At 49.7% G+C, this 57,671-nt stretch carries 62 protein-coding genes (2 of these 62 only partly in view); 31 read left to right on the plus strand and 31 right to left on the minus strand.

What is annotated here, in order from left to right:
• Positions 1-258, minus strand: partial view of a DNA-binding transcriptional activator PunR gene (punR, locus tag KCG43_RS10725; RefSeq protein WP_218384744.1) — the start only. Its footprint begins 645 nt before the window's first position; only the first 258 of its 903 coding nucleotides appear in the window; the start codon lies at positions 256-258; the stop codon falls past the left edge of the window.
• Between the two features lie 131 nt (positions 259-389).
• Between punR and punC the strand changes: the two genes are divergently transcribed.
• From punC to KCG43_RS10755, 6 genes are all read left to right on the plus strand, one after another.
• Positions 390-1,604, plus strand: coding sequence for a purine nucleoside transporter PunC (gene punC, locus KCG43_RS10730; RefSeq protein WP_192016567.1), 1,215 nt, complete (start codon positions 390-392; stop codon positions 1,602-1,604).
• Positions 1,605-1,807: 203 nt separating this feature from the next.
• Positions 1,808-4,273: a bifunctional diguanylate cyclase/phosphodiesterase gene (locus KCG43_RS10735; RefSeq protein WP_192016566.1), complete on the plus strand. Its 2,466-nt coding sequence runs from the start codon at positions 1,808-1,810 to the stop codon at positions 4,271-4,273.
• An 80-nt stretch (positions 4,274-4,353) separates the two neighbouring features.
• Entirely contained in the window at positions 4,354-4,698 is a 345-nt protein-coding gene (locus KCG43_RS10740) for a hypothetical protein (protein ID WP_027252341.1), read from the plus strand.
• Between the two features lie 247 nt (positions 4,699-4,945).
• On the plus strand, positions 4,946-5,182 hold the full coding sequence (locus KCG43_RS10745) for a YdcH family protein (RefSeq protein ID WP_192016565.1): 237 nt from the start codon (positions 4,946-4,948) through the stop codon (positions 5,180-5,182).
• 236 nt (positions 5,183-5,418) lie between these two features.
• Positions 5,419-6,651: an OFA family MFS transporter gene (locus KCG43_RS10750; protein WP_218384745.1), complete on the plus strand. Its 1,233-nt coding sequence runs from the start codon at positions 5,419-5,421 to the stop codon at positions 6,649-6,651.
• Between the two features lie 729 nt (positions 6,652-7,380).
• Positions 7,381-8,013, plus strand: a complete 633-nt coding sequence (locus tag KCG43_RS10755; RefSeq protein ID WP_192016641.1) for a LysE family translocator — start codon at positions 7,381-7,383, stop codon at positions 8,011-8,013.
• An 80-nt stretch (positions 8,014-8,093) separates the two neighbouring features.
• Here the strand turns inward: KCG43_RS10755 and fliJ are convergent, their stop codons facing one another.
• From fliJ to KCG43_RS10795, 8 genes are read right to left on the minus strand one after another with little or no spacing between them, the layout of a single operon-like run.
• Positions 8,094-8,528, minus strand: coding sequence for a flagellar export protein FliJ (gene fliJ, locus KCG43_RS10760; RefSeq protein ID WP_218384747.1), 435 nt, complete (start codon positions 8,526-8,528; stop codon positions 8,094-8,096).
• Between the two features lie 11 nt (positions 8,529-8,539).
• Positions 8,540-9,883, minus strand: a complete 1,344-nt coding sequence (fliI, locus tag KCG43_RS10765) for a flagellar protein export ATPase FliI (protein ID WP_311568307.1) — start codon at positions 9,881-9,883, stop codon at positions 8,540-8,542.
• Positions 9,876-10,673: a flagellar assembly protein FliH gene (gene fliH, locus KCG43_RS10770; RefSeq protein WP_255557990.1), complete on the minus strand. Its 798-nt coding sequence runs from the start codon at positions 10,671-10,673 to the stop codon at positions 9,876-9,878. Before fliH ends, fliI begins: the two co-directional genes overlap by 8 nt.
• Before the next feature lie 3 nt (positions 10,674-10,676).
• Positions 10,677-11,705 carry a flagellar motor switch protein FliG gene (locus KCG43_RS10775; protein ID WP_192016562.1) on the minus strand — a complete coding sequence of 343 codons (1,029 nt, stop codon included), beginning with the start codon at positions 11,703-11,705 and terminating at the stop codon, positions 10,677-10,679.
• Positions 11,683-13,392, minus strand: coding sequence for a flagellar basal-body MS-ring/collar protein FliF (gene fliF, locus KCG43_RS10780; protein ID WP_192016561.1), 1,710 nt, complete (start codon positions 13,390-13,392; stop codon positions 11,683-11,685). The genes KCG43_RS10775 and fliF overlap by 23 nt, the downstream gene beginning before the upstream one ends.
• A gap of 3 nt (positions 13,393-13,395) precedes the next feature.
• A complete protein-coding gene (gene fliE / locus KCG43_RS10785; protein WP_192016560.1) occupies positions 13,396-13,746 on the minus strand; it encodes a flagellar hook-basal body complex protein FliE in 351 nt (116 codons plus the stop codon).
• Positions 13,747-13,764: 18 nt separating this feature from the next.
• Positions 13,765-15,129, minus strand: a complete 1,365-nt coding sequence (locus KCG43_RS10790) for a sigma-54 dependent transcriptional regulator (RefSeq protein ID WP_192016559.1) — start codon at positions 15,127-15,129, stop codon at positions 13,765-13,767.
• The gene (locus KCG43_RS10795) at positions 15,129-16,013 is read right to left on the minus strand and encodes an OmpA family protein (RefSeq protein WP_218384749.1); all 885 of its coding nucleotides are present in this window, start codon (positions 16,011-16,013) and stop codon (positions 15,129-15,131) included. The genes KCG43_RS10790 and KCG43_RS10795 overlap by 1 nt, the downstream gene beginning before the upstream one ends.
• A 516-nt stretch (positions 16,014-16,529) precedes the next feature.
• Here KCG43_RS10795 and KCG43_RS10800 point away from each other — a divergent pair.
• The 10 genes from KCG43_RS10800 (at position 16,530) to KCG43_RS10845 (ending at position 26,444) form a co-directional block, all read left to right on the plus strand.
• Positions 16,530-17,345, plus strand: a complete 816-nt coding sequence (locus KCG43_RS10800) for a FliM/FliN family flagellar motor switch protein (RefSeq protein ID WP_192016557.1) — start codon at positions 16,530-16,532, stop codon at positions 17,343-17,345.
• A gap of 29 nt (positions 17,346-17,374) precedes the next feature.
• Entirely contained in the window at positions 17,375-17,773 is a 399-nt protein-coding gene (gene fliN, locus KCG43_RS10805) for a flagellar motor switch protein FliN (protein WP_027252352.1), read from the plus strand.
• Positions 17,773-18,552 carry a flagellar type III secretion system pore protein FliP gene (gene fliP / locus KCG43_RS10810; protein ID WP_036759474.1) on the plus strand — a complete coding sequence of 260 codons (780 nt, stop codon included), beginning with the start codon at positions 17,773-17,775 and terminating at the stop codon, positions 18,550-18,552. The genes fliN and fliP overlap by 1 nt, the downstream gene beginning before the upstream one ends.
• 9 nt (positions 18,553-18,561) lie before the next feature.
• The gene (gene fliQ, locus KCG43_RS10815; RefSeq protein WP_027252354.1) at positions 18,562-18,831 is read left to right on the plus strand and encodes a flagellar biosynthesis protein FliQ; all 270 of its coding nucleotides are present in this window, start codon (positions 18,562-18,564) and stop codon (positions 18,829-18,831) included.
• The gene (gene fliR, locus KCG43_RS10820) at positions 18,831-19,610 is read left to right on the plus strand and encodes a flagellar biosynthetic protein FliR (RefSeq protein ID WP_192016556.1); all 780 of its coding nucleotides are present in this window, start codon (positions 18,831-18,833) and stop codon (positions 19,608-19,610) included. The genes fliQ and fliR overlap by 1 nt, the downstream gene beginning before the upstream one ends.
• Entirely contained in the window at positions 19,607-20,734 is a 1,128-nt protein-coding gene (gene flhB / locus KCG43_RS10825) for a flagellar biosynthesis protein FlhB (protein WP_218384752.1), read from the plus strand. The genes fliR and flhB overlap by 4 nt, the downstream gene beginning before the upstream one ends.
• Positions 20,735-20,755: 21 nt before the next feature.
• Positions 20,756-22,849: a flagellar biosynthesis protein FlhA gene (gene flhA, locus KCG43_RS10830; protein WP_218384754.1), complete on the plus strand. Its 2,094-nt coding sequence runs from the start codon at positions 20,756-20,758 to the stop codon at positions 22,847-22,849.
• Positions 22,842-23,648, plus strand: coding sequence for a hypothetical protein (locus KCG43_RS10835; protein ID WP_218384756.1), 807 nt, complete (start codon positions 22,842-22,844; stop codon positions 23,646-23,648). Before flhA ends, KCG43_RS10835 begins: the two co-directional genes overlap by 8 nt.
• Before the next feature lie 530 nt (positions 23,649-24,178).
• Positions 24,179-25,060 carry a lateral flagellin LafA gene (lafA, locus tag KCG43_RS10840; protein WP_192016552.1) on the plus strand — a complete coding sequence of 294 codons (882 nt, stop codon included), beginning with the start codon at positions 24,179-24,181 and terminating at the stop codon, positions 25,058-25,060.
• Between the two features lie 427 nt (positions 25,061-25,487).
• A complete protein-coding gene (locus tag KCG43_RS10845) occupies positions 25,488-26,444 on the plus strand; it encodes a transposase (protein WP_218384757.1) in 957 nt (318 codons plus the stop codon).
• A gap of 320 nt (positions 26,445-26,764) precedes the next feature.
• Here the strand turns inward: KCG43_RS10845 and KCG43_RS10850 are convergent, their stop codons facing one another.
• Positions 26,765-27,862, minus strand: coding sequence for a hypothetical protein (locus KCG43_RS10850; RefSeq protein WP_218384758.1), 1,098 nt, complete (start codon positions 27,860-27,862; stop codon positions 26,765-26,767).
• A 1,560-nt stretch (positions 27,863-29,422) separates the two neighbouring features.
• On the opposite strand from KCG43_RS10850, the gene KCG43_RS10855 reads away from it, so the two are divergent.
• From KCG43_RS10855 to KCG43_RS21410, 13 genes are all read left to right on the plus strand, one after another.
• Entirely contained in the window at positions 29,423-30,952 is a 1,530-nt protein-coding gene (locus KCG43_RS10855; RefSeq protein WP_218384760.1) for a M28 family metallopeptidase, read from the plus strand.
• Positions 30,953-31,367: 415 nt separating this feature from the next.
• A complete protein-coding gene (gene fliD, locus KCG43_RS10860) occupies positions 31,368-32,708 on the plus strand; it encodes a flagellar filament capping protein FliD (RefSeq protein ID WP_218384762.1) in 1,341 nt (446 codons plus the stop codon).
• A 12-nt stretch (positions 32,709-32,720) separates the two neighbouring features.
• The gene (gene fliS, locus KCG43_RS10865; protein WP_218384764.1) at positions 32,721-33,110 is read left to right on the plus strand and encodes a flagellar export chaperone FliS; all 390 of its coding nucleotides are present in this window, start codon (positions 32,721-32,723) and stop codon (positions 33,108-33,110) included.
• A complete protein-coding gene (locus KCG43_RS10870) occupies positions 33,103-33,408 on the plus strand; it encodes a hypothetical protein (RefSeq protein WP_218384765.1) in 306 nt (101 codons plus the stop codon). Before fliS ends, KCG43_RS10870 begins: the two co-directional genes overlap by 8 nt.
• Entirely contained in the window at positions 33,408-34,514 is a 1,107-nt protein-coding gene (locus tag KCG43_RS10875; RefSeq protein ID WP_255557991.1) for a flagellar hook-length control protein FliK, read from the plus strand. The genes KCG43_RS10870 and KCG43_RS10875 overlap by 1 nt, the downstream gene beginning before the upstream one ends.
• Positions 34,515-34,529: 15 nt before the next feature.
• Complete coding sequence (fliL, locus tag KCG43_RS10880) at positions 34,530-35,003, plus strand: flagellar basal body-associated protein FliL (RefSeq protein ID WP_192016545.1); 474 nt, start codon at positions 34,530-34,532, stop codon at positions 35,001-35,003.
• A 7-nt stretch (positions 35,004-35,010) separates the two neighbouring features.
• A complete protein-coding gene (locus KCG43_RS10885; protein WP_192016544.1) occupies positions 35,011-35,739 on the plus strand; it encodes a FliA/WhiG family RNA polymerase sigma factor in 729 nt (242 codons plus the stop codon).
• A gap of 15 nt (positions 35,740-35,754) precedes the next feature.
• A complete protein-coding gene (motA, locus tag KCG43_RS10890) occupies positions 35,755-36,612 on the plus strand; it encodes a flagellar motor stator protein MotA (RefSeq protein WP_027252369.1) in 858 nt (285 codons plus the stop codon).
• A complete protein-coding gene (locus KCG43_RS10895) occupies positions 36,612-37,577 on the plus strand; it encodes a flagellar motor protein MotB (protein WP_192016543.1) in 966 nt (321 codons plus the stop codon). Before motA ends, KCG43_RS10895 begins: the two co-directional genes overlap by 1 nt.
• Before the next feature lie 61 nt (positions 37,578-37,638).
• Complete coding sequence (locus tag KCG43_RS10900) at positions 37,639-37,950, plus strand: hypothetical protein (RefSeq protein WP_081669253.1); 312 nt, start codon at positions 37,639-37,641, stop codon at positions 37,948-37,950.
• Positions 37,951-38,085: 135 nt separating this feature from the next.
• Positions 38,086-39,036 (plus strand): M23 family metallopeptidase, encoded by a 951-nt coding sequence (locus KCG43_RS10905; RefSeq protein WP_192016542.1) that lies wholly within the window; start codon positions 38,086-38,088, stop codon positions 39,034-39,036.
• Complete coding sequence (locus tag KCG43_RS10910; protein ID WP_218384766.1) at positions 38,940-39,536, plus strand: polymer-forming cytoskeletal protein; 597 nt, start codon at positions 38,940-38,942, stop codon at positions 39,534-39,536. The genes KCG43_RS10905 and KCG43_RS10910 overlap by 97 nt, the downstream gene beginning before the upstream one ends.
• A 193-nt stretch (positions 39,537-39,729) precedes the next feature.
• Positions 39,730-40,335, plus strand: coding sequence for a hypothetical protein (locus tag KCG43_RS21410; RefSeq protein ID WP_192016540.1), 606 nt, complete (start codon positions 39,730-39,732; stop codon positions 40,333-40,335).
• Positions 40,336-40,414: 79 nt separating this feature from the next.
• Here the strand turns inward: KCG43_RS21410 and KCG43_RS10920 are convergent, their stop codons facing one another.
• The 4 genes from KCG43_RS10920 to KCG43_RS10935 form a co-directional block, all read right to left on the minus strand.
• On the minus strand, positions 40,415-40,732 hold the full coding sequence (locus tag KCG43_RS10920) for a DUF4144 domain-containing protein (protein ID WP_218384767.1): 318 nt from the start codon (positions 40,730-40,732) through the stop codon (positions 40,415-40,417).
• Between the two features lie 290 nt (positions 40,733-41,022).
• On the minus strand, positions 41,023-42,096 hold the full coding sequence (locus KCG43_RS10925) for a DUF2278 family protein (protein WP_218384768.1): 1,074 nt from the start codon (positions 42,094-42,096) through the stop codon (positions 41,023-41,025).
• A gap of 72 nt (positions 42,097-42,168) precedes the next feature.
• On the minus strand, positions 42,169-43,296 hold the full coding sequence (locus tag KCG43_RS10930; protein WP_218384769.1) for an endonuclease/exonuclease/phosphatase family protein: 1,128 nt from the start codon (positions 43,294-43,296) through the stop codon (positions 42,169-42,171).
• Positions 43,297-43,754: 458 nt separating this feature from the next.
• Complete coding sequence (locus KCG43_RS10935; protein ID WP_218384770.1) at positions 43,755-44,117, minus strand: VOC family protein; 363 nt, start codon at positions 44,115-44,117, stop codon at positions 43,755-43,757.
• On the opposite strand from KCG43_RS10935, the gene KCG43_RS21415 reads away from it, so the two are divergent.
• Positions 44,116-44,250, plus strand: a complete 135-nt coding sequence (locus KCG43_RS21415) for a hypothetical protein (RefSeq protein WP_255557992.1) — start codon at positions 44,116-44,118, stop codon at positions 44,248-44,250. The two genes, KCG43_RS10935 and KCG43_RS21415, sit on opposite strands and share 2 nt — an antisense overlap.
• A 66-nt stretch (positions 44,251-44,316) precedes the next feature.
• On the opposite strand, the gene KCG43_RS10940 is transcribed toward KCG43_RS21415, so the two are convergent.
• From KCG43_RS10940 to flgB, 17 genes are all read right to left on the minus strand, one after another.
• Entirely contained in the window at positions 44,317-44,721 is a 405-nt protein-coding gene (locus KCG43_RS10940; protein WP_218384772.1) for a DUF1801 domain-containing protein, read from the minus strand.
• A gap of 104 nt (positions 44,722-44,825) precedes the next feature.
• The gene (locus tag KCG43_RS10945; RefSeq protein WP_218384774.1) at positions 44,826-45,368 is read right to left on the minus strand and encodes a DUF4157 domain-containing protein; all 543 of its coding nucleotides are present in this window, start codon (positions 45,366-45,368) and stop codon (positions 44,826-44,828) included.
• A gap of 24 nt (positions 45,369-45,392) precedes the next feature.
• Positions 45,393-45,752 carry a DUF805 domain-containing protein gene (locus tag KCG43_RS10950; RefSeq protein WP_192016534.1) on the minus strand — a complete coding sequence of 120 codons (360 nt, stop codon included), beginning with the start codon at positions 45,750-45,752 and terminating at the stop codon, positions 45,393-45,395.
• Between the two features lie 137 nt (positions 45,753-45,889).
• Positions 45,890-46,363 (minus strand): GNAT family N-acetyltransferase, encoded by a 474-nt coding sequence (locus KCG43_RS10955; RefSeq protein WP_192016533.1) that lies wholly within the window; start codon positions 46,361-46,363, stop codon positions 45,890-45,892.
• A 62-nt stretch (positions 46,364-46,425) separates the two neighbouring features.
• Complete coding sequence (locus KCG43_RS10960; RefSeq protein ID WP_218384776.1) at positions 46,426-46,902, minus strand: GNAT family N-acetyltransferase; 477 nt, start codon at positions 46,900-46,902, stop codon at positions 46,426-46,428.
• Between the two features lie 377 nt (positions 46,903-47,279).
• On the minus strand, positions 47,280-48,314 hold the full coding sequence (locus KCG43_RS10965) for a flagellin (protein WP_218384778.1): 1,035 nt from the start codon (positions 48,312-48,314) through the stop codon (positions 47,280-47,282).
• A gap of 15 nt (positions 48,315-48,329) precedes the next feature.
• Positions 48,330-49,229 (minus strand): flagellar hook-associated protein FlgL, encoded by a 900-nt coding sequence (flgL, locus tag KCG43_RS10970; protein ID WP_218384780.1) that lies wholly within the window; start codon positions 49,227-49,229, stop codon positions 48,330-48,332.
• Between the two features lie 9 nt (positions 49,230-49,238).
• Entirely contained in the window at positions 49,239-50,612 is a 1,374-nt protein-coding gene (gene flgK / locus KCG43_RS10975; RefSeq protein WP_218384782.1) for a flagellar hook-associated protein FlgK, read from the minus strand.
• Positions 50,612-51,133 carry a rod-binding protein gene (locus KCG43_RS10980; RefSeq protein WP_218384784.1) on the minus strand — a complete coding sequence of 174 codons (522 nt, stop codon included), beginning with the start codon at positions 51,131-51,133 and terminating at the stop codon, positions 50,612-50,614. Before KCG43_RS10980 ends, flgK begins: the two co-directional genes overlap by 1 nt.
• A gap of 9 nt (positions 51,134-51,142) precedes the next feature.
• Positions 51,143-52,234, minus strand: a complete 1,092-nt coding sequence (locus tag KCG43_RS10985; RefSeq protein WP_255558004.1) for a flagellar basal body P-ring protein FlgI — start codon at positions 52,232-52,234, stop codon at positions 51,143-51,145.
• A gap of 29 nt (positions 52,235-52,263) precedes the next feature.
• Positions 52,264-52,926, minus strand: a complete 663-nt coding sequence (flgH, locus tag KCG43_RS10990) for a flagellar basal body L-ring protein FlgH (protein ID WP_192016526.1) — start codon at positions 52,924-52,926, stop codon at positions 52,264-52,266.
• A gap of 23 nt (positions 52,927-52,949) precedes the next feature.
• The gene (gene flgG / locus KCG43_RS10995) at positions 52,950-53,735 is read right to left on the minus strand and encodes a flagellar basal-body rod protein FlgG (RefSeq protein WP_218384790.1); all 786 of its coding nucleotides are present in this window, start codon (positions 53,733-53,735) and stop codon (positions 52,950-52,952) included.
• A gap of 17 nt (positions 53,736-53,752) precedes the next feature.
• A complete protein-coding gene (gene flgF, locus KCG43_RS11000; RefSeq protein ID WP_192016524.1) occupies positions 53,753-54,484 on the minus strand; it encodes a flagellar basal-body rod protein FlgF in 732 nt (243 codons plus the stop codon).
• Between the two features lie 10 nt (positions 54,485-54,494).
• A complete protein-coding gene (gene flgE / locus KCG43_RS11005) occupies positions 54,495-55,682 on the minus strand; it encodes a flagellar hook protein FlgE (RefSeq protein ID WP_192016523.1) in 1,188 nt (395 codons plus the stop codon).
• A 26-nt stretch (positions 55,683-55,708) separates the two neighbouring features.
• Positions 55,709-56,386: a flagellar hook assembly protein FlgD gene (flgD, locus tag KCG43_RS11010; protein WP_192016522.1), complete on the minus strand. Its 678-nt coding sequence runs from the start codon at positions 56,384-56,386 to the stop codon at positions 55,709-55,711.
• Positions 56,383-56,820, minus strand: a complete 438-nt coding sequence (gene flgC / locus KCG43_RS11015; RefSeq protein WP_192016521.1) for a flagellar basal body rod protein FlgC — start codon at positions 56,818-56,820, stop codon at positions 56,383-56,385. Before flgC ends, flgD begins: the two co-directional genes overlap by 4 nt.
• Positions 56,821-56,825: 5 nt before the next feature.
• Complete coding sequence (flgB, locus tag KCG43_RS11020; RefSeq protein ID WP_027252394.1) at positions 56,826-57,185, minus strand: flagellar basal body rod protein FlgB; 360 nt, start codon at positions 57,183-57,185, stop codon at positions 56,826-56,828.
• A 187-nt stretch (positions 57,186-57,372) separates the two neighbouring features.
• Here flgB and flgA point away from each other — a divergent pair, with 187 nt between their 5' ends.
• Positions 57,373-57,671: the beginning of a flagellar basal body P-ring formation chaperone FlgA gene (gene flgA / locus KCG43_RS11025; RefSeq protein WP_218384794.1), read on the plus strand. The gene runs 391 nt beyond the window's last position; the window shows 299 of its 690 coding nt (coding positions 1-299); its start codon is at positions 57,373-57,375; its stop codon lies beyond the right edge, outside the window.

A 57,671-nucleotide genomic window follows, 5' to 3' on the forward strand; every position in this document is an offset into this window, starting at 1 on the left:
AACACGTTGTGTCTGCAACTTAATATGCTCCATTTGCTTGAGCAGCTGTCTGGCTTCTTCAACAAAGTACTGGCCTGCAGGAGTCAGGCTGACCTGCCGGTGATGACGCTCAAACAAGGTTACAGACAATTTATCCTCGATTATCCTGACCGTGTAGCTGATTGCGCTGGGCACTTTGTGCAACTCTTCTGCTGCTGAGGAAAAGCTGCCCCGCCTCGCAACAACATCAATTACTTGCAAATCATTGAAAGAAAACATATATCCTGCTACTTAATAACGCGTGATGTTGAATCAAATTTTTTGAAAGCAATGTTGAAATTTTAGCGTTTCACAGCACAAATCACCACGCTTACAATCTGATCACTGAAAAAACTTCTGGTTTCAATAAAATGACGACAAAACCAACTACTGTTACGCTTGCCTGGTTTGCATTACTGAGCATGCTTGGCTTTCTGGCCACCGACATGTATCTGCCTGCTTTCACCGCCATGCAGGCCGACCTGAATACCTCATCCAGCCTGATTGGCATGACACTCGGCCTTTTTCTGTTAGGCATGGCCATTGGTCAGCTTATCTATGGCCCTCTCTCTGACCGCTTAGGCAGAAAAAAAGTATTGCTGGGTGCCATGTTGTTGTTCAGCCTCGCCACCCTGGGTTGTGCAATGGCACCGAATGTGGAAACCCTGCTGGCATTCCGTTTTCTTCAGGCGCTGGGTGCGTGCAGTGCCACCGTGCTCTGGCAGGCTATTGTCATTGACAGGTATGAAGGAAAGCTTGCCGAAAAAGTGTTCGCAACTATCATGCCTTTGGTCGCCCTTTCACCGGCCCTTGCGCCTTTAGTTGGCGCAGCGATTCAGTCACATTTTGGCTGGCGTGCTATCTTCCTGAGCCTGATTGCCTTAGGTGCCGTGTTAGCACTGATGACGACCATGCAGCCAGAAAGTGCCAAGGGTGAAAAAAAGCAGGGCAACGTCTTGTCAGAACTGGCAATTAACTATACAAGCCTGCTCAAGTCAAAAAAATTCATGGGTAACATGCTCATTTTTGCAGCCTGCTCTGCTGCTTTTTTCGCCTACCTGACAGGGTCACCGTTTATCATGTCTGCTATGGGCTACTCAAGCGAAGATATCGGCCTGAGTTATGTGCCGCAGACTATTGCCTTTTTGATTGGCGGCTACGGCTGCCGGGCACTGCTAAACCGCATGGAAGGTAAAAAGCTGTTGCCTTGGCTGCTGAAACTGTTCATCGGCAGTGCGCTGGTCATACTGCTGATCACTGTGCAGCATAAACCCGACACCATTTGGCCCGTTTTACTGCCTTTCTGTTTTATTGCAGTTGCTAACGGTGCGATATACCCCATTGTGATCAGTAAAGCCCTGGAAGACTTCAAGCACTGCAGCGCAACCGCGGCCGGGGTGATGAATTTCCTGCAAACATTAGGTTGTTTTGCGGCCAGTTCACTGGTTGCGGCTTTTGCCGATAAAGGATTGAGCATTGTTGCCTTTAGCATTGCCGGCACCTGTGTCTTCGTTCTGATCGGGTTCGCTTTTGTTGTCAGCAGCCAGCGCCAGCAACTGATTGAGGCACAATCCACTCCAAACTGATCATTTTCTTTCTATCACGGTTCTTCAATTGCAGGCAGCCCCTGATGCTGCCTGCATTTTTCATATTCAAAAATATTGTCTATTGTTCATCGATAAGCCAAAAAATTCCTAATACGCATGAAATGCGTGTTATGCATGCCCAGAAAACCGTCACTATACTGTTCTCTTAGGGACTCTGCTCTATCATGGATGATGGATGATATATGAAGAGAAATGTGATTCATTCGAAAATGCTGCTGTTCTTTTTGCTGCTTTTTATCTTTTTGCTGTGTCTTTTTTTTCTTAATGGCAGTCCTAGCGCTAACCCAGAGAGACGGGGACATCCTATTACACACGCCTCTTCACGGCTTGATAACCACACATTATTGTCTGACGGGTATCAATTTCTGGCAGAAGAATGGGAAAACGCCAGCACACTTCACTCAATACTGAACCAGCTCAGTGTGAATCAGTTTATCTTTAACAATCTGTATTCACGGGAGAAACTTGAAAAATTCACGCTGTTTTCACTGATCTCTTTCGGCTTTCTTCTCGGCTGTCTGGTACTGGCCTGGCACCTGCATAAAATGCTTCGCCATGAAAAACGCCTGAAAGGCGAGTTACACGACATGGTCAAAAAGTTCAGCCATGTACTGAAACATGCTCCGGACGGCATGGTTCTGCTCAAGCAGGACAACACTGTACTCAATATCAATCAGTCCGCTTGCCAGATTTTGAACACCTCAGAACAACAGGCTTCACACCAAGAGATTACCGCTTTGGTTAACGATCCCGAAGCCAGTAACAAGCTGGCTGGATTACTCAGTCAGGTACACGGCAAGATGAATCAGGGTGATAACCAGCCCGTCAGTCAACAAATCACCATCAACACTACGTCTGTACAACACCTTGAAATCATTGCGAGCGAAACCGCTTACAATGACGGTAATGAGATTTTGTTAAATATCAGGGATGTCACTGTATGGGTTGATCGTGAAGAAAAACTGAAAAGCTTGTCCCGCGCCCTGGAGCAAAGTGACGACTCTATCATCATCACCAACGAAAAAGGGATCATCGAGTATGTAAACCACAGCTTTGAAAAATATAACGAGCTCGATGCCAACGAGCTGATCGGCAGTGATGCCGCGCACCTGATTCTTACCGCTCTGCAAAATCCGGCAGAGCTGGCAAAATTGCAGCAACAGCTGGTCAAAGGCCAGACAATCAACCGCATCATCTCGCACCGCAAGAAAGATAACAGTCTGGTGTATATGGAAAAACGCATTTCTCCTATTCGCAATAACCTGGGGAAAATCAGCCATTACATCACAACAGGGAAAGATATTACCGACAGAGTGCTGTTTGAAAGCAAACTCAAACAATTAGCGCACTTTGACATACTCACCCAACTGCCAAACCGATTGATGCTGCAGCAGCAGATCGATCACCTGCTCCAGCAATCGCCCTGCCCTGTCATTGGCCTGCTCACCCTCAACCTGGATCGCTTTAAGCAAATCAACGATTCTCTGGGTCACGACACCGGCGATCAGGTGCTGCTAGCCGTCAGCGAACGTCTGCAGACTATTTTGCGTGAAAATGACATGCTGGCGAGATTAGGCAGTGATGAATTTGCCATCCTGGTAGCATCAGATAACCGGCTGCCCGCTCTTGAACACCTGGCCGAGCGTATCCTTCGTCATCTCAGCGAGCCGATGACACTGGGCAGTAAAGAAGTGGTGGTCGGCGCCAGTATTGGCATCACCTACAGTGACAGCATCCATTCGACCAGCGAAACCCTGCTCAGGCAGGCAGACATTGCGCTGTATAAAGCCAAAGACAACAAACAACAGCAACAATACCGGGTTTATAACCGGCAAATGGGTGCCAACAGTGTCAAACGTTTGGAAATGGAAGCTCAACTGAGGCAAAGCTGCGGCACTGATCGCTATCAGTATTACTATCAGGGCCGGTTTGACTCACGGACCCGTCAGCTTTGCGGAGCGGAAGCGCTGCTACGCTGGGTCGATGATGACAACCGCATCCAGTCACCCACTGAGTTCATCCCTATTCTGGAAACCACAGGTCTGATTATCGAGGTTGGTGAGCATTTGATTCAACAGGCTTGCAAGCAATTACGCCAATGGCAGTTACAAGGCCACTGGCTGCATTTTGCCCTGAATATTTCAGCCCGGCAGTTGCTGAATTCCGATATTGTCAGTACTGTCAGCAAAGCGATACAGAATAGCCAGTGCGACCCTAGTTTTTTAGAGCTGGAAATCACAGAGAGTGTCGTCATGTCTGACGTTAAGCTGGCATTGAATAAGTTACGTCAGATCAACGCGCTGGGAGTCAGAATTGCCATTGATGATTTTGGTACCGGCTATTCCTCCCTGGCCTACCTCAGTCGATTTCCGATTCAGATACTCAAAGTCGATCGCGAGTTTGTCCGTGATTTACCCCTCAATAAAGAATCTGTCACCATCACTAACGCTATCGTTGAGTTGGCCCATAATCTAAATATCAGCGTGGTGGCAGAAGGTGTAGAAACCAAAGGACAGGCAGATTTCCTGGCAAGCATAGGTGTAGAAGAATTTCAGGGATTTCTGTACTGTAAGCCACTGCCGCTATCAGATTTTGAAACAAGGTTTTTGCTGCCAGTTCAGAATACGAAAGAACATTCTACCTACTGAGTCAGATTACCTCAGTTTGTAAACTTTCACTTCTGCCAAGAGCCAATTACAATACGCTCAGTATGGGCGAGGATAGAAACATGGATTTTAGCGATTATCTGGAAACGGTGCTTAAGCAACGTCAGCAACAGGCCAATAAACCGGTCCAAAATAAGCAGCAACCTGTCTGGCTGCAACAGCGTATGGAAGACAAAACCAGCCAAAGTACGGCACGTGATGCAATAGCCAAAGCCCAGGAGGATGCCTCTGTTCGAGCCGAACAGGAAACCAAAGCCCCTCATGTCAGAATTAATGGCCGCTACATGTCACAGGAAGAAGCACAGGCTAAAGCAAAATTGCAAACTCAGGCAGCGCCTGCTAATGCCGACAGAATTGCCTATATTGAATCGCTCAAAAAAACACTACGTGCCAAAAAGTATCAATAATCACCCGACTGCTTCCCGCCAGCTTGTGACAACGTCACTATAGCTTTGTGCCTTTCATCTGATTTTCAGCCTCAGTGGGGTTGAAAATAACCTCATTCGACTATGCTTAAACGAGTAAACATTTTTAACTGCAAGGGATGCGCTGACCAGCAGTAATCTCTGACCAATAAGCAAATAGTTGAACGTTTATAAAAACAATGACGAAAAAGCAGGGCTTTCATTCACTAAAATTTATGGAGTGACAGACATGTTAGGTGAAAATCACGCACTCTTCATTGAGTTCCCCGAAATGCAGGACAAAATCACAGAGTTGAAGACCTGCGACGAAAGCTTTAAGGCCATGTCAGACCGATATCACCAGCTTGACCATAGAATACGGGGATTGGAATGCAGCAACATTCCCACCGAAGATCACCACTTCACCCAACTGAAAATGGAGCGTTTGCAGCTTAAAGACAAAATTTACAACATACTCATGAACTGAGGTTGTCAGCTTTTCCCTGGCTCCACCCTCTGCTATCCAGGGGGTGGAGAACCTTCCCCGCCAAACACCATCATCACCTGCCTCAAGCAAGCTATTTGTAACAAAACATTGCTGTCCGGTATTTTAATAACATTTATTGATAGAATCCGCGCCCTCAACAACAAATGCATCTTTTTTTGATTGCTACCAAGAAAAGTTTAGTAAAGCAGTTGCCGTTCCGGCATTTAGAGAGACCTATGAAAACATTTGATCGCGCCAAGCAAATCCTGCTGGCAGGGTTCTGTATTAACTTGTGTATGGGCATTTTGTATGCCTGGAGTGTATTTAAGAAAGCCTTAGTGGTAGACCTTGGCTGGTCAAACGCCGATGCGTCCCTGCCCTATACCGTTGCTATCATTACCTTTTCTCTCTCATTGTTGCTAGCCGGTATTCTTCAGGACAAAATCGGTCCGCGTAAGGTCTTGCTGCTCGGCACGACCATGGTTGGCCTGGGTATGATTGTATCCAGCTTTGCCACCACACCACTGCTGCTGGTGCTGACTTTCGGGGTATTGACAGGTTGCGGTATTGGCTTTGGCTATGCCTGTTTAAGCCCTTCAGCAATGAAATGGTTCCACCCTTCAAAGAAAGGCATGGTAAACGGACTGATCGCGGCCGGTTTTGGCCTGGCTGCTGTGTATCTGGCGCCGCTGACATCATCCCTGATTGCCGATTACGGTATTAATCAGAGCTTTCTGATCCTCGGCATCGCTGTACTGCTGGTCGCTGTCCCTCTGGCATGCACTATCAACAACCCACCGGAAGGCTACCAGCCGGAGGCGCCATCTGCCGTCGCGGCCTCTGCCAATCCGGCACCAGCTGTTAACATGACCTGGCGCAGCATGGTGAAAACACCCCAGTTTTACTCCTTGTGGGTGATGTACGCCTTTGCCTCCGCGGCAGGCTTGATGATTATCGGCAATATTACTTCTATTGCAGCGACTCAGGCCGATCTCTCTGACGCGGCGTTTCTGGTGGTGATTCTGGCTGTGTTCAACTCAGGTGGCCGTATCGCTGCCGGTATGCTGTCAGACAAAATCGGCGGCGTTAAAACGCTGATGATTGCCTTTATCATGCAAGCCATCAACATGGTGATGTTCGCCACCTTCGACAACGAGTTCAGCCTGATTGTCGGTGCTGCCGTTGCCGGGGTTGGCTACGGTACTCTGCTTGCCGTTTTCCCATCGATCACAGCCGATTTTTATGGCCTGAAGAATTACGGTGCTAACTATGGTGTTCTATACACTGCGTGGGGTGTCAGTGGCTTCATTGGCCCAGTGGTAGCCGCCGTAGCAGTCGATATGACCGGCACCTACACGCTGGCCTATTCTGTATGTTCTGGCATGCTGGCCGTCGCGGTACTGTTGTCATTCATCACCAAGCCTGTCACCGCACAAGTAGCTAAAGAGAAGCTAGCGACAGCCGCATAACTGTACGCCTGACTCTTACTGAAAAGCACAGCCAGCCGGCTGTGCTTTTTCATTGTCACTTTTTCAGAACGAGAAACGGGACAGACAAAAAAAACCCGGTTCCAAAGGGACCGGGCAAACAAATAGTGGTGAAAATGTTCCTGATGGGAACAGGATATGCGCTATTAGCGTACCGCTATGGAAGACTGTGCGATTGGCTTAACAACATTCTTCACGGGTACTCAGGTAGCAAATAGTTAAGGCGTCCAATTTTTGGTTTGATTAAGCATTTTTTCAATCAAATCACTGAAGTCGCGTACTCGAGTGATGAATCGATTGAGACAACCAAATTCAAATATTTCCTCTTTACAATCTGTACCATCCTCATTGATCCCACCATCATGCTGGCATACGCCACCGCTGGATTCCAAAATCGTCAACTCGGGCGCTTTTCTGCTCTGAATTCAATCTGTTTATATTGGAAAACAGCACTGGTTTTTCACGTTCCGCAGCATAGGCTCACGCCTGCCAACAGGTGTGAAAACAGAATCAAAGTTGTGAGACTCATCTAACCGAAAACTAACGAACTAGTTCGCTAGTTTGATTTGCTTTCATAGTAGGGATATCATCGTTTTCGCGTTAAGTCGATATGCATCTATACACTATGCATTTGAATTATTAGGTATTGAATCAATATGATGCCTGACAATGCATCAAATGATTCAAATTCACTTGGAGTATTCTTCCACCATGGTCAGTACATTACTTCTATATTGCATCGCTTCATTTACCGTGACCGTCATTCCGGGGCCGACCATGCTGTTATCTCTATCGAACGGTGTGAGTAAAAATAAGAAAATTGTACTTTATGGCATTTTAGGGGCTGCTATCTCTGACGCAATTTTGATCAGTGCTGCCGGGCTGGGACTGGGGGCATTAATGGCGGCTTCTGAAACCCTCTTTCTGACCGTCAAATATTGTGGCGTGGCTTACCTGCTGTGGCTGGCATACCAGTTGTGGCGCAGTACACCTTCAGCCGGCGCATTAACAGCAGACAAACTCAAAAGCACACAAGTGCACAGCCCAGCAGCAGCGTTCCGGCGCAGCCTGTTCGCAGCCCTGTCAAATCCAAAGGGGCTCCTGTTCTTCGGCGCCTTTCTGCCTCAGTTTCTGGATTTAACAGCGCCGGTTTTCATGCAATACGTGCTCTTCGCGGTGGCTACCATCGTGATTGATGTCGCTGTGATGCTGGTTTACGCAACGGCAGGTTTTCAGGCAGCAAAGTATTTATCGGTCAGTCGCCTGAAATCGCTCAACAAGACCTGTGCTACCGTGCTGGTCGCGATGGCGTCGGGGTTAGCATTCTATAAAGAAGCAGCCTGAGAGTTTTTCACTTCAAAAGCAACACCAACGCCATAGGCGGTGGTTTAGGGGTGACAGAGAAAAGCGCCCGCGGGCGCTTGTTATATGGATGGACGCTTGTATCTGGCATTGATCAAATCTTCAATGAGCTTTTGATCTTTTCTGGCCTGCTCATAACGTTGTTTCGCTTGCCAGCGCTCCATCACGGTTTCCAGGCCTTTCACCTTGACCTGACTTTGCTCCAGCGCTTTTTTAGTGCGCTGGCTTTCTGCATGCATCAAGGCCATTTCATGCTGCTGATGGGAAATCAGGCGGCTGAGCATAGTATTGACCTGAGTGGTGTTCTGCAGCGCCAGTGCGTTCAACCCGGCGCTTCCTTCTTGCTGGCAGCCCGATTTCAGCCCGGCCAGCGCCTGCAGTTGCTGGGCAAAAAAGCCGACCTGATCCTGCTGCCGTGCAAAGTGCTGTCCGTGACGATCACGCTGCTGCTCAGCGATCTGCTGAAGCTGACTCACAGCTTTCAGTCTGCCCTTCATCACACCGTCTCCTAACCTTGCTGCGTTTGCGTAAACAACTCAGCAAGCCGAACCAGCGACTGTTGGTAGTCAGTCACTTCATCAACCTGCTGAACCAGAAAATCTTTGAGTTGCGGAAACACCTGGACAGACAGATCCAGTTCGGCATCTTGTCCGGGCTGATACCCGCCTAAAGGCAACAGCTCTTTGACTTGCAAGTAGTTGGCATTGAGCTGCCTGAAACGGTTGGCCACTGTGACATGAGAATTTTCGGTACAGCTGCTCATACAACGGCTGATCGAGGCATTAATATCTATCGCCGGATAATGCCCCTGCTCTGCCAGCGTACGGGATAACACCACATGACCATCAAGAATGGCACGGGCAGAGTCCACCACAGGATCCTGCTGATCATCGCCATCCGCCAGTACGGTGTAAATTGCCGTCAGGCTGCCATCCGGGTGCTCACCGTTACCGGCACGCTCAAGCAACTGAGGCAATTGGCTGAACACTGAAGGCGGATAACCACGAGAAGCAGGCGGCTCACCCAGGGACAAGGCAATTTCACGCTGCGCCATGGCGTAACGTGTTAAAGAGTCCATCAGCAGCAGGACATCTTTGCCTTTATCGCGATAATATTCCGCTACGCGGTGACACAGTTTAGTGGCACGCAGACGCATTAAAGGAGATTCATCGGCCGGCGCTGCTATCACCACAGCCCGCTTCATACCCTCTGCGCCGAGATTGCGCTGTATGAATTCCCTGACCTCCCGGCCACGCTCACCAATCAGACCCACGACTACAATATCGGCTTTGGTGTTTTTGGTGATCATGCCCATCAGGACACTTTTACCCACACCACTACCTGCCATGAGTCCGATACGCTGGCCTTTGCCCAGGGTCAGTAATCCGTTGATTGCACGTATACCCACATCCAGCGGTGTATCAACCAGGCGGCGCTTTAACGGATTGATCGGTGAAGAGTTCAGCGACACTTTCTCTCCGCCTTTTAGCGGGCCAAGATCGTCAAATGGCTCGCCAAGACCGTTAACGACCCTGCCAAGCCAGTGATCACCGAGCGCGACTGTACTGTCGCCGTCCAGCGGGACGACTCTCGCTCCGGCGTACAGCCCGCCTAACTGCCTCACGGGCATCAAATACGCCACGTCGCGGTCAAAGCCCACCACCTGGGCTTCAATGGCTTCACCATCATCCGTTTCAACCAGACAGCGCTGTTCCAGTCTGAACTTACAGCCAACGGCCTGAAGCATCAGGCCGTTGACTTTGACCAACCGCCCGGTGACCCGGGCAATCGGAATGGATGACATGGAGGCGATAGCATCATTCAAACGATCATGAAATGCACCGTCACTCACTGATACTCTCCGCCGTTTCTGCTGCTGCGGTATGACTGGCTTCAGCCGCTGGATTCTCCAGTAAGTGCTCGCGCAGCGTTTCCATACAGGCTTCCAGTCTGGCATCACTGCTGGCATCGGCTTCTGCTTGATCCGTTACCAGCTGAACACCGCCGACAGGCATTTCTTTGTTCGCGACCAGTTTCCAGCTCGGGTGCAGGGTTGGACTGAGATTGGTAATACGCTCAAGATCCTGCGGATTAAGATTGATCACCACCTTGTCGCTGTTACCCGGCATGCTGTCTAAGGTTTCTTCCACCAGCGCCAGAATTTGCTGCGGCATCAGTGTCAGCTCTGCACGAATAACCTGCTGGGCAACTTTCTGCACCAGGGAACAAATCTGCTCGCGCTGAGCATGTTCCCGCTCATCCTGCCATTGCTGAATATGCGCCTGCAGTGCTTGTATCGGCGCAATGGCAGATTCATATTTTTCGCGGCCCTGGCTTTCGCCTTTGCTGTATCCCTGCTGAAAACCGTCTTGCTGACCTAAGGTAAAGCCTTGCTGGCGACCCTGCTCAACACCCTGACGCAGGCCTTCTTCATGGCCCCGCTGCAAGCCTTGCTGAAACCCTTCTTCCAGCTGTTTTTGCAAAGCTGCCTGGTGTTCCTTGGTATTGAACTCCGCCTGGGCGACATAATTGTCTGCATCCTGTGCACCACTTTCGTGTTGTACAACAGGCTTCACCATAGGCGGAAAGCGGTGTGAGCGGTATTCACCAGGATTCAGCTGCATCACTTTTACTGAACGCATCACTTACTCCACTGTTTGTTCCTGATACAGGCTCAGTTCGATCTCACCGGCATCGGCCAGTTCACGAACCACTTGCATAATATCCTGGCGGGCTTTCTCAACCCGGGATAATGGCATCGCACCACGCATGGCCATTTCATCATCCAGCGAGTTAGCCATACGCTGTGGCATGGACTGTTTGATTGCCACTTGCAGCTTGAGCTCTGCCCCTTTCAGCGCGGTTGCCCACAAGTCGAGCGGAATTTCCTGGATCAGGCGATCCATCGTTGCTTCACGCTGACGGGAAAGAATAACGAAGTCGAACATATTTTCTTCGATTTCGCTGACCACTTTTTCGTCATGCAGTTTCAGCATTTCCATCAGCTGAGCACGATCACCCTCAAAGCGGTTAATAATGTCGGCAGCCTGCTTGGCACCCAGCACCGATGCGCCCTGTCCGCCAGACACCTGCTGGATACAGCGGTCGATCAACAGATGCAGATCTTTGGCGATCTCATGGTCGATTTCACTCAGACGGGCGACGCGGTAAATCAGTTCATCATGCTGCTCTGACGGCAGTTTCGCCAGCACCTGAGACGAGGTTTCCGGCGGCAGATAAGCCAGGAAAATCGCCTGCATCTGCGGGTGCTCCTGACTGATAAATTTTGCAATAACGTCAGTATCAACCCACTGCAGGCGCTGCATGTTATTTCGCAGCTCATCGCCATAAATACTGTTCAGTACACCTTTGGCAAGATCATTGCCCAGGGCTTTCGACAGTGTGTTCGACAGATAATCTTTCGACGCGCCGCGAATACCACTGTGGTCGCGAAAATCATCGAAAAACCGCTGAATCACGACCTTGGCGTTCTCACTTTTGATGCCAGTGAGTTTCGCCATGGATCGGGTGACGCGTTGTACTTCATCGCGGGAGAAATAACGCAGAACCTGAGCGGCTGCATCCTCTCCCATGCCCAGCAAAACCAGCGCTGTTTTATCCACGCTGCTTAAGGTTTGCATGTCTGCCGGATTAGTTGTCTCGGTTGTGCTCATTTCCATTTACCCATTGTTTGAGGACTTCAGCAACGCGCTGCGGTTCTTCGCTGGCAATTAATGTCAGATGTTTCAGTTGGATGTGCAAAGGCGAACCTGAAGGCGGCAACATCATCTCAGCATCTGCATCCAGTCCGTTGGTGGTATTGCTCAGGCCTCTGTCGGACAGACGTCGATTGAGTTCATTCTCCTGCGCCTGCTCATCAAGCTCTTTGCTCAGAATGTTGTCTGGCAAAGTGGCAATGTCCATTTCCTGGCGTGCTTTGTCCACACCGGTCAGGTGACGAATCAGAGGACGCAGAACAAAAAAGATCATCGCCAGTCCCAGCAAGCCGCCAATGATGTAACGCAACGGCTGCTGCAATGCTGTATCCTGCCACCACGGCATAGGGGCAACAGGTTCAATGTTGACCGGGGTAAAGTTGAAGCTCATCAGGCTCAGGCTGTCGCCACGCTCGGCATTCAGGCCGACCGCTTCAGAGATCATCTGGCTGATTTCGGCTTTCTGTGCCTCATCCCAGACGGCACCGTCCGGCGCAACAGCATTGTTCAGCAACACAGACACATTCAGTTTCTTAATTTGCCCCTGCTGGTACTGGGTATGCCTGACACTGCTGCCTAATGCAAACTGACGATTCACTTCAGAGCGCTCACTGGTGTTCTTCGGTGCCTCACCTTCACCTTCTTCTTCAACCGTTGGTGGCTGATTGCTCAGTGAACCCGGCACCCCTAAGGCAATTTTATCGGTTGAGTTGTTCTCAATGCTGTGTTCTGAACGGACAACCGGATTGTCATCCACCATTTCACGGGTTTCTTCAATGCGGCTGAAATCCAGATCGGCCGCCACCTGCACCCGAAAGTTACTCGGGCCGAGAACCGGAGTCAGCATGTCAGAAGCACGCTGAATGACCTGCTTCTCCAGATTCTTTTGATACTCCAGATATTTGGTATTCATTCGGCCGGACGTTTCCGAGCCGATATCGGCGCTCAGTAAACGACCGAACTGATCCACCACTGAAACGTGTTCAGCCGTCATGCCGGTGACACTGCCCGACACCAGATTCACAATCGCTTCCACCTGTTCAGGTTTGAGATCTTCACCCGGCTTAAGCTCCACCATGACAGAGGCCGTGGTCTTCTCCGTGTTCTGGCGCACAAACAGAGTCTGGCGTGGAATCGCCAGGTGCACACGGGCGTTATTGACGACATTAAGTGAAATAATGGTACGGGCCAGTTCCCCTTCCAGACCATGACGGTAACGTGCCGTTTCCATAAACTGGCTGGTACCCAAAGCAGAATCAGTCTGAAGTGTTTCCAGACCGGTCGGCAGTTTGGCTTTCACCCCTTTGGCGGCCAGTAACATACGGACCTCAGCAACTCGGCCGTCTTCTACCAGCACCTGACCATTGGTTTCCTGTAAGCGGTATGGAATGCCTTCCGCTTCCAGTACAGAGATAATCTCGCTGGTATCAAAGCGCTCCTGCTGGCTGTAAAGCGGGCGATAGCTTTGTGTCGACGTCCAGAGTGCAACCACTATGATAGCGGCAACCACAGCCGCCAGCGCAGCAGACAAAACAAGATTACGCTGGCTGCTGTACCAGGCGCGTTTAGCCCGATCCAGCAGAGAATGATCAGAACGGTTTGCAGCAGTCAGTTCCGCTGCCGCTGCTTGAGTAATCATGGTCATAATTTACACCGGCATCTTCATTACATCTTCAAACGCACCGACCACTTTGTTTCTTACCTGCATCAAGGCAGAAAAAGACAAACTGGCCTTCTGGCTGGCAATCATCGCGCCAACCAGATCATCACTTTTCCCGGTTTCAACCGCCGTCATCTTCGCACTTGCAGCGGCCTGATGGCCGTTTACCAGGTCAAGCACTTGTGTCATGGCAGAAGAAAAAGCAAGTGGTTTAACCTGTTGGTCTAATGGATTGGCTTTCACAGCAATGTTCTGCTCAGCCTGAGCTTGCATGAGCTGCATTTTATCCAGCATTAATTGCTGGGCGGTGGTCGTCTGCGTCAAATTCGTCGCAAGCATACTTGTGTCTCCTGATCGTTAGGCTGCTGAGCCAATTTGTGAAATATCAATGCCTTGCTCACGCATTGCCGCCAATTTGTAACGTAAAGCTCTTGTCGTCACACCCAGTGCTTTTGCCGTGAGTGTTCTGTTACCCTCATGCTGTTTAAGCACGTCCAGCACATACTGATATTCGGCCTGTTTCTTCGCACCAATATGGCCCTGTTCTGTTCCTGCGCTGCCCGCCGATGCTGGCATATATTCAGGTTTAATCGCCTGAATTTTGCTGCTGTCTACCGGCAGCATAAGATCCTGAGAGGTCACGAAATCGCCGTGTCTCATTACCAATGCGCGCTGGATAATGTTTTCCAGCTCGCGGATGTTGCCCGGCCAGTGGTACTGCATCATCATCTGCTGGGCATCCGCGGATAGCTGGCAGGCACTGCCTTGCTGATACTTACCGATGAAATAATCGGCCAGCGGAAGAATATCCTCAGGACGCTCGCGAAGCGGTGGCCAGTGCAGAGGTAACACATCCAGGCGGTAATAAAGATCTTCCCGGAACACCCCTTCCTGTACCGCGACACGAAGATCTTTATTGGTGGCGGCTATCACCCGGATATCGAGCTTGATGGTTTTATGGCTGCCCACACGCTCGACTTCGCGCTCTTGCAGCACACGTAATAACTTGGCTTGCAGCGCCGGCGACATTTCGGCAATTTCATCCAGCAAAATGGTGCCGCCGTTTGCTTCTTCGAACTTGCCGCTCTGGCTGCCGGTTGCCCCGGTAAAGGCCCCTTTTACATGGCCGAATAAGACAGCTTCAAGCATGGATTCCGGGATAGCAGCACAGTTCACCGCGACAAACGGCATCTTGCTGCGTGGTGACTGCTGATGAACATAGCGCGCCAGCACTTCTTTGCCTGTTCCTGATTCGCCGGTAATCAGCACACTGGCATGCGTACAGGCCGCACGGTGGGCCAATTGCAAAATCTGCTTACTGCGCCAGGATTGCGCCACTATGTCAGACATGGGCTTTTGCAGCGCTTCAACCCGGGCAATCAGGCTTAACAGCTGACTGGGTTCGAACGGTTTTAACAAATAATCCGTCGCACCGGCTTTCATCGCTTCCGCCGCCAGCAAGCCTTCGTGCTGATCGACAATCGCAATGGCAATCCGGCGCTGCTGTGTGTCCGCCACTGTCTGGCTGTAGCGGACCCATTCGGTCAGTGACATATCCGGCAGCGAGGAGCTGACCAGAGTGATCGCCGCCTGGCGTGACTGCAAGCCGGCTTTGCCGGATGTCAGATAATCCACCTGATAGCCCGCCTGCTCCAGCACCTGAATCACTTGCTGAGCCTGCTGCCTGTCCGGTTCAATGAACTGAATTGTCTTCGTAATCATTACTGAACCCTGCTTTCATCATTGTTGCCAGCACGCATAACACGCACTGTTACCCGACGATTTAACGCTTTCCCTTTCGCCGTTTCGTTATGGGCAATCGGATAGCGGGAACCATGTGCCCTGATTTGAATCAAGCTGTCTTTTACGCCGGCTTCCCGGAGAAAACTGGCCACATCATCGGCACGGACTTTAGACACCTGCACATTGCCCAGCCTTGAGCCCACATTATCTGAGTGACCATCAATCAACACCTGATTGACTGACGTATCAAGACGAATGTATTCAGCCAGATTTGACAGCGTTGCTTTTTGCTCAGTGGAAACTGTGCGTTGTCCCAAATCAAACTGAAACACCAGGTCACGAGCCTGTTTGTACGACATGGCCGGCAGGCGGGAACGACAGAGAGTAAAATCAGCCAGTGCCGGTGCCATATTAACGCTCGATAGCAGCAAATCGACCGGGGTATTGTTGTTCTGATAGAGCATCCCAACCCGCGCCCACTGGCCAGCTGTCATACCGTCAAGCAATGCATCAACTGCATGAGTGAACGACACTTCAGTCGGACTGACTTGCTTACCCGGGCTCAGTGATGTCTGCTTAGGTGTCGCCACCCAAGGACCATCCTGCAGATACAGACCTGCAGATTGAAACTTAACCACAGGTCGCATAGGCTTCACTTTCAGCGTCAAATTTTCCCCGGCATTCGCGATAAAGCTCACCTGACCGAAATTATCCACCTGCTGATTTAATGAACAGTGAAATTTGTCGCCTTGGTATTTCCACTCGACAAGATCCATCGGTGTTGAAACAAGCTTTGCTTCAACCGAACCTGCCGCAAGAGCAATAAATAAGAATGTGTATTTCTTGAGAAATGAAATTAACATTTTTACCCTTCTCAGATTTTGGAAAAAAACCAAAATTCATTTTTTAATCATAATATCCAACTTAGCCACAAAATATTAAACAGCCAAATTGGTTTGTTGTTTCTATATATTTGTTTCTTGCTCAAAATCACTTTAATAAAATAAAGGTGATCTTGATTCAATTTATATTTGACGCCACTCTGACACTAATTTGACACCGTACCGACATTCTATCCGTCAGAATGATTTTTTGATATGGCTTCAAAAACAGCTACTTGTGGCAAGCAAAACCTAACAAAACACAGGGCATTTCAAAGGCGGCCATAAAAGTCTCATCAATTCATATATAAGAAAACCCTATAAATGAAGATATAATCAACATGTGGACTAACATCACAAATTCAAAATCAATAACTAAAACACAGGAAATAGCTCAGGCTAGACTTAGCGAAACTAATAGTGGTTTTACCAAAATAGAAGTAAATTAAATCCGCAACAGTTAATAAGTTGCATATGAGTTCTGACGGATATGCCAATATGAAAAAAATTGAGTTAAACAATGCTCAACATTTCCCCACACTGAACGTTGAACATTTAGGGCGCCCAATCCATGTCATCCGGGAAGAGTTGCAGAAAATCTTTTCGCAGGCAGATTCGTCAATTACCCAGGATTTACAACGCTGGGTGAAAGACAAAAATCTGACCATTAAGCTGGCTGACATTCAACTCTCCAACCGGGATGCCACGGATCAAAGCAACAATGCCTCTGTCATTCGGCATCAAGCCGGAGGGCTGATTGAAGCGCAACTGGATACCCAGTTATTACTGGCGCTGTCGGATAAATTTTACAACGCCGATATCGATCGCAGCGATGCCGGTTACGCGAATTCGACGCTGACAGCCAGTGACCTGCGTCTTCAACAGCGATTACTGCAGCGTATTTGTTCACTGGTGGCCGATGAAAAGGCGTGGCAACTGACCGATGATGGCATGACTTACGGTGTCGGCTTACTCGCCACTTTCACTGTGAGCTACCGTAAAAAAGTGGCGGCGTTCCGCCTGTACTTCGATGAAAACATGCTTCAGGTGCTGATGGATGATATGGCGTTCCAGACCAACCATCACCTGAGCGATGATTTCAGGCTCGCGCTGGAGAATACGCCGGTTCAGCTTCATGCCACGCTTTGCCAGAAAAAAATGCCGCTGGATGATGTGCTCAAGCTGCGTCCTGACGATGTACTGAACATTGATCTCCTCACCAATGTGCCGGTGCGTATCGGACAGGAACATTTATTTAACGGATGCGTGGCCGACAAAGACGGCCAGCTCGTCCTGATTCTTAAAGATAAATAATACTATTACAGGATTGAAACATGACTGATTTGAATGAGATGACAGACGTAAACGCATTCAGCGAAGACGATCTGAACTTTGACGATCTGAATTTGGACCAGCTGGATGATGATATTGAAACCGAGCAGGATTCAGCTGCTTCGCCCTTTATTCCCTATGACGACGTGCCTTCACGCGATATCAATTTCTTCAAAAAAATCCCCGTCACTGTCACGCTGGAAGTGTCCAGTACCGAAGTCTCGCTGGGTGAACTGATGAAAGCCGGTGAAGGCAGCGTGATTGAGCTGGATAAGCTCAACGGCGAACCACTGGATGTCAAAGTCAATGGATCGCTGATGGGCCATGCCGAGGTTGTTGTGGTCAATGATAAATATGGTCTGCGCCTGATCGACATCGTGGATTCGCCGCTTAACTCCGTGGAATCCTGATGATGCTCCGCAGTACCTGTCACCGAATAGCCCGCACAGGCGGGCTATGTATCACCGGTTTTCTCGTATTTCTTCTGTCTTCACACCCGGTATTTGCGGCTGAAAGTGGCGGCCTGACACTGATGACAGTGTCTGATGGTGCCGCCAATCAGGAATACAGCGTTAAGCTGCAGGTGCTGCTCTTAATGACGGCGCTGAGCTTTTTACCCGCCTTCCTGCTGATGGCCACCAGCTTTACCCGGATTATTATAGTGCTGGCCATTTTGCGTCAGGCGCTCGGCCTGCAGCAGAGTCCGCCTAACCGGGTTCTGGTCGGCATAGCGCTGGCGTTAACCTTGCTCATCATGCGCCCTGTGTGGACAGACGTCTACGAGCACGCTTTCAAGCCGTATGACGCAGGCCAGATGACCTTGATGGATGCCTTTGCAGTGGCAGAAAAACCCGTCAAAGATTTCATGCTCAAGCAAACCCAGCAAAGTTCTCTGGAACAAATGCTGCACATTGCCAACGAGCCCATCAATCAGAACGCTGAAGATCTGTCGTTTGCCGTCGTGTTACCCGCTTTCGTGATCAGTGAACTGAAAACGGCATTCCAGATTGGTTTCATGTTGTTTATTCCCTTCCTGATTATCGACCTGGTGGTTGCCAGCGTCTTGATGGCGATGGGTATGATGATGCTGTCACCTCTGATCATTTCTTTGCCGTTCAAGCTGGTTATATTCGTGCTGGCGGATGGTTGGGCAATGACGGTTGGCACACTCGCAGCCAGTTTCGGGTAGGAGAACAACATGACACCGGAACTCGCTGTTACCCTGTTTTCAGATGCCGTGTGGATGATCATTACCATTGTGACGGTACTGGTCATTCCTGGGCTGCTTGTCGGGCTGCTTATTGCCGTGTTTCAGGCGGCAACGCAGATTAATGAACAGACCCTGAGCTTTCTTCCGCGCTTATTGGTAACCCTGCTGATGGTGATTTTCGCAGGCCACTGGATGATCCGAAAGCTCGTCGACCTGTTCACCTATCTGTTCCATAACATTCCGGGAATGATTGGCTGATGGATCTGACCTTTGCGCAAATCACAGCCTGGCTGGGGCAAGTCTGGTGGCCCTTTTTCCGCCTCGGGGCGGCGCTCGTGGCTATGCCCTTTTTTGGCGACGGCGCCATTCCGATTTGGATAAGGCTGCTTTTCGCCTTGTCGATCAGCATTCTGATTGCGCCACTGATGCCAGCGATGCCAGCTGTGGATCCCCTTTCCCTTAAAGCACTGGTGCTCGCCTTCGAGCAAGCGATCTGGGGAGTGTTCTTCGGATTTATCATTCACCTTTTATTCAACACCATGACCATGCTCGGGCAGATTGTCTCTATGCAAATGGGCCTGAGTATGGCGATCATGAATGACCCGGTGAACGGCATGTCTGTCGCCCTGCTCGGCCGCCTGTTCCTGATGTTCAGCACCTTGCTTTTTCTGGCACTGGACGGCCATCTGATCGTGATTGATATTCTGGTCCAGAGCTTCCATATCTGGCCAGTCGGCGCTGGTATCAGTGAAGCAACGCTGCACCAGATTCTGTCCATGGTTGGCTGGATGTTCGCCTCAGCACTGGCGTTGGCCTTACCCGCCATCGTTTCCATGCTGCTCGCCAACATCAGCTTCGGTGTCATGAACCGGGCCGCGCCCAGCCTGAACGTGTACGCATTAGGCTTTCCAATGACCATGCTTTTAGGCCTGTTCAGTATTCTCATTGCTATCAGCGGTGTACCCAGCCGCTATACCCAGTTCGTGCATACCACCTTGCAGGAGCTGACCTATTATGTCGCAGGAAACGGCCTATGAGTGACCAGAGTACGCAGGACAAAACAGAAAAAGCTACGCCCCAGAAAATCCGTAAAGCCAGAGAGCAGGGGCAAATCCCACGGGCCAAAGATCTCACCGCCTCAGTGATTTTTATCGTTGTGGTGTATTTCTTCTCGGTCCAGCTTGAGGCCATCTGGGATGCGCTCAGCGGTGTGTTCCGGTTCAACATGCAACTGACCCGCGAAGATCTGCAGTCACCCTGGCAAGGTATTGAACATATGGGGCAAAGCCTGGCTATTTTGATAGAACTGCTGCTGCCACTGTTTGCGGTCATACTGTTAGCGGCTATCGCGGGAAGTCTGATGCTGGGCGGCTGGCTGTTCTACCCTACCGGTGTGCTGCCAAAACTGTCGAAGATCAGTCCGATTGCCGGCATCAAACGTATGTTCTCGACACGCTCACTGGTTGAACTGCTGAAATCGACCCTCAAGGTGACCGTTATCTTCTTGCTGCTATATACCTATCTGGATTCTCATTTGGCTGAGCTGATGGCGATGCAGAACCTGCCCTTGCGCCAGGGCGTTGTCGCCGTCATGAGTATCCTTTTCCACGGTGTGCTGCTGATGGGCGTTGCGCTGATCATATTTGGCTTGCTTGATGTGCCCTACCAGCGTTGGGAGCACTTAAAGCAGCTGAAAATGACCAAGCAGGAAACCAAGGAAGAATACAAAAACAACGAAGGCCGGCCGGAAGTGAAACAGCGTATCCGCCAGATTCAGCAACAGTTTGCGCGGCGTAAAGTGGAAAAAACCGTGCCTCAGGCAGATGTAGTGATCACTAACCCAACCCACTATGCGGTCGCCATCAAATACGATCCGACTATGTACGACGCCCCTTTCGTGGTTGCCAAAGGGGTGGATGAAATGGCCCTGCATATTCAGCGTATCGCCCGCGAAAACAATGTGGAAATACTGAATTCCCCGCCACTTACGCGTGCTATTTATCATACCACTCAGTTGGAACAGGCCGTGCCGAACCAGCTGTATATCGCCGTGGCGCACATTCTGACTTATGTCATGCAGCTCAAAGCTTTTCGTACCGGGAAAGGCGGCAAACCACAGGCATTACCGACTTTTGCGATTCCACGCCACTTACAGTATTAAGGCAGGAGAGAGATCAAACCCATGTTAAACAGGCTACCTAAATTTAACCATTTAAAGCGCAGCTATATCAGTATTCCTGCTGCTCTGCTCATGATACTGGCCATGGTCATGCTGCCCCTGCCCCCTATGCTGCTGGACGCCATGTTCACCTTCAACATAGTGCTGGCAATCATGGTACTGCTGGTCAGTACCACGGCAAAACGACCACTGGATTTTTCTATCTTCCCAACCATCTTGCTGGTGGCTACGCTGCTGCGTCTGACGCTGAACGTAGCGTCCACACGGGTAGTGTTACTTGAAGGTCACAATGGCGGCGATGCGGCCGGTAAAGTGATCCAGGCATTTGGTGAAGTGGTGATCGGCGGTAACTATGTCGTCGGTATGGTGGTCTTTGTCATTCTGATGATCATCAACTTCGTGGTCATCACCAAAGGTGGCGAGCGGATTTCAGAAGTCGCTGCCCGATTTACCCTCGACGCCTTGCCGGGTAAACAAATGGCCATTGATGCCGATTTGAATGCCGGTTTGATCGATCAGGAACGTGCCAAGCTGCGCCGGAAAGAAGTCGCCAATGAAGCCGATTTCTACGGCTCGATGGACGGTGCGTCAAAATTCGTCCGTGGTGATGCCATCGCCGGCCTGCTGATTCTGTTCATCAATATTATTGGTGGTATCAGCATTGGCGTGTTCGAATACGATATGACCGGCGCAGAAGCGTTCAAAACCTTTGCCTTACTGACTATCGGTGACGGTCTGGTTGCACAGATCCCGTCCCTGCTGCTGGCCACCTCAGCGGCGATTATCGTAACGCGTATCAATGACAGCGATGACGACATGGCTGAGTCGATGCGCAATCAGCTGCTCGCTTCCCCAACCACTTTGTTCACTGCCGCCGCGATTATGGCGATTGTCGGCAGTGTGCCGGGTATGCCGCATCTGGCATTTTACGCATTCGCTGCCGTACTGGCCTATTCGGGCTGGCGACAACTCAAATCACCCACCCATGACGATCAACTGGAACAGGTTGAACAACTTGGCTACGCCATGCGCCGTGAAAGCGATCAAGTGCTGGCCTGGGATGATATTCCGCATGTTCAGAGCCTCTCGCTGCACCTGGGTTTCCGCCTGGTCCATCTGGTCAATAAAGATCAGGGCGCGCCGCTGTCGCAGCGGATCCGGGGGATTCGTAAAACACTGTCCGAGCAAGTGGGTTATCTGCTGCCTGAAGTCAGTATTCAGGACAACCTCAGCCTGCGGCCAAACCAATACACCATCGCCGTACAGGGTGAGATAGTCGAACAAGGTGAAATTGAACCGGATCGCCTGATGGCCATTGCGGTGGGTGAAACTTACGGTGACATTGACGGCATACTGGGTACTGACCCGGCCTATCAGTTACCGGCCGTCTGGATTGAGCCCGGCGACAAAGCCAAGGCACTGAATATGGGTTATCAGGTCATTGATGACGCTACCGTCATCGCTACGCACCTGAGTAAGGTAATGAAAAACAACCTGGCCGATTTGTTCACCCATGATGATGTCGACAACATGATCCACCGCTTGTCGCTGCAGGCACCGAAACTGGCCGAGGCACTGGGCAATGTCATGACACCGGCTCAGCAACTCAAGGTGTTCCGTCACTTACTGCAGGATCAGGTGCCGGTCAAAGACATACGCACCATAGCCAACACCATGCTCGACAGTGCAGAAAATACCAAAGATCCTATTTTGCTGGCCGCCGATGTGCGTTGTAGTTTACGCCGCACTTTAGTCAACCTGATCAACGGTGACCGCAAAGATCTGAACGTGTACACCTTGTCTGATGATCTGGAGCAGATTTTGCTGACATCTTTGCAGCAGGCACAGTCAAACGGCCAGGCCATGCTGGACAGTTTCCCGGTTGAGCCCAATATCCTTCAGCAATTCCAGCAAAACCTGCCATTAGTCAAACAGCAGCTTAAGCAGCAAAACCTGCCTCCGGTTCTGCTGGTGATGCCACAACTTCGGCCACTTCTGTCACGTTATGCGCGTACTTTTGCACAAGGTCTGGCTGTCTTGTCATATAATGAGATTCCAGAACACAAGCAAATCAATGTGGTAGGAAACCTTGGCTAAGTTGTTTACCGATGCCGCGTTAGGCGAGCATGCACGCGGGCTGCTGATTCAGGCAGCCCAGACTCCGGATGATCACATTCTGCTTGAGGCCATGCAGCACAATGATATACGTCATGTCTGTCAGCCGATAAGACACACAGAAACCAACGAGGTCACATTCCAGCACCTCACTTTACGGTTCGGCAGCAATAACGAGCAGAGTGTCTACCGTTTCGACCTGTCTGAAGAGATGCGTTATGCGCTGGATTTGTTCGGGCTGCTGCTGGCTGTCAGGCACATTAAATTTCAGCAAGAAACCATTCATGCCAGCCTGATTAATCCGTTAGTTGTGCCCCTGCAGGTGGAAACCTTGCTGAAATGGGAACCCGGCCAGCATTTTTTATCTTCCCTGTTTGAACACCATAGCCAGGCGATGCAGGACGTCGTGCCCTGCCTCCAGCTTTTTCAATCCGATTCAGATACCGGGCAGTTAGGTAAACTGCTGGGCTGGTTACATGACACCTGCCCGGCGTTTTGGGTGGATATCAGGCTGCCAACCGCCTATCTCCCTCTGCTGGAAACGCATCCACCCGCAGCCATCAAGATTGCCCAATTCAATGAAGACACCAGTTTCAAGCAAGGCTTACTGCCGGTCATCCGCTTTTTGAAACAGTGCCATGTCGAGTTTGTCGCCGGACGCGTGGCCACTCAATACGATCTGATCCGCTTCCGCCGTCTGGGTGCGGGTTATTATTTCGGGTACATCAGCGATATACCCACCTCCTTCTCCGCACCGAGAAAATTTAAACTCGTTAAATAGCCCCCTCAACACTGTTATTTATAACGCTAGTATTTACAACGCCAGCACTTCAGCTGGCGTCTTGCTTTTTGTTGTTGCCCGCCAAATATTGAATCTCGATCACAACTCTTTGCTACCTATTTACCTGGCTCTTTTCTGTCTTTACCTAATCCTTCACTCATTCAGGTGTAGACCATTTACTCTAACCAGCACTTTGGCTGATTATTTCATTGCCCGGTTTAATAAAATTGAAACCTCATACCATGGCTTTTACAGCTGGAAACTGTGAATTTAGCAAATTTTTCAAAATTTATTTTAGCATTCCATATAAAAATCAAGTTACTGATTTTTAATAAATTTATCTCATAAAATCCAGGTAAAAAACCGCTAAACATCAAGATGAAATCATTTTTTTTCACTTTTCTGATTAATGTTCTCAGAGCCTCTTCCGCCTCATATTAGCGAGTAGGAATAACGGCCACACAGAACAACAAACTGATTTGTGTGCCGATATAAACCAATATAAAGAAGCAATACTTAGGAGAATTTTCATGGCTCTATCAATGCACACCAACTACGCATCTCTGGTTACGCAAAACACCCTGAACGGCACAGGCAACATGCTGAACACGGCCATGGAGCGTCTGGCGACTGGCTACCGTATCAACTCTGCTGCTGACGATGCGGCTGGTCTGCAAATCGCAAGCCGCCTGGAATCTCAAACTCGCGGCATGTCTGTTGCAATGCGCAACTCTCAGGACGGCATCTCTATGATGCAAACGACTGAAGGTGCACTGGACGAAGCAAGCAACATCCTGTACCGCATGAACGACCTGGCTACTCAGGCAGCGAACGGTACTAACTCAGTCAACGATCAGGAAGCTCTGTACGCAGAATTCACTGAACTGACCAGCGAGCTGGGCAGCGTAATGGCCAACACTAAGTACGCTGGCGAAACTGTGTTTGACGCAGCGGGCGTGAAAGGCGGCGGTATCGTACTGCAAATCGGTGGTTCTTCTGCTGAAACTCTGGACTTCGCTACTTCTATCGATGGTAAAGTTGGCGCAGCAGTAACTATGCTGGAAGCAGGTGGTACTATCGCTTCTCTGGGTACCTTCGGTGACACAGGCGCAACTGTAGCGGCTAACCAAACTGCCGCACAGACTGCAATGGACACTATCCAGACTTCTCTGGACACCATCGGTGGCGCACGTGCTGCTCTGGGTGCGAACATCAACCGCCTGGAACACACCATCACTAACCTGGGCAACATGGTTGAGAACACCTCTGCTGCGAAAGGCCGTATCATGGATGCTGATTTCGCTGTTGAAACCTCTAACATGACTAAGAACCAGATGCTGATGCAAGCCGGTACTTCTGTACTGTCTCAAACTAACCAGCTGTCTGGCATGGCAATGTCTCTGCTGCGCTAATCAACTGATTAGTCTCAGATACCTAGTCAAAGTCACTCCAATGTTCAAAGCCCCGATTTTCGGGGCTTTTTTTCGTCTCCCCCCTGAATGTCCCACCCTGAATGAGGCTGACGCTTTCCCCTCCTATATGGACAGACACGTGAGCCTCCTATCAGGACAGGCATGTTAACCAGTAACTCCATTCTTATCAGGACAGACATATTACGAAACAGCAGCACGCAGCCAGCCAGCCAGCCAGCCAGCCAGCCAGCCAGCCAGCCAATCATTCTCCTACACATCATTCCTACAAGGACAGGCACATTAAGAAAAATACAACTTCATCAATTTCATGATTTTCATACCTGGCCCGAAATTCTGAACTTCTCCCTTTCGTCTGCGCTCAAATACATATACTGTAAATTCATCCAGTATCAATCAATCATTACCAATGACAACAGCACGTAGCCAACTCATTAGTGTAGAAGCAACGCCCTATTACCATTGTGTTTCCCGCTGTGTTCGGCGTTCATTTCTGTGCGGATATGACGAACTTACCCAAACCAGCTATGAACACCGGCGGGGCTGGGTTGAAAAACGGTTGAAACGGATTGCCAGTGTATTCTGTGTTGATGTTTGTGCTTACGCCATCATGAGCAATCATTACCATGTCGTTCTGCATATCAACAAAGATCAGGCTTATCGCTTATCAAATCACGAAGTCATTGATCGCTGGCTCACCTTACATCGTGCTCCCATGCTGATTCAACGGTTCTTAAAAAGCGAAAACTTATCTGAGATCGAGCAAAATGCTTGCTTAGCCATCATCCAGACCTGGCGGGAAAGACTCTGTTCCATCAGCTGGTTCATGCGCCTGCTGAATCAATACATAGCAAGCGAAGCTAATCGTGAAGATAACTGCACCGGCCACTTTTGGGAAGGACGTTTCAAAAGCCAGGCATTGCTGGATGAAAAAGCCCTGGCTGCTGCTATGGCATACGTTGATCTAAACCCCATACGAGCCGGAATCGCAGACACACCAGAAGCCTCCAGCTTCACTTCAGTGAAAGCACGCATAGAATCGCATCGGAAAGATCAGATAACGGCCCCATCTCTTTTTCCCTTCGCCGGTAATCCGCGAAACGATATGCCGGAAGGACTGCCATTTAGCCTGGCAGATTATCTTGAACTGGTTGATTGGACAGGACAACAAGTCAGAGGAGATAAGTCCGGACATATACAATCAGCTCAGCTTCCTATCCTTGAGCGACTTGGTATCAAGGCTGATTCGTGGCTGGATGTTTGTACAAATATAAAAAAATGCACACTCATTGGTTCTGCAGCTGCAATTCAAACAGCATTACCCAAGTTTAACAGGCAACGGCGAACCGCTTTACAAATTCCATAATCCTGACCCGCTACACTGAACTCTCTGCACACAACACATTGAATGTCATATGTACGCTACACTCTCCTGAAAATCAGACCAGAGACAGAAGAACCGCTGTTGATATCAACAACTGTAAATCAATATTATTAAGATGCTTTTAACAGCAATTCGGTGAAATCAACACAAAGCACACTACCTTTTTCAGGCCGATGACCCAAAGGCCCATTGTGACTGTCCTTGTAACCCAAAGTGACTGCCCCTTTAAGCCCGCCCGATTTTCATGAAAAAAAAAGAGCGCTTGAAGCGCTCTTTTCATTTCTTTTCGGGTGATTGAGGAATTAGGACGTCGTGTATCCCTGTGCTTCAGGTGTCGGCGCTTTCGCGTAATCTTCTTCACCCACACTGTAACAAAGATAGTAAATCGCGCCCTGCTCTCCTGCCTTCGTATCTCCCATCCCGGAAAGGACAACCACCTGAGCCCCCAAATCCTTCAACGTATTATACTGACTCTCGTCGATCGTCAGTGCTCCCAGATCGATGTCTTTCTTGATTGGGTCTCTGTCACGGATTTTGATTGTGACTGGCCCACGGTCCAGCGGGAATCGATAGTAATAGGATTCGCTTTCAACAAAAGCGAACTGGTCTTCGTCCGTCATTTTGATATTCGACCCCGACTCCGGCCAGAAGGCACCACCCGTTGGATCGCTTTGCGCATCGTCAAGATGCTGGATATACACGTCATCATCGCCTTCAATGATTTTCGCAAGCCATTCGATCAACGCCGCCTCAAACTTGATCACGTAAGAGGCAGCATTAAAGGCATCAGACATCAGCTGTGCCTTTGGCGTTTTGATTTCACCTAACACTTCAGCTGCCGCAGCTTCCGCCTGAGAGGTATAATCAGCAACGGTATCAATCACTTCTTTATTACAGCCACAGGATTGTTTTTCACAGTAAATCCCAAGCACGCGCAGACTTGGCAGAGGTTTGTTCATCACCCGCCAATAGATATTGTACTTGCCGTATTTATCATGTGAGGGCTGATCAATTTCATTGCAAATGTCGGACGTCGTGACTTTCGCTGCGTCACGCGTAATCGTCATCGTGCCGAGGTCATCGTCCTTTCCTTTGCTCATATCTGATTTATCCCGCTCCCAGAGCTGGAATTCAATCTTGTGCAAGCCACTGGCCGGAACCACAATATCAACATTCCGATGACCGTCCTCATTGGACGGATTCATTTCCAGTGGGCTGTCGTGGTAATAGTATTTTCGCTCGAACTCATCAGGATTTGACGGATTCGAATAGGTCCGTACTTCAAAGTACACTTCATCGTGTGCTGAACCTTCGTTGGTCTTTGAAATACATTCGATCTTATTAAATTGAACTGAGTAAGCGTATTGCTCCACGTAACTCTCCTTAAACGTGATTGTCATGCCCAGCCTCCGTTTCACCGAAACGACGCCTGAGCATTTACCTGAAAGACAAAGAACACCCGCGATACGTACTTTGAGTTGAAAGCTATATAGCAGGGTTAAATCTTCCAAGTGAATACCAAAAAGGAATAAAATAGCTTCTTTTTTTGCATGCCTGGTATTCCTGACAAACAAAAAATTACAATAAAGCCTAAACGCAGTATGCGTATAATTGCAATTCAATCTATTACTCAAACTCTATGGCAGATCGCATTTCGCCGCAAACGCGTAAACTCAACTCGGCATCAGTTCAATTTCAGTGATACCAGAACGACGGTTCATGTGCAGGTTGCATCAGGTGCAATGTGCAGACATCTCCAACATTCCCGCAAAAACTAACAGTTCAAAACAATCGGACTCAAATTTATTACATCACCTCAGACATGTTGATAGGTGTTTAAAAACAAAAAATTACCTTGATATGGTTCTAAAGGTGACTGTCCTATTAAGTCCGCAAATTACCGTGATATGGCTCTAAAGGTGACTGTCCTTTTAAGTCCGGATTCGACGGATTCGAATAGGTCCGTACTTCAAAGTACACTTCATCGTGTGCTGAACCTTCGTTGGTCTTTGAAATACATTCGATCTTATTAAATTGAACTGAGTAAGCGTATTGCTCCACGTAACTCTCCTTAAACGTGATTGTCATGCCCAGCCTCCGTTTCACCGAAACGATGCCTGAGCATTTACCTGAAAGACAAAGAACACCCGCGATACGTACTTTGAGTTGAAAGCTATATAGCAGGGTTAAATCTTCCGAGTGAATACCAAAAAGGAATAAAATAGCTTCTTTTTTTGCATGCCTGGTATGCCTGACAAACAAAAAATTACAATAAAGCCTAAATGCAGTATGCGTATAATTGCAATTCAATCTACTTCACAAACTCTATGGCAGATCGCATTTCGCCGCAAACGCGTAAACTCAACTCGGCATCAGTTCAATTTCAGTGATACCAGAACGACGGTTCATGTGCAGGTTGCATCAGGTGCAATGTGCAGACATCTCCTACATTCCCGCAAAAACTAACAGTTCAAAACAATCGGACTCAAATTTATCACATCACCTCAGACATGTTGATAGGTGTTTAAAAACAACAAATTACCGTGATATGGTTCTAAAGGTGACTGTCCTATTAAGTCCGCAAATTACCGTGATATGGCTCTAAAGGTGGCTGTCCTTTTAAGTTCATTTAAGTCCCTTTTCAGTCACAACTGTCCGAGAGGAGGTTGCACTCAACAGCATTGTGCTTTTCCGCATAGCTCGCAAAATTGAAATCTAATATCAGTCAATCTCAACAATATTTTTCTCCATATCTACCCGAAATTTCTGCGCATAACGTTAATGAAACGCCGTAACTAAGCAGTTCATCATGAATAATTCATTCTCCCCCGGCGCCAAACACTTTATTGATAGTTTTGTGACAACCCTGCGTTACGCATTGATGAAAAAGGATACTTTCGCTTTCCATCCAAACTGGCCTAAGTTTTGTTGGTTTAACAAAAATCTCCAGGGAGGAGAATATGAAAAACACAACAACGTTATTGGCTTTACTCATTTCAGCTGTCTGCAGTCAGGCATATGCTGAGGACAAAGTCTGGATATCCATCGGGTCGGATGCCAGCCAGACAGTGAAATCTGTCATGCAGCACAAAGCGCAAGCTATATTGCCAGAGTCATTGGCCAGCAGCGGGCCGGTGTGGGTAGGACAAGTGGATTACAGCCAGTTGGCTGAGTTATCGCACCACATGCATGAGGACCATCAGCGCTGCGGCGGATACATGGTCCATTCCTCGGCAGAAAGTGCCATTGCCGCCAGCAATATACCGCAGTCACTCGCGGTTTTTCAGATTCCTGACATCAGCCAGCAAGACACAGTCAATGCCTGGTTGCCTCAGGTAAGTTCACAAGCCATTACCGGCACAATCAGTTCACTGACCAGCTTCATCAACCGTTTTTATACCACCACTTCAGGTGCGCAAGCATCTGACTGGCTGGCCAGTGAATGGCGTTCGCTGAGTGCTTCGTTGCCCAATGCCAGCGTTAAGCAAGTTTCGCACTTTGGTTACAACCAGAAATCTGTCGTATTCACAATAACAGGATCAGAAAAGCCGGATGAATGGATCGTACTGGGCGGTCACCTGGACTCCACGATCGGCTCGCACACCAATGAGCAGAGTATTGCACCCGGCGCCGATGACGATGCATCCGGCATCGCCAGCGTAACGGAAATTATTCGCGTGCTGTCGGAAAACAATTTCCAGCCTAAACGTAGTATTGCCGTTATGGCTTATGCTGCGGAAGAAGTGGGATTACGTGGCTCACAGGATCTGGCCAACCAATATAAAGCGGAAGGCAAAAAGGTTATCTCTGCTCTGCAGCTGGACATGACCAACTACAAAGGCTCGGTTGAAGATATTGTGTTTATTACTGATTACACAGACAGTAATCTGACCACTTTCCTGAGCCAATTGGTTGATGAATATCTGCCAAGCTTAACCTACGGGTTCGACACCTGCGGCTATGCCTGTTCAGATCACGCTTCATGGCATAAAGCCGGTTATTCTGCAGCTATGCCCTTTGAAGCAAAATTCAACGACTACAACCCTATGATCCACACACCGAACGACACGCTGCAGAACTCAGATCCCACAGGTTCACATGCGGTGAAGTTCACTAAGCTGGGTCTCGCCTACGCCATTGAAATGGCCAATGCTACAGGCGGAACCCCACCGCCGCCGACAGGTAACGAGCTCAAAGATGGCGTACCGGTTAACGGATTGTCCGGTGCAACCGGCAGTCAGATTCGGTATAGCTTCGAGCTGCCCGCTCAGAAAACACTGCAGATCAGCACATCCGGTGGTTCGGGGGATGTTGATCTCTATGTGTCATTTGGCTCGGAGGCCAGCAAGCAAAACTGGGATTGCCGTCCATACCGGAACGGAAATAACGAAGTCTGTACCTTTGACGGGGCCACACCGGGCACTTACTCCATCATGCTGGATGGCTATCGCCAGTTTTCTGGGGTGACACTTAAGGCGTCAACGCAGTAGTCTGCGCTGACTCACCAGCAACAGGGGGATGTTTCCCCCTGATATTTTTCCACACCAAGGTTACCGGAAACCCCCGGGTTTCCGGTTCTTTATCGTTAGCTCTCCCCCCTGTCCCTGATTTCCCGTTGCACTTCTTAATGACCCCAACCAATTCGCCGCCCTACTTCATAGGGATTGTTGCATAGGCGACAAGGTGATCCTGCAAAGCGAGTTGGCTTCACCCGTCTGTTTCCTGCTGAAGCGGAGCAGTTTCCGTCTGGAAGCAATCACTGTCAGACGGAAGACAAAGCGGAAACCCGATCGGAAATCCAGCTTCCGCTTTACGTGGAAAAACCATGACAATTCCAATAATTTCAACCAATTAACGCAGTGGCACACTAATTGCTTTAGTAGTCATAAATATAGGAGTTTTTCCATGAGTTCCATCGATCCGATCAGTATGGCAACACAGCTGGCCACCTATGAGATTCAGCCGTTTCAGCAACGTTTTCAGACTCAGGCTGATAAATACCAAAGCCAGATTTCTGCTTACGGCAAAGTTGAAACTGCGTTACGGACATTCCGAACTGCAGTAGAAGACATGAATGGCCTGAATGACAGCGTGGTAAAAAATGGTGCCACTTTCTCGCAGGAAGGCAACATCAGTGCCAGTGTCAATGCCAGCGCGCTGGCGGGTGAGTATCAGGTATTTGTCGAGCAAATCGCGACCTCTCATCAGATGGGTGTTGATTTGGGCGCAGGTACCACAGCCGACACAGCCATTCCTGCTGCAGGTAGTATGGTTATCTCCATGGATGGCAATACCATGACGCTTGATCTGGCGACCGTGGACACTGACAGCGATGGCACTGCCACCCTTCAGGAACTGGTCGCCGCTATCAATACTGATGAAAACAACCCGGGTGTGAACGCCTCACTGGTTCGCGCCAACGGCGAAACCCACTTCATGCTGTCCGGCAAGGAAACCGGTGTCGCCAATACAGTGTCTGTCAACGTGACAGGTACAGGTGATGCCAACTTCGAAAACGCTTTTGCCAACAGCACGGATATCAGCACACCTAAAGATGCGGTGATCTGGCTGGGTGCTGAAGGCACTGGCCTGAAACTGACCAATAGCTCCAATACCTTTGAAGGTGTGATTGACGGCGTTGATCTGACCGTTTCTAAAGCGCAAACCAGTGGTGATCAGCCAATCGGTATCACTGTGGGTTCTGATAAAGAAGCCACCAAAGAACAACTGAATAAAATGGTGGATGCCTATAACGCGCTGATGTCTGAAATCGACAAATACACCAAGGTCGGTTCAAAAGATGAAAAACGTGGCCCATTAGCCGGTGATGGCACCATCCGTTCTCTGGAAAACCAGATCAGCAGTATTTTCCGTCAGTCTTACAACGGCCAGAGCTTGTATTCAGTAGGTGTCAGTATTGACCGAAACGGCAAACTGGCAATCGACAATGACAAGTTCGAAGCCGCCCAGGCCGCTGATCCGGCAGCACTGAACGAAATGTTCAACGGCACCGATAAATTGTTCGACTCGCTGGAAGCAACAATTAAACCTTACCTGTCGTTCTCTGATGGCGTCTTCAAAAACCGCAAAGACAGCCTTCAGCAAAATATCAGCCGTATTGACGACAAAATGTCCAATCTGGAGCGCAAGTACCAGATGTCTTACGACCGTTATCTCGCCCAGTTCACTCAGATGAACCAGTTGATGACACAAATGCAGCAAACAAGCGGATTATTCGCGATTTAAAGGAGTTAACCCATGCTAATGCAAAACTCGGGCTTTGATTCGTATCAAAGCGTCGATCTGGATGCCCAGGCCGCATCAGCAAACCCTCACCAACTGGTGATCATGCTGATTGACGGCCTGCTGGATGAAGTCGTCCGGGTCAAAGGTCACATCGAATCCAACCGTCTGGAAGCCAAAGGGAAAGGCATCAGTAAGTGCATGAACATCCTGATTGGTCTCGACAGTGCGCTGGATGTTGAAGCAGGTGGCGATCTGGCTGCCAATCTTCACGACCTTTACGAGTTTTGCATCAGCGAGCTCTTTAAGGCCAGTTCCCAGAACAAAGTCGAACACCTGGCAACGGTGGAAAATGTCATGACTAACGTCCGTGAGGGATGGGAAGGTTTTGGTCAGCATGTCTAACATCACAGTGAGCCAGCTCGTGACTCTCAGACAGCATCTTGACCGCACCGTGACTGATAGCGACTGGGATCGCCTTCAGCAACTTGACCAGACGTTACAAAAAGTACTGCGGAATCTGAAAGGGACTCAGCTGACTGAAGATTATCTTCAGGCGCTTGCCCATTTGAAAAGCAGTCATCAGACAGCTATCGCTGCGGTCAATGCAGCGAAAGAAAAGTTACAGCAAGACATGAATGCCGTCGGTGAAGGAAAAGAAGGACTTCTGGCATATCAAATGGCCATGAATATGGAGCTTTAATGAACACTATCGTCTCACATTCCAAACTGGCTAACAGTGACAACGAGTCGGCGGACATGCTTTCCGGCAAAGTCAAACCGTCCAATGATGGCACTGCTTCTAACTTCAGTGACACGCTGCAATCCAATGCCGCCACTGACAAACAGGAAGCAGCCATTACTGAGACCTCTTACACGGCCGATGCTGCCGAACTGTCAGACCAGCAGCCGGACAGCAATCCGGTACTGTCTCCCGCCGCGGCAGCGGACATCATTGCCAATCTGCTGGCGCAGGCCGAAAAGCAGCTGGGAGCAAGCTCGGCAACCAATACCGGGGCGCCCGGAGCGGCGGTCGGTACCGCAGAAAACGCCATTTCAGCGTCCGCGAATACCGGCATGCGAGAAACGCGCTTGATGCAATCCGGCGCTACCGCAACACCCGCCGCACCGACAGACAGCCAGGCTGTCAGTACACAGTCAGCCGACAACGCTCGCTTTACTGCCCTGCTGCAGCAACGCAGCCAGTCACCGGCTCAGCAGGATCTCGCGTTAACAGGATTAGTTGAATCCCGCAGCGCCGGCACAGCCCCTTCTCTGCAAACCCTGATTGCAGGACTGTCTGCAGACGGTGCCGCTAACTCTGCAGCCTTGCAATCCGGTTCATCCCAACAGGCTCAAAACGCCGCGGCTCCCGTAGAATGGGCCAGTGTCAAACTCCCTCAGAGCCAGCAAGGTAAATGGGGAGAGCAGATGATCCAGGTACTGCAGGACAGAGTGCAATTGCAGGCCAGCCAGAATTTGCAGGAAGCACGCATTCGTCTGGATCCGCCTGACCTGGGCAAACTGGATTTAACCGTTCGTATGGATGGCGATCGTCTCAGTGTTCAAATCCATGCCAGCCAGTCGGCCGTCCGTGATGCGCTGGTTCAGGTGTCTGAGCGGCTGAGAGCCGAGTTACAGGAACAGAATTTTGTTCATGTTGATGTCAATGTCGGTGATGGCCGTCAGGGTCAGCAGCAAGAACATACACAAGAAGACTCACAACCCGTTATTTTTGCCAACAATCAGGCTGATGACAGCCAGATAACAACAACAGATTCAGGCCATTGGTTATCAACCAGAGCCTGATGAGGAGCCATTTACATGACCCAGCGTAATCTCGTCTTGATCATTATCATCATGCTGATCACCAGCGTACTGGTCGCAGCTGCCAGTGTTGGCGGTACCCTTTGGTACGTCAAAAGTCATCAGGGCGAAGGCGGTGCCAGTTTCAGTCTCCCCTTTAGCCAACCAGAGAATACCGATCCTATTTTCCATCCGCTGGAAAAGCTGGTTCTGTCGGTGAAAGGCGAGCGTCAAACGCACTTCATCATGATGGAACTGGCGCTGGAAACACGTAACGCAGAAGCGATTGAAGGTATCGATAACTATATGCCGGTTGTACGCAATGCCCTGCTCAAACTCTTCAGCAATAAAACCTATGAGCAACTGCAGAACCAACGGACGATTGAAGAGCTTCAGGATGAAGTCAAAGGTACATTACTGAACGCTTTCAGTCAGACACGTTATGCCCGCGCCATCGACAATGTATTGCTGACCAAATATGTGATTCAGTGAGGCGCCTATGCTAGATATCAACCCGACTGAAGAGTACGAGAAAAAACACGACACCGGGCGTAACAACCCGGTAGTGAACGAAGATAAGCTGATCCGTGATCACCTGATCTTAGTCAAACGTGTTGTCAATCAGCTACGCAGTCATGTCAGCACCCACTGCAGTCTGGAAGATATGCAGCAAATCGGTCTGATGGGACTGCTGGAAGCAGGTCGTCGCTACGGTAACGTGGAAGACCCGAATTTCCCGTCTTTTGCCGTATGCCGGATCCGCGGTTCCATTCTCGACGAACTGCGCCGTCTTGACTGGCGCTCGCGCCAAACCCGTCAGCAGGCGCATGAACTGAATGACGTTACCCGCGACTTAATGAAAAAACTCGGCCGCCAGCCATCGGAGGCCGAAATCATCGCAGCGTTAGGCACGGACCAGGCAGATTATCTGCAGCGCCTGAATGCCTCTATGGCCAGCGAAATGCAAAGCCTGGATCAATTGCTTGAAAGCGGTTCCGATTTTTCGATGAACCATGACGGCGGTGAATCGGTTCGTCATGAACATATTCGCCGTACGCTATCGGCGGCGCTTGGCAAGCTCAAACCGCGTGAACAGCTTCTGCTGACCCTGTTCTATCAACATGATATGAACCTGCACGAAATTGCATTGGTGCTGAACCTGACACCGCCTCGTGTATGCCAGCTTCATAAGCAGGCACTGAAACAACTGAATCAATATCTTTGCTGATAGGAGCAAATTGACATGCAAAAATTTACCGGCGCAATCGTCATTCTGTTGTGTGTTTTCGGCGGTTACCTATGGGCCGGCGGTACCTTGATGGCCATCTGGCAGCCTGCTGAAATTCTTATTATTACCGGTGCTGCACTGGGCTCTATCATCATAGGCAACCCACCACATGTTATTCGTGAAATGCGTATTCAGTTTCGCCAGATAATGAAGCCCCGCAAAAACGAGCAAGAATACTACATGCAGCTGATGGGTCTGATGCAACTGTTGCTGGAAACCATACGTAACGGTGGTTTCAAATCACTGGACAGCCACATAGAAGATTCTCAAAACAGCGAGATTTTCGAACGTTATCCGCTGGTCAAAGACGACAGCCACCTGGTGGCTTTCATTACCGATAACCTGCGACTAATGGCCATGGGCCAGATGTCACCCCATGAGCTTGAAGCTCTGCTGGAGCAGGAAATCATGGCCATTGAAGATGACCTTCTGCTGCCTTCTCGTTCACTGCACCGTACAGCTGAGGCCCTGCCCGGTTTCGGCATTCTGGCGGCAGTGATGGGCATCATTATCACCATGCAGTTCATCGACGGCTCTATCGCGCAAATTGGCTACAAAGTTGCCGCCGCACTGGTGGGGACATTCCTGGGTATCTTCGGTTGTTACTGTGTGCTTGACCCGGCCAGTAATGCCATGTCGCAACGTGTTAAGCGTGATATGACAGCCTTTGAATGCGTCCGGGCCACGCTGGTCGCTTATGTGGCCAAGAAGCCTACCCTGCTGGCCATAGATGCTGGCCGTAAACACATTCAGCTCGATGTGAAGCCAAGCTTCAATGACATGGAAAAATGGCTGTCTGAGCAGGAGGCATAATGCAACGGCACGATCAGATCATCATCAAACGAGCACGCCGCAACTCGCATGAAGCAGGGCATGGCGGGGCATGGAAAGTGGCATTTGCCGACTTCATGATAGCCCTGATGGCGCTGTTTCTGGTGCTGTGGATCCTGGCCATTGTCGACAAGACGGAACGCCAAGCGATCGTTGCTTATCTCAACAGCTCCAGTTTGTTCGACCAGGCTTCAGGTAATCCGTTTAATACCTCCACCAGCCTGTCTCCGATTGATCTGGGCGGTGAAGCGGCGGACCTCAGCTCACATGATGCTGCTGTGACTGTCACCTCCTTCTACGATGGAAATGGCGATGGTTCACAAACTGATGCACTGGTTCAGGGTACATATGAAACTCAGGAACAACTGAAAGTACTGGCGCAAGTGGTTGAGGAACTGGCGAAGCAGGTTTCAGCAGAAGGAAACGTGCATGTCGATGTGACGCCGCAAGGACTTCGCATTGTCTTGCAGGACGACTTCCGCCAGAACATGTTCCACCGGGGAAGCAGCGAGCTGACGCCTTTCTTTGAGGATTTATTACTGGCACTGGCCCCCATTTTCCAGAAGATTCAGAATCCGCTGATTATCAGTGGCCACACAGATGCGGTTCGTTACAGCGGCACTTTCAGCGAAAGATCAAACTGGGAGCTGTCGGCTTCACGCGCCAATGCAGCTCGCCAGACTCTGATTGTCGGCGGAGCGCCTGAAAATCATGTCTTGCAGGTTGCTGGCATGGCTGATCGTGCGCCGCTGAACCCTGAAGAACCGAAAGCCAGCGAAAACCGACGTATTGAGTTGTTTGTCCTCACATCAGTGGCTGCCCGAATGGTGGAAACACTGTTCAAAGGGCCACCGGCTAACGATGACGGTCCTGTGATACAGCAGGCCCGTGAGAAAGCAGAATTTAATCAGCCTGTTATCCGTCAGGACTACATTGAAGCGTCTTAATTGAGTAACCGGCAAAGGGATTATCCCTTTGCCACCTGGAGAACTTTAGCGAAGTTAACCCATGAAAAGAGCTGCATCTTCTTCCGCAATTGTCCCAAGTGAACGTCGACCGGACAGTCTGCAAAAGTTATTTCTCTGGCTCATAGTGCTGGATTATTTTCTGCTCAGCCATTTTTTGCTGAGGATGCACAGCATGACACTGAATACAGGGACGACAATCAGTTTATTGCTTTTAGGCTACAACGGACTGCTTTCCTATCTGTGTTTCAAACGCGCACGACGTAGCGGTGATTTCTACATTATCTACCCTACTCTCGCCGCGATATTGCTGGCTTTTATTCTATTTCTGTATTTTTTCTTTCTCATTGCGTAATAGAACCGGCAGCAGGACACGTTTAATGAACTTATGCCAGGGAGCACAGTTTTACATCTTCTTTTCCCGGCAAAGGTTAATCCTGCATCCAGTTTGTCGCCTAATGCATTAGAGAAAGCGAATGAGCTTAGCGTAATGAAAGATCAACTCACTATCTCGATATCAACGATTAACGGGTCTTACCATTTTCAATTGGGTAAGTATTTACGGCGGAACCTGATAGCAACCCTGCTGTTGTTCATCGTCGCCGTCGTGGTCATGGCATTTTCGATTCAGTATTTATGGAATGCTGTTGATCAGACACAACAGGAAAAATCGCAGTTAAACCAACATGCCAATGAACTGAAAGATGAAATTCTTAATCTGGAAAGCGACCGGCAGTCGCTGGAGCAAAACCTGGCTGACAGGCGCTATGAACTGGAGCAGATTTCTGGCCGCGTGAATGAGCTGGAAAACGTTTTGGGTATTGAAAGCGAAGGGGAACAACCTTTGGATACCCGTCTGGATACAGCTGCACTGAACTCGGCGGTACGTGTCGCCATGCTGAAAGTAATACCTAACGGTAGCCCTATGGAATACCGGCGTATTTCTTCCTCATACGGCTCGCGTAACCATCCGGTTTACGGTAACAAGCGTCGTCATCTGGGTATCGATCTCAGTGGACACACGGGAACATCAGTGCACTCCCCTGCCGATGGCGTGGTAGAGCTGGTACGACCGAGTAAAAAAGGCTACGGCAATTTAATGAAAATTGACCACGGCTATGGATTCATGACTCTGTATGCGCACCTGAAAGCATTCAAAGTCAAAACCGGTGATTTCGTCAGAAAAGGCGATTTAATTGCATTATCAGGCAACAGTGGTACCTCGACTGGCCCCCATCTCCATTATGAGGTCCGTTTTCTGGGTCGGGCTTTGAATCCCAAGTATTTTATCAACTGGGGACCCGACAACTTTGACTATCTGTTTAACCATGAGAGGAGCATCCAATGGGACTCTTTAGTAAAAGTGCTGGAAGCACAAGCAAGCACTCAACTGCAACTATCATTGCACAAGGCTGTTCCTTTAAAGGAGATATCGAACTAAGCGGTAATATCCAGGTTGATGGCTACATCGAAGGACGTATTCGTACCGAACAAACGTTATCGATAAGTGCAACGGGCCGTGTGTCTGGCGAGATCTTTGCCAGCAAAGTGGTCATCAACGGCCTGCATGAAGGAGCCTGCCACGCCGACAGCATTGAGATCCTGGAAAAAGGCAAAGCCAAAGGTGTCATTTACACTAATGATATTTGCATTGAGCGAGGCGGTTGCTTCCACGGTCAGACTTACCCGGCTGATAAAGAAAAAGTCGTCACTATCAATAAAGAAGAGCCGGTAAAAGCCGCCGAGGCCTCCCCAGATCTCAGCAAGAAAGAAAGCGGTAAAGAGTCCGCACCACTAACGCCACCGACTCAGCTCAAATCAGCAGAGGCATCCAGCACTACGGATAAAAGCGCCGCGCCAGTGAAACCAGCAGCTTCTGCAGCATCAACAGTGACGGCGCCTGTCACTGATACCAGAAAGCAAGCCAACGCCCGAAAATAAACGGCATAACCGGAATCCAGCATTCCGGTTTTTTCTCTTCTGTTTTCTCTCCGCACTCTCCTGCTGACCGCCTGCCAGATAAAAACTGTTATCTGCTTCTCAAATTCATCGTTTACTTTCAGTTAGTCCAGAAAAGCAATCATCAAGATACGATAATCAGTACATATTCAGTTGGATACATAAGGATCATGAAATGAAAACAAGGCTTACCCTGACCGCCATCTTTATTGCCAGTTTTGCACTCTCAGGCTGTACATCAACTCCGGGCGATACCGCACAAACTGATACGGCCAATCCCGCCAACGCCACTCAGGACATTCTTGATGCCAGTGCCTGTATTGGCTCAACAGAGCCGCCTGCGGCATGGGCCAGTAAGCTAAACCTTGTCGATGATCCCCAGTTGCTGGCCAGTTCTCTCGGTCAGCCTACTAAGGGAAAATTGTGTCAGGGAAAAGTGTACGAAGTGAAAGAAGGGGAAGCACTGACCGTCTTTCGGGCCTGGAACAGCACCAACCCGAACAGCCAGTTTGGTGCCTGGTGGGCGGCAAATCAGCCAAACGGCAAAGTGGCTCAATACCGGGCTGGGTACGAAATCTGCTACCAATGGTCGCCGCTGGACAAAATGACACGGTGTGAGCTGAAGCCAGGCAGCAAACTGGTGATCGGCAACGGACAGAGTGCTCAGTGTTCAGAATGGCTGACTTATCCGGTATCGGCTGAGCAACAGCTCTACCTTGAAGATACGGAAACTCTGGTCAGTAATTGCCAAACCTACGATGCGGTATTTGGCTGGGAATAAAATAATCAGCCCCTGTGCGTGCGGCTAGCCGGCGTCTTGTATTGCACTGTCTTGTATTGCACTTTTTTAAGAGCGCTTTCTATAAAGCACTGATAGCCTCTGCGACAGAGGCAAAAGACACCTTAGCCGCACAACATGCTCCCAGACAAGACTGATGCGCTTTGATGATCTCAACAATCTCATCAAGGCGCATTGTCTGTACCGTCTTTTCTAAGCTGGTGTCGCCAGGGCGCAGGCTCAGAAGACGAAACACCTGCCCGGCTGAATCAATCAGCGCATCACCCGGCTGAAAGCCAAAGCAATGCAAATCAGAATCCGACTCCCAAGTATGGCGATCAGCAACAACACTCAACTCCTGATCACCCTCATATTTCAACACCGCGGGCCAAACAACCATGAATAATCCACCTTGCTGGTTCAATCCGCCCATATTGCCCGCATTCAGGTACAACAGGCAAGTACCCAGCCAGCCGGTGTTATTTGCGGGAGCGACGCTTAGTCAGATTGCGATATCAAATGAATAATATTCGAAGGGCTGGCAACCCAAAATGCGGCGAATCCTTCCGGCAAAGGTTCAATCTCATCGCACCTGGCAATCTTGTGGCTCGCAAGATGCTCTGCTGCACAAAGACAACTGGCATTACTTGTCAGTTGTCTCTGAAGTCATCATTAACGCAAAAATGATAATCAGACTCTAAAGAGCGTCACCTCGCCTGATTTTTTGGCTTCTTCTCTGGTATAACTCACGCCATCAACTTTCAGCCCATTTTGGTCAAGCAAAGAGATTAAACCTCCCCTGTTCGATAAAGGTACACTCCCGAGAGTGACAGTACGAATTTCGCCCGGAGCCAACCAAATATCTTGTGAAAGTGTGTGTGCTTCATCATTTTGGTTCAACAATTTCCAACCGCCAAGCGAAATACCTGACTTGCTCCGGTTCATCAGATAAACGAGTTCTGGCTTGCCGACATACTCTGGTTGCCCCTCTGGGCCTTCAGGATTCACAAGCGCACCGACTATAGCGACACGGCGATCATCCATAATAATGTCGATATCATCAGCTCTTGGTGGCAGGATGTCGCCATCACCTGGCTCTGGACGGGTATGACCAAGAATCTCTGCCACGACCTGCGAATTCGGCAAGGCATGGCCAGTCGTTTCGTCAGTATGGATTGCCTGCGAACCAAAGGCCAAAAACAATGCGATGTGTCGGCCCGTATCAGCATCTTCGATTATCACCCCTCCGTCTTGCCAAACACCGTTATACTGAGCAAAGCGGCCTGCACTTCCTTGGTTCATATGAACATCGTGAATTCCCTTCATATCGCTATAAGGTTCGCCAAATAGGTAAATTTTCGATTTCTTAGAAGAAGCCGTCCGTAGAATCGGCATAATCAGGTCCAGAAGATCATTACCCACACCCGGAATATCATGGGGCAGCAGAATGCCGTCTTCAAAGTTAAGAAGGTTTCCCCGAATATAGTCGAGCGCCCCACCTCCCGGTTTTTTATCCAGTTCGTGCCACCCCATCCCAAGCTCAGAAATCTCAGTCAAGATAGGGTGCTGGAAATTATCAAATCGATAATAAGCGAGCTCTGATAAAGAGCCCTTCGACTTCACATTGATCGACGCACGGTATTCCTCACCGCGACCATCTTCATAAAAAAGATGGATATGTGGTGAGTCAGGATCGTCTTGCGCTGTTTCTGCAGTAACTCGGACAGCATTTGCACACCAGACGCCATATGGATGTATCGGCATGTTCATTCCTCCTCGTTGTAGTTGCTCATATAGCCAGACAGAGATGTATCAGATGATCGGAAAGTTACTGGATTAGGTCAGATCAAGATCGACCCAGATACCATGGTGATCTGAGGCTGCATAATGCGTCTTGGTCAGTTCTTCGTACATTTGCCAACGCCCAGACGCTGTATAGATACCTTTGCGGAAAATACCACCACGCTGCACTTTGGCCCACAACGCAGGAGAAAGCAGAATATAGTCGATTTTCTTGCTGTCAGCGCCCGATCCTAACGTGCCAATTCCGCGGTCACCAGTTGAAGCAAAAAACTCGAATTCTGTAAATGCAGGATGTTCTGTCACTTCCCTCAGCGAGGTATTAAGCAGTGGTCGAAGCTCATTGCTATCGGGCGTGTCGTTCAGATCACCCAGAACGATCACGTTCTCTATTCCATCAGCCAACAAGCGTTCATAATACCGTGCTGTAAATTGCGCCTGTGCTTCTCGTTTATCTCTTGATGCCTTATTATTCCCGCCATACTTTGACTTGAAATGGTTTGGCAGCACTGCGATTTTTTCACCGCCGGGTGTTTCAAGAATGTACTCTGGGCAATCCCTTGAGAAAACTTTCTTGTCATTGTGTTCCTCATCCACATGGCTGCGCATTGAAGGAATAGAGAATCCGTCATTGGCCATAATACCGACATCAATACCGCGTCGGTCATTGCCGTCGATAACCATCATGTGTTTGTAGCGATGGCCTGATAGTGGCGCATAGATGAGATCGTGAAAGTCGATCAGCACAGGTCGACTTTCGATCTCGACCAAAGCAAGAACATCAGCACTCATGTCACGAATCATACGTGCTGTCATCGTGATGGCTTTCTCATCTACAGGCGCTGTCTTCAATTCAAGCCAACCGACCCAGTCCTCTCGGCCATTCGCTTCGATTCTGACAGAGCCTTTTCTAGGACGCACAACAATCTTGCCGCGTATTTTTCGGAGCCAAACGAAGGGTCCCTCATCTTTATTCAAGATGCCGAGCTTACCCATCAGTTCCAACATTTTGGTTTTATCGGTGGAACTATATAACTTTTTCTCAAATAACTTATTTAATGCGGCATGTGCATCGAGAATGTCATTGTGAGTATTGAGAGTTTCGTCATTAAAGGCTTTAACACGGTCAAATAGGTTTTCGACGTTGAATGCTGCAACACGCATGTACGGCACCTCAAAAGAATAACCTCAGATGTTATGTCAGATATGATTCCAAATACTTGTAATCAAGTCTGAGCAGATTACATTAGTTAATTGGAAACATTGATGTACAGTAAAGCTAAAGCTGATGAGTCCACTCGTGTCGTGGGACCACGTTAACTCTAGTGTTTATGCTAGTTCCTTCTTCAAGGAAAACTCTAAATCATAGGTTGAACTGTGATTTCAGTGGAAAAACTTTCGAGTCTGGGCCCAAATTCGTCAGGAATAGGGACGAAGACAGCAGCTTCAATTATTTTGTAAATCACCCTTTGTAACGTAATAGCAAGTTTCACCTCGCATTTAGGGATCCCATTAATTATTCACACGGTATTGAGTCGGTACCATACACCAACCGTTCGCGCTCGACTCAATAGAAGTTCAACTATATCTGGGCTTTGTTAACTAAATCATAATGAACGGCCTTAGTCCGATTGCGATACCAGATGAATAATATTCGAAGGGCTGGCAACCCAAAATGCGGCGAATCCTTCCGGCAAAGGTTCAATCTCATCACATCGGGCAATCTTGTGACTCGCAAGGTGCTCTGCTGCAGCGGCAATATCATCAGTCACAATTTCGAGCCAGATTTCGGCCTGGCTGATACCCGGGACGTTATCGAGCCACAGCGTTTTATCGCCAAACTGAAAACGGGGCGTATCCGTATCTTTCTCACGAGCCAGCTCCGGAATGGCAATCACTTCACGATAAAAATGCAGCGTTTTCTCATACTCATGCGAAGGTATCTTCATTGCAATATTGTTGCCGGGTTTAAACACAGCTTTCATGATGAATCCTCCTATTTACCAGACGGCACAAGTTACCCGATGGTTCAAAGACTATGACGGTAAAACACTCACACTGGCAAACACTCAGGTTTTCACTGATAAACCGACCAAGCGTGAGCATGCATTAGCATAGTCGGCAAAAAGGGCTGCTGTTACTGCATCGCAATATTCAATGATGCGGATCACTGTTTACCTTAAGTTACACACCTAACAGTGGTAAATGACGCAGACGTTTATAATTGAACGCCAGCTCGACGCAATGACTGACAATCGCTGCTGGCAGAGGATCAGCAACATTCAACACTATAGCCCTGTTACCCTGTAAAGACAGCGAGTGTCCGTATACTTCACGGAAAGTATCCACTAACCGGGTATTGCAGTTAAAGTAGAGAAAATAGTGTGCAGGATCTTTAGGTGACCAGTTCATCCTGACCGGGCTGCCCCCTTTCACCTGATAGCTGGGCTCGCCCCATTTCAGTGCTTCTTCAACATTGCCCAGCTCATGGGCTTTAGCAACACCTAACACCACACTACGCAGGCTTAGCATCACAGGTTTAATATGTGCCGGATAACTGTCAAACTTTGCTTTTACTGTTTCGTCCATGTCTTTTTTCCTGATGGTGGAATTGAATTCCAATCACTCCCTGATTATTATCTCAACATTGCTATAACCTATCGACTGAAGCAGCACCATCACAGATTCAGTGCTCACCAATACTGGCTGGCTTCACGGTAGGCTTCAAGCTCCATAGGCGCATCGCGATAGCCGTAAATAAACAATTGTAGTAAATACTGTTTAGTCTGTTCCCTTACGCCCATCTGCTCTGCCTGACGAACATGAATGAGCTCGTGTGCCAGCAGCTCCTGATTGTCTTTCTCTGAGCGTTTAATCCAGAGTCCGTAACCATAAGTATACGCACCCGTTAAAGGGGAACTGTAGCCATACTTTTTGGCTAACGCAGCCAGATCAGGATCATCAGGAAAAGGGAGTTTATCGACATAATAAACACGCACTTTCTCCGGCGATTTCAAACCAACCCTAGAGGCAATCCTCAACTGATTTGCATCCAATGGCATACCCTTCTCCAATGCCTCTGCTTCATTGCCGCGAACATAGTTTTCTGCGGCAGGAAGCAAGGTCTCCACATGCTGAAGCAACTCTTGCGGTGGGTTTGCATATATTTCATCACGATCTTTACAGCCAGAAACAGCAAAGATGACGGCAATTAAAACGATGACTTTCTGATACACGTCACTCTCCTTGTTTTACACGTATTAAATTAAAGCAGGCACCGCTTTCGGGTCTGGACCATAGTCATTCTCACCCGAAGTCCCTGCTTCCATCATGACACTGAGACCAATGATTGCGCCAATCACAGGTACAAAAGCAACCAGCATCCACCAACCACTACGATTGGTATCATGCAATCGGCGTACAGTAACCATGAGCGAAGGGATTACAGTCAGGCTGGTATACACAGCGAAAAGTGCATAGTCATCGTTAATGGCCTCACCCATGAAAAAAAACAGATAACTTATCAGCGCATTCATCAGGCAGAACATCCAATATTCCTGACGACGAGCCCTGCCTTCTGAATCCGCATATTTTTTGATCACACTGAAATAATCTCTCATACCTGCCAACCCTTATTTTTATCAACATCGTTATCAATGAAGTGCCGAGAAAACGCTTGAATGACAGGCAAATCGTTCATGCCTTAGCAATCAAACAGCTTTCATGCACAGCTAAGGGCGACGGGCTGCAGGTTAAATTAATGCTTTTTCCGATTATTCAGATATTTCTGCCAATGTTGCTGACCTTTCAAAACTACCCTGTAATCTTCGTACTGACATGAGCTATACAGTTTTTTAGCAGCAATATTATCATCGGCCACTTCCAGGGTAATTTTCAGATAGTGATTATCGCGACAATACTGCTCTATCGCATGAAGTTGCGCCTTACCTACCCCTTTACCTCTACAGCGATTCGCAACCATAAAGTCATGAATGTTCATGACTCTCTGCAATCGATATGTAGAAAAAGATTCAAAGCAAACAGCAAAACCTGCAGGCTTGTCGTCAATGAAGCTCATAAAACCGTGAAAATAGGACAACGCAAACAATTGTTCAATGACTGCAGGATCAAACGCTACAGAAAAGCCGGAAAGATACTCTCTGAACAAAGACTCAAATAGATTTTTATGTTCACTATTTCCTGGTTCGAGATGTTTGACTAAAATTTCCATATTCATTTCCGCTGAAAACTCATAACGAGACTGTCCTGTTAACGCTCACTTACCCATCTCTGTTATACGTATTTTGTCAGGGGTTTTTCCATTGGAATACAATCCAAACTCACGCCTCTTGGAGAATGATAAGTAGAAAGCGCCTCACCAATAAAACCACAGGAGCGATAAAAAGGCGCTGCGTTCAACGTCGATTCTAACTTTAGCAATGACAGGCCATGTTGTTTGCCTAACTCCTCTAGAAATGCCAGCATTTGCTTTGCAGCACCTCTACCAAAGTAATCAGGATCGACAAAAATCGCATCGACTATACCCGTAGCAGCAGTAAGCTTACCGCAACCAATCACTCGATCATCTGCTTCTGAAACATAGAATGTTTCGATAATGTCCCGGATTAATGAGTCCGTTATTCCGCTCTGAGTCCACAATGCTAACAGCTCTAAGGAATAGTATGCTGAACATTGGTCAAGAATCGCACGACTTCTGAGATCGAAAATTGCCTGAACATCTGACTTAATCGCCTTTCGGATTGTGATCATAAATTTGCTTCCTAAGTTGTACGCATAACATTTCCTGCACCACCGCGCCGTCCAGCTCGGTACCGCAGTGCCGTTTCCGATAGACATTGCCAGACATGTTACCGCCCCTGACAATCAAGTCACGAAGTGGGTTTAGCGTTTTGATGGTAGGTATTATTTAAGGCAAGCATCATATTTTGATATGAGTGAAGTTTCACTAAATATCATGTGTTTACATGCATATCTGTGGCTTTGCACAGATTTTTGTGCAGGCAGATACACTGCCTATGAAAAAAGAACGGCCTGCTGTGCAGACCGTTATTCAGTATGGTGGGAAAACTTATCCACTCAGGCGGAAGCTGAGCTTCCTTTCACTAGTGTCTTCAACAAAACAGTCGCTACTTCAACAAAGCAACCACAGTATGACGGTGAACGTTCGCCTGGGCTGATACCACCTGGAAGGCGGCAGCAAAGGAGCGGGTGTCCTGCAACGATTGCAGCTTGGTATCAATGCTCTCAACAGATTGACCGGCCATCACCTTGCCGACTTTCGAGTCCAGATCGGCCTGGAAGTTTCTCAACTGATCCAGCCCTTTCTGGATCTGTTGCAACCCCTGATTGACATGGCGCATGGTGTGGCGAATTTGTTCACCGTCTGCCAGTTTCAGGGAGATACTTTCAATGCCCTGTGGCTCGGGCTGCACTTTAATGCGATTCGGCTGACCGGCCGGGTAACGATGGCCCTGCCCGCTGATGGTGACATGCTGGCCTAAGGTCTGAAAATCCGACTGAGAGGTTGAGAAGATCACATCGCCGCTTTCGGTGGCAGCCGCCCGCAGACCGAGCGGAATAACCGCTTTGTCTATTTGCTGGGTCAGCTGGCGATCGGTTTGCGAGGCATCAAAGGTCAGCAGCGCCGTGCCGCGATCCTGTACCGTCAGGTGAAGCTGCTCACTCTGCTGTCGCTGGCGTACCAGGTTCAGCCCGTTCACCGTAAAGCTTTGCTTGGGATCGCCTTTGGGCTGAAACTGAAGCTGACTGTCCAGCACCCGTTCACCATCAAACCGACTGCCATTCAGCGTTTGCTGTATGTGGCTATGGTGGCGCTGGAGCTGGTCCACACGGCCTTGGGTAATCGCGGTCGAACTGCCCAGCATCTGAGTGAGGATTTTTTTCATCCCCTGCAGATCACGGCCCACGCTGACCAGACTCTGATACGCAATCTGACCCCGGGTCACTTGTTGCTGGCCCTGCGAGAATAACTCGCTGGTTGCCGTGTATCCGCCTTTTACAACAGCCGGGCGTTGCGCCGGTGCCGTGTCCTGAACAGCGGAAACAGAGCCACCGGCGGGTGCCGGTGGTGAAATTGTTGCCTTGTCATTTTTCAGCAGTGAAATCGACTGTTGCCGAATCTCTGCAGTAGAGTTCACCATAGTGTTCTCTCTTCCTTATAAGCGATCAAACAATGACAGATCGTTAATCTTGGTAAAGCTGGCCTGTGATGCCTGAAGTGCCGAGAGATAATTGCTCAAACGTACAGACGCTTCCGCGTAATCCAGGTTTTTCAGGTCGCCTTCCACTTTATCAACGAACAGTTTGTTATCGGCGTGTCCGTCTGACATCAGATCCAGGTTATTGTGGCGGCCGCCCATGTCGGTCATGGCGCCTAACACGTTGCCAAAGGTGGTATCTATCGCAGCCAGGGTGCCATCCACTTCGGTTCTGAAATTGGCCGTCGGGGCCTGAAATTCCGCAATCAGATCATCAATTTTCTGAAAGACAGTGGCACCGCCACCTAAATCCAGCAACTCCAGCGCCGTCACGTTAGATTCCATCGTGACCCCTTTGGCGACTGTCACCAGACGCTTATCAGCATTGCCGTTCAGGGTGTAACCTGCGCCGGTATCCGTCAGAGCCTGTGTGTCGGTCTGGGTGCCGGAAAACAGATAAATGCCTTCCTCGTCCTGTGCATTGAACACCGCCTGTAAGCCCTCTTTCAGGCTTTCCATTTCCGTGATAATGCCCTGACGATCTTCATCTGTCATGGTGCCGTTTGAACCCCATAGCACAAGATCACGTAAACTCTTTAAACTATCGCTTGCCGTGTCTAAATAGGCTTCCTGACTTGACAGCGTGGTTTTCACGTTGGCGATATTAGCCTGATACTGAGTCAGTGCGCTGCCTTCGCGTCCGAGGTTCAGTAGCTTGATGGAATCAATCGGATCGTCCGACAATTTGGTCAGACGGTCACCGGTCGACATCTGTTGCATCACTTCGCCCAAACCCACATTGTTTTTGCTCAGGCTGCTCAGCATCATCTGGCTGAATTGAGTGTCACTGATACGCATAATTATTCCTTAAAACAGAGCCAGTACAGTATCGAACAGGTTATTCGCCGTACTGATCACCTTCATGTTTGCCTGATACGCATTGGCAAATATCATCAGATTGGCAGCTTCTTCATCGCTGTTCACTGAACTCAGGTTTTCTTTAACTGAGATCGCTTGTGCATTCAGGTTTTCCGCCGCTTTTGCGTCTGAGTTGACCTGGCGTGCTTTGATCGCCGTATCCCCTACCATGGCAGTAAAGGTATCGCTGATAGCGATATTGCCGTAACCGGTAATTGCAAAGGTCTGGTTGCTCAGAGCGACTAAATCGGTCAGCACGTCACTGTTACCCGGAGTACCGTCTGAAGACAGTGCCAGCTCTTCCGGTTTCAGGGCGGTAATCTTCAGGCTCGAAGACGGGCTGGCCGGGTCATAGGTAAACAATGGCTGGCCGGCATTGCCGTTCAGATCCTGCCCGGTGGCCAGGGTGTTGTTAAAGGCATCAGCAAACGCCACGGCCATTTCATCCAGCGTCTGACGGAAAGGCAGCAGGGTCTCTACCTGATAATCAGCTATCGCGCCAAGCTCGCCGCCAATATTACCGTTAATTGGAAAACGCTGGCCTGCAAAATCGATTTCCATGTCGGCCAGATAGGGATCCGACGGATCGGGAATGGCTTTGATCTGAGAGGCCTGATCACCCAGCACCAGCGGCTGACCGGATGCCAGAGTGACCTGCAGACTGCCATCCGGCTGCTTATTGGTTTTGATGGACATCATTTCAGTCAGCTGTCCAATCAGTGCGTCACGTTCATCGAGCAGTTGAGACGGGTTGCCGTTGGTCGAGCTCATTTCAACAATACGCTTGTTCACATCGGCAATATTCACCAGCAGGCTGTTACTCAGTTCGACCGCCGCCGTGCGCTGTTCACTCAGATCTTTATGCTGGGAGTAATAAGACTCAGACAGCGTATTGAAACGGCGCGTCAGGGCATCTGCTTCACTGATGATTTGCTGACGCAGCGGCGTTGACTCGGGTTTCACCGACGCATCATTCAAGGCGGCGTACAAGTTATCCAGACCTTTGGCGATGTTAAAGCTGTCTGCCCCCATCACGTTTTCAAGCTGAGACATATTGCTGAGATAACGTGAAGAATAGGACGCCTGGCTTTGGGTCGCCCAGGTTTGTCTCACTACAAATTCATCGGATATACGGCGAATACTGGTGACTTCCACACCGTTACCTGCACTGGTGCCCAGTGCAGAACTGGGACCGAGCGCAGCAAACTGCGCCTGCTGACGGCTGTAACCCGGCGTATTCACGTTAGCGACATTTTGCGCGGTAACATCAAGGCCAGCACGGTTTGCATTCAAACCGGTTAATGCAATGTTGATTATGCTCATTAAGATCCGTGCTCCATTTTCGCATCAATCCTGGAAATTAGCGGCTGCTGAAACGCCATATTGTTAATGGCAGTCACTCGTTGAGTAGCCGGAAGCTGTTCTTTATCAAGGGCGACCTGCTCACTGGCGGTGTTAAATTTGCCCGCCTCCGGTGCCAGCGACGGGCTGTTGGCCGCCAGATTTTCACGGCTGAGCGCCGAATCGCCGCTGTCATGCGGGCTCAGTTGCTTGACCAGCATGTCGGCAATGCCGGCACTTTGTCGCTTCGCCATGTCCATCGCCAGCTGGCCGTCATAGAAGTCGCGAAAAACGCCTTGTTCTTTACTCGAAAACGGGTTGTCTTCCGCTGCCAGTACATCACTGCTGCTGCGCATCTGACGCAGCACCATCTGCAGAAACATGGCTTCAAACTGACCGGCCACTTCATGCAGGGCCTGTTTTTTATCAGCCTGAAACTTCAGGTTATTCACTGCACTGTTATCGTGATACAGCATGGCGTTAGCCTGACCATCAATTTTCATTGCCACTCCTTAAATAACCACCAGCTCAGCATTCAGCGCACCCGCTTCATGCAGGGCCTGCAGAATTGACATCAGATCATCCGGCGTTGCCCCCAGGCTGTTCACCGCATCGACAATCGTGCTCAGTTCAGTACCTTCCGGCCAAATATACATAGGTGCTTCGTCCTGGCTGATATCGACCAGCGAGTTATTCACCACCTTGGTTTCACCGTCGGCAAAGGCGTTTGGCTGGCTGACAGACTGCATTTCACGAATGGTGACTGTCAGGCTGCCATGACTGACGGCTGCGGCGCTGACTGTCACGTTTTTGCCGACCACCACAGTACCGGTACGGGAGTTGAACACGACTCTGGCCGGACGACGGCCTTCTTCGACAACCAGCTCTTCCAGCATCGACATAAAGGTCACGCGCTGCTGGGTATCCATAGGGGCCAGCACTTCCACTTTGGCCTTATTGATAGCCGTTGCCACACCTGAACCAAAGGTGTTATTGACGGCGCGGGCAATGTTTTTCGCGGTGGTGAAGCTCGGGGTACGCAGGTTGAGCGTGATATTGGGCTTTTGATTGAAATCAGTCGGGATTTCTCGCTCCAGTGTGGCGCCGTTCGGAATACGCCCCGTTGTTGGGGTGTTAATGGTCACTTTCGAGCCACTCAGACCTTCAGCACTGGCGCCGCCGACAATCACGTTGCCCTGTGCCACCGCGTAGACTTCGCCGTCCACGCCCCGCAAAGGGGTCAGCAGCAATGTCCCGCCGCGCAAGCTTTTGGCATCACCCAGGGATGACACCACAATATTCACTGTCTGGCCTTTCCCTGCCATTGGATCGATAAACGCAGTCACACTGACCGACGCCACGTTTTTCAGCTTAGGATCGGTGCCCTCGCTGATCTGCACACCAAACTGGCGCAGCATATTGGTGACAGACTGGCTGGTAAATTTCACCTGGTTACGGTCACCCGTACCATCAAGACCAACGACCAGACCATAGCCCACCAGCTGGTTACCACGGATGCCTTGCACATCCACTAAATCCATAATAGGCATAGCAATGGAGGCGTTGGCAGAGACAGAGTGAGCTCCCCAAAGCGCCACTGCCATAAACAGCAATAGGGTTTTGAACGATTTCATCAGAACGGCATCCATGGGCTAGTAAAGAATTGAGTCAGCCAGCCGGCTGAGTTACTGTCAGCCAGTGCTCCGCGGCCAGAATAGGTGATACGCGCATCACCGATACGTTGCGAAGACACCTGATTCAAGCGGTTAATGTCATCGACCCGCACAATCCCTGACAGGCGGATAAATTCATCGCCCTGATTGAGACGCAGCCATTTTTCCCCGCGGATACGCAGCACGCCGTTAGGTAGCACGGCGTTCACCGTCACTGTAATCGCCCCTTTCAGTTTGTTACCCTGCGAGCTTTGCGATGAACCATCAAAGCCGCGGCTGGCATCCACACTGGCCGATAAGTTGTCTGCGGTGTAATTGCCAAATACCGGCGCACTGATGCCAACTTCTGAGTCTTTGGAAAACTGGGTATTGGCTTTTTTGCTCGACTGGGTTTCTTCATCCAGCACTATGGTGAGAATGTCACCTACCCGGTAAGCACGGCGATCCTGAAACAAGGTCATCATGTAGTTGTTGCGATAAAGACTGCCGTCAGACGCTTCCGGCAAAGAGTAATCCAGTACCGGTGGCGCGAAGGCTTCATCATCGGGTTCTGGTGTGGAGAATTCAGGGCGCATGGTGCACCCTGTCAATAACACCATGAGAAATGGAATCAGCCACTTCATAGGATTTCCTTTCGGTGTAAGCATTAAACTGACTGCGCGACAAACTTCAGCATGTCATCCGCAGCTGAGACGACTTTGGCGTTCATTTCGTACGCACGTTGCGTGGTGATCATATCGACCATCTCTTCCACCACCTGCACGTTAGAGCCTTCCAGCGCACCTTGTTTGATGCTGCCCGCCCCGTCCAGACCCGGTACCAGTTCATCCGGCTGGCCACTGGCTTCTGTCTCGCGATACAAGTTGCCGCCCAGCGCTTCCAGACCGGCCGGGTTTGCGAATTGCGCCAGAGTGATCTGACCCAGTTCCTGCGGCTGCGGATCACCGGCAACCTGCGCCGCGACTGTGCCGTCTACACCGATACTGATTCGGGTGGCCGCATTCGGGATCTCAATTTGAGGAATCAGCGGCAGACCCTGAGTATTGACAATCAGCCCTTCCGAGTTGACATGAAACTGGCCGTTGCGGCTGTACATGACTTCACCGTCAGAGTTTTCAATCTGGAAGAAGCCACCACCCATGATGGCCATATCCAAGTCCTGGCTGGTGTTTTGCGTGTTACCCTGGGTAAATACTTTCTGTGTGCCGACAACACGCACACCGCTACCCAACTGCACACCTGTCGGCAGTTCATTAACCTGGTCGACCGGCGCACCCGGCTGACGCTGAATGGTGTAGAAGAGGTCTTCAAAAACAACGCGGTCGCGTTTAAAACCTACTGTGTTAACGTTTGCCAGGTTGTTCGAGATGGCGGTCATCTTGGTGTCTTGCGCCGCCATACCCGTTTTGCTGACCCATAATGCAGAATGCATGTGATCTCTCCTTTTTATTAGCCGTTACGCAGCAGACGGTTACCAGCCTGAGCGAGTTTTTCTGCGGTTTTCATCATCCGCACCTGCATTTCGAAATTACGCGTCAGCGACATGACGCTGACCAGTTCTTCAATCGCGGAAACGTTACTGCCTTCCAGGTGTTCAGGTGCCAGACGCACTGTGGCATCCGCAGCGAAATCATTACCGTCACGGGCTTGAAGCAAGCCATCATTCATTTTCTGAACATCGGCAATATTCGGGTTAACCAGTTTTAGCTGGCCGACTTCCAGTTCCGCACCACCACCCGGCGGAATGACAGTCACCATGCCGGTTTCACTGATTTCAATGCTCTGGTTAGGCGGAATAACGATAGGTTCGCCTTCTGCCATTACAGGGAAACCGTTGACTGTCAGGTTGCCCTGCTGATCAATTTTCAGGTTACCGGCACGGGTGTAAGACTCGCCGCCATCCGGGCTTTGTACTGTCAGAAAACCATCACCATTAATGGCGATATCCAGCTTGCGACCGGTTTTCACCATGTCACCAGCATCAAAACGGGTCGAGGCCGAGTTCGTCACCACCATAGTGCTGCCGTCAAAACCGCGTCCCTGAATGGCATAACTCTTTGCTCTTTCCATGTCGGCACGAAAACCTGTGGTATCGGCATTCGACAGGTTGTTCGAGCGCACCTGCTGTGCGCTCAGTACCCGACTTGCTCCACTGGTTGCTGTGTATAACAGGCTATCCATCAACTCACCCTTAAATTGCGTTGAACAGCGCTTGGGTCAGCTGCTCTGTGGTCGAGATGGTTTTGGCGTTCGCCTGATAGTTACGCTGTGCTGTCATCAGGTTGACCAGTTCGCTGGTCAGATCCACGTTAGAGCCTTCCAGTGCCCCCGGCGACAGGCTGCCCAGAATACCGCTGCCAGGCTGACCGGTAATCGGTGCACCCGATCCAAAGCTTTGCTGCCAGCCAGTGTTGCTGACTTTGACCAAGGCTTGCGGGTTAGCAAAATCGGCCAGCATGACCTGACCCTGCAGCAACGACTGACCATTGGTGTAAGTGGCGTATACCATGCCGTTATCTTCAACGCGCACGCCTGTCAGTTCACCGGATGAATAACCGTTCGGGTTGTTGGTACTGGTGCCGAAATCGGCGCCGAACTGTGTAGTACCCAGCAGGTCGATGTCCACACTCATTGGGTCAGCACCGGCAGGGTTAAAGGCAATATTGAAAGGTGCCGCCGGTGTGGCCAGCGTACCGTCAGTATTAAATGTCGCCGCCTGAGGCGCACCCGGTGCAGCACCGTCAACAGAAACATGAATGTCCCAGGCGTTAGCACCGGTTTTCACGAAATACTGGGTCATGGTGTGCGGATTACCCAGCGAGTCGTACACCTTGGTGGTGTAAGAAGAGTTATACGTATCGTGGTCGCCCATATTGAACGGCGCAACCGCAGGCGTGTTCACGCGAGAATCGAAGTTAGCAACGAAATCCACACGATCAGTGGCTTTGGCAGCCAGCGACGCCGTTTTAATTTGCAGATCACCCACAGCGCCCGATTGCAGATTGTTATTACCGTCAACGGTATAACCTTGCAGCTTCATGCCAGTGTTACTGATAATGTTGTTGTCTTTATCTGTGTTGAACACGCCAGAGCGGGTATAAACAACCTGACCACTGGTATCTTTGGTGACGAAAAAGCCGTTACCACCGATAGCCAGATCCAGTGAACGACCTGTTCCGCTGACCGTGCCATTTTTATCAAAGTTCTGAGAGATAGCAGCCACTTCCACACCACCGGCCTGAATACCGTTGTAAACAGAAGAGAACTCAGTACGTGACTCTTTAAAACCCGTGGTCGACACGTTTGCAATGTTGTTACTGATGGTATTGAGCTGTGTATTGGTGGCTCCCAGGCCACTCAGCGCGATATCAAAACTCATAATATCCTCGTTATCTTGTATGAAAATCAGCTGCCGAACTGGCTAATCTGGTAGAAAGGAATGCTGCCGACACCGGCAACATTGACCAGGGCTGAGCCCCCGTTACTTGGAACACGTACTTGTTCAACCTGACCAGCCAGCAGCACCTTGGGCTCTGTCTGGCCGGATTGGACTTCCACTGACACTGTGTAGTTACCTTCCGGCAGTTCCAGCGCTTCCGGGTCAATGGTGAAATCCACATCCCCGGCACCGTGCGCGCCCAGCGGTACTTTGGTCACACGGCCATAGTCATCTTCCAGCAGCAGATTGACCTGATTAGACGCGTGCGCCAGTTCAATCTTGCCGCTCTGCGTGCCTTCACCCAGTGTCATTTCATTGGTGCTGACATACACGGTCTGACCGACTAAACCCGCCGTTGCCAGTACCTGCATGTTGTCCATCAAGACCATGCTGTTCTGCATCATCTTGGACATATTCTCGGTGCTCTGAACCTGAGAGAACTGCGCCAGCTGACCGACGTATTCTGTGCCGTCGAGCGGGTTGAGCGGATCCTGATTCTGGATCTGAGCCACCATCAGGGTCAGGAACTCGTTCTGCAGGGCATCGGCGCTGTTATCACTGGTACGGTTTGCCTGAACACCGTTATTGCCGCTTGTGGTTGCCGGGCTATCCCCGGACAAGGCGGTGTATTGTGCTAAGCTCATCGGCTACCCTCCCCCAGACGCAGCAGGCCCTGCTGCATACTTTTCACATTGGCCAGCACTTCGACATTGGTCTCGTAACTGCGGGTGGCGGACATCATGTCTGCCATTTCCGCCACAACGTCGATACCCGGATAGAAGACATAGCCTTCATCATTCGCCAGCGGGTTATTCGGTTCGAAACGCTTGTCCACTTTGCTCTCATGCTGAACCACATCGACAATGCGCACTTCCGCATTCGGGTACACATCTTTGTCGGCAGTTAATTGTGTCTGGCTGTACACAGTGGCAAACACAGGTTTCAGCGCTTTGTAAGCATCATTAGGATTGCTGGCTACTGCATCGGCATTAGCCAGGTTACTGGCTACCGTATTCAGACGGACGGTTTGCGCCGTCATTGCAGAACCAGCGATTGAGTAGATGTCCGTAAAAGCCATAGTGTTTAACGACCCTCAATTGCTTTGGCCAGTCCGCTGAACTTCATGTTCATAAAGGTCAGACTGGTTTGAAAATCCATGTTGTTCTGGGCAAACTTGGCTTGTTCCACGCCCAGCTCAACGGTATTACCGGTTTTGCTGTTCTGGTACGGCACCCGGTATTTCGCGCTCACATCCAATTGCGGTGGGGGTGTGTCCACTCGTGAGCTTGTGTTTTTCATCACGCTTTCAAACGCCAGGTCTCTGGCGAGATATCCAGGGGTATCGACATTTGCTAAGTTGCTTGCCAATACTTTGCTGCGCTGTACCCTGAAATTAAGCGCATCAGGATGGACACCCAGCGCATTTTCAAAACTGATCGCCATTGTTTTTCCTTTAAATCGGTCACGCTTGCACCATGACTACTAACAAGAAACATGCCAATATTTTATGTATTATTTTTCAATAGGTTACAAAGAGAAAGGGAAGCGGAACTTCCGCCCTTTCACACATAAGCGGAAATCAGGAAACAGGAAATCCGGCCACATTCTCGCGCTGTGGGCAACGGCATTAATGATCCCTTCTGCTGTCCTGGCCGACAGCGGCAGCAAACAGGATGAGTCTGAACTGGTGGCCTGGACTCAGGCTCAGATAGAGCAGGAAATCGCCAGCTATGCGTCAAGGCAACAATGGCCGGACTATCACACTGAGATCAGTATTAGTGTGCCGGCTTCCGTGGATCACCTGCCGGCCTGTGACACTGCGCTGTACATCAGCGCCGCCGATCAACAAAGCTTGCCGGTGGGCTATTTGCGCCGTCAGCTCGAATGCCAGTCCGGCCCTCAGCCATGGAAACTGAACATTACGGCGCA

Source organism: Photobacterium sp. WH24 (assembly GCF_019204055.1).
In the GTDB taxonomy this organism is placed as follows: Bacteria; Pseudomonadota; Gammaproteobacteria; order Enterobacterales; family Vibrionaceae; genus Photobacterium; species Photobacterium arenosum.

Bases quoted from the DNA above. Each gene is read 5' to 3' on its own strand.
- punC (WP_192016567.1), top strand. From the start codon at position 390: ATGACGACAAAACCAACTACTGTTACGCTTGCCTGGTTTGCATTACTG.
- KCG43_RS10735 (WP_192016566.1), top strand. From the start codon at position 1,808: ATGAAGAGAAATGTGATTCATTCGAAAATGCTGCTGTTCTTTTTGCTG.
- KCG43_RS10740 (WP_027252341.1), top strand. From the start codon at position 4,354: ATGGATTTTAGCGATTATCTGGAAACGGTGCTTAAGCAACGTCAGCAA.
- KCG43_RS10745 (WP_192016565.1), top strand. From the start codon at position 4,946: ATGTTAGGTGAAAATCACGCACTCTTCATTGAGTTCCCCGAAATGCAG.
- KCG43_RS10750 (WP_218384745.1), top strand. From the start codon at position 5,419: ATGAAAACATTTGATCGCGCCAAGCAAATCCTGCTGGCAGGGTTCTGT.
- KCG43_RS10755 (WP_192016641.1), top strand. From the start codon at position 7,381: ATGGTCAGTACATTACTTCTATATTGCATCGCTTCATTTACCGTGACC.
- fliJ (WP_218384747.1), bottom strand. From the start codon at position 8,528: ATGAAGGGCAGACTGAAAGCTGTGAGTCAGCTTCAGCAGATCGCTGAG.
- fliH (WP_255557990.1), bottom strand. From the start codon at position 10,673: ATGCGTTCAGTAAAAGTGATGCAGCTGAATCCTGGTGAATACCGCTCA.
- KCG43_RS10775 (WP_192016562.1), bottom strand. From the start codon at position 11,705: ATGAGCACAACCGAGACAACTAATCCGGCAGACATGCAAACCTTAAGC.
- fliF (WP_192016561.1), bottom strand. From the start codon at position 13,392: ATGACCATGATTACTCAAGCAGCGGCAGCGGAACTGACTGCTGCAAAC.
- fliE (WP_192016560.1), bottom strand. From the start codon at position 13,746: ATGCTTGCGACGAATTTGACGCAGACGACCACCGCCCAGCAATTAATG.
- KCG43_RS10790 (WP_192016559.1), bottom strand. From the start codon at position 15,129: ATGATTACGAAGACAATTCAGTTCATTGAACCGGACAGGCAGCAGGCT.
- KCG43_RS10795 (WP_218384749.1), bottom strand. From the start codon at position 16,013: ATGTTAATTTCATTTCTCAAGAAATACACATTCTTATTTATTGCTCTT.
- KCG43_RS10800 (WP_192016557.1), top strand. From the start codon at position 16,530: ATGAAAAAAATTGAGTTAAACAATGCTCAACATTTCCCCACACTGAAC.
- fliP (WP_036759474.1), top strand. From the start codon at position 17,773: ATGATGCTCCGCAGTACCTGTCACCGAATAGCCCGCACAGGCGGGCTA.
- fliQ (WP_027252354.1), top strand. From the start codon at position 18,562: ATGACACCGGAACTCGCTGTTACCCTGTTTTCAGATGCCGTGTGGATG.
- fliR (WP_192016556.1), top strand. From the start codon at position 18,831: ATGGATCTGACCTTTGCGCAAATCACAGCCTGGCTGGGGCAAGTCTGG.
- flhB (WP_218384752.1), top strand. From the start codon at position 19,607: ATGAGTGACCAGAGTACGCAGGACAAAACAGAAAAAGCTACGCCCCAG.
- flhA (WP_218384754.1), top strand. From the start codon at position 20,756: ATGTTAAACAGGCTACCTAAATTTAACCATTTAAAGCGCAGCTATATC.
- lafA (WP_192016552.1), top strand. From the start codon at position 24,179: ATGGCTCTATCAATGCACACCAACTACGCATCTCTGGTTACGCAAAAC.
- KCG43_RS10845 (WP_218384757.1), top strand. From the start codon at position 25,488: ATGACAACAGCACGTAGCCAACTCATTAGTGTAGAAGCAACGCCCTAT.
- KCG43_RS10850 (WP_218384758.1), bottom strand. From the start codon at position 27,862: ATGACAATCACGTTTAAGGAGAGTTACGTGGAGCAATACGCTTACTCA.
- KCG43_RS10855 (WP_218384760.1), top strand. From the start codon at position 29,423: ATGAAAAACACAACAACGTTATTGGCTTTACTCATTTCAGCTGTCTGC.
- fliD (WP_218384762.1), top strand. From the start codon at position 31,368: ATGAGTTCCATCGATCCGATCAGTATGGCAACACAGCTGGCCACCTAT.
- fliS (WP_218384764.1), top strand. From the start codon at position 32,721: ATGCTAATGCAAAACTCGGGCTTTGATTCGTATCAAAGCGTCGATCTG.
- KCG43_RS10870 (WP_218384765.1), top strand. From the start codon at position 33,103: ATGTCTAACATCACAGTGAGCCAGCTCGTGACTCTCAGACAGCATCTT.
- KCG43_RS10875 (WP_255557991.1), top strand. From the start codon at position 33,408: ATGAACACTATCGTCTCACATTCCAAACTGGCTAACAGTGACAACGAG.
- fliL (WP_192016545.1), top strand. From the start codon at position 34,530: ATGACCCAGCGTAATCTCGTCTTGATCATTATCATCATGCTGATCACC.
- KCG43_RS10885 (WP_192016544.1), top strand. From the start codon at position 35,011: ATGCTAGATATCAACCCGACTGAAGAGTACGAGAAAAAACACGACACC.
- motA (WP_027252369.1), top strand. From the start codon at position 35,755: ATGCAAAAATTTACCGGCGCAATCGTCATTCTGTTGTGTGTTTTCGGC.
- KCG43_RS10895 (WP_192016543.1), top strand. From the start codon at position 36,612: ATGCAACGGCACGATCAGATCATCATCAAACGAGCACGCCGCAACTCG.
- KCG43_RS10900 (WP_081669253.1), top strand. From the start codon at position 37,639: ATGAAAAGAGCTGCATCTTCTTCCGCAATTGTCCCAAGTGAACGTCGA.
- KCG43_RS10905 (WP_192016542.1), top strand. From the start codon at position 38,086: ATGAAAGATCAACTCACTATCTCGATATCAACGATTAACGGGTCTTAC.
- KCG43_RS10910 (WP_218384766.1), top strand. From the start codon at position 38,940: ATGGGACTCTTTAGTAAAAGTGCTGGAAGCACAAGCAAGCACTCAACT.
- KCG43_RS21410 (WP_192016540.1), top strand. From the start codon at position 39,730: ATGAAAACAAGGCTTACCCTGACCGCCATCTTTATTGCCAGTTTTGCA.
- KCG43_RS10920 (WP_218384767.1), bottom strand. From the start codon at position 40,732: ATGGTTGTTTGGCCCGCGGTGTTGAAATATGAGGGTGATCAGGAGTTG.
- KCG43_RS10925 (WP_218384768.1), bottom strand. From the start codon at position 42,096: ATGCCGATACATCCATATGGCGTCTGGTGTGCAAATGCTGTCCGAGTT.
- KCG43_RS10930 (WP_218384769.1), bottom strand. From the start codon at position 43,296: ATGCGTGTTGCAGCATTCAACGTCGAAAACCTATTTGACCGTGTTAAA.
- KCG43_RS21415 (WP_255557992.1), top strand. From the start codon at position 44,116: ATGATGAATCCTCCTATTTACCAGACGGCACAAGTTACCCGATGGTTC.
- KCG43_RS10935 (WP_218384770.1), bottom strand. From the start codon at position 44,117: ATGAAAGCTGTGTTTAAACCCGGCAACAATATTGCAATGAAGATACCT.
- KCG43_RS10940 (WP_218384772.1), bottom strand. From the start codon at position 44,721: ATGGACGAAACAGTAAAAGCAAAGTTTGACAGTTATCCGGCACATATT.
- KCG43_RS10950 (WP_192016534.1), bottom strand. From the start codon at position 45,752: ATGAGAGATTATTTCAGTGTGATCAAAAAATATGCGGATTCAGAAGGC.
- KCG43_RS10955 (WP_192016533.1), bottom strand. From the start codon at position 46,363: ATGGAAATTTTAGTCAAACATCTCGAACCAGGAAATAGTGAACATAAA.
- KCG43_RS10960 (WP_218384776.1), bottom strand. From the start codon at position 46,902: ATGATCACAATCCGAAAGGCGATTAAGTCAGATGTTCAGGCAATTTTC.
- KCG43_RS10965 (WP_218384778.1), bottom strand. From the start codon at position 48,314: ATGGTGAACTCTACTGCAGAGATTCGGCAACAGTCGATTTCACTGCTG.
- flgL (WP_218384780.1), bottom strand. From the start codon at position 49,229: ATGCGTATCAGTGACACTCAATTCAGCCAGATGATGCTGAGCAGCCTG.
- flgK (WP_218384782.1), bottom strand. From the start codon at position 50,612: ATGAGCATAATCAACATTGCATTAACCGGTTTGAATGCAAACCGTGCT.
- KCG43_RS10980 (WP_218384784.1), bottom strand. From the start codon at position 51,133: ATGAAAATTGATGGTCAGGCTAACGCCATGCTGTATCACGATAACAGT.
- KCG43_RS10985 (WP_255558004.1), bottom strand. From the start codon at position 52,234: ATGGCAGTGGCGCTTTGGGGAGCTCACTCTGTCTCTGCCAACGCCTCC.
- flgH (WP_192016526.1), bottom strand. From the start codon at position 52,926: ATGAAGTGGCTGATTCCATTTCTCATGGTGTTATTGACAGGGTGCACC.
- flgG (WP_218384790.1), bottom strand. From the start codon at position 53,735: ATGCATTCTGCATTATGGGTCAGCAAAACGGGTATGGCGGCGCAAGAC.
- flgF (WP_192016524.1), bottom strand. From the start codon at position 54,484: ATGGATAGCCTGTTATACACAGCAACCAGTGGAGCAAGTCGGGTACTG.
- flgE (WP_192016523.1), bottom strand. From the start codon at position 55,682: ATGAGTTTTGATATCGCGCTGAGTGGCCTGGGAGCCACCAATACACAG.
- flgD (WP_192016522.1), bottom strand. From the start codon at position 56,386: ATGAGCTTAGCACAATACACCGCCTTGTCCGGGGATAGCCCGGCAACC.
- flgC (WP_192016521.1), bottom strand. From the start codon at position 56,820: ATGGCTTTTACGGACATCTACTCAATCGCTGGTTCTGCAATGACGGCG.
- flgB (WP_027252394.1), bottom strand. From the start codon at position 57,185: ATGGCGATCAGTTTTGAAAATGCGCTGGGTGTCCATCCTGATGCGCTT.